This is a genomic window from Streptomyces sp. NPDC058469, from assembly GCF_042721125.1.
In the GTDB taxonomy this organism is placed as follows: domain Bacteria; phylum Actinomycetota; class Actinomycetes; order Streptomycetales; family Streptomycetaceae; genus Streptomyces.
The window spans coordinates 1-44,623 of record NZ_JBHXME010000089.1 but is presented as its reverse complement, the minus strand read 5'-3'; the positions used below and the strand labels follow the sequence as shown (position 1 = coordinate 44,623).

The 44,623-nt window shown below is 69.8% G+C and carries 41 protein-coding genes; 25 read left to right on the top strand and 16 right to left on the bottom strand.

Annotation, left to right across the window (positions count from 1 at the left end; genetic code table 11):
• Positions 1–62 precede the first annotated feature (62 nt).
• The 3 genes from ACFWP5_RS31480 to ACFWP5_RS31470 all read left to right on the top strand — a co-directional run bounded on the left by ACFWP5_RS31480 (position 63) and on the right by ACFWP5_RS31470 (position 3,037).
• Positions 63–674 (top strand): RNA polymerase sigma factor, encoded by a 612-nt coding sequence (locus tag ACFWP5_RS31480; protein ID WP_384164063.1) that lies wholly within the window; start codon positions 63–65, stop codon positions 672–674.
• A gap of 561 nt (positions 675–1,235) precedes the next feature.
• Positions 1,236–1,898: an RNA polymerase sigma factor gene (locus ACFWP5_RS31475; protein ID WP_384164060.1), complete on the top strand. Its 663-nt coding sequence runs from the start codon at positions 1,236–1,238 to the stop codon at positions 1,896–1,898.
• Positions 1,898–3,037 (top strand): hypothetical protein, encoded by a 1,140-nt coding sequence (locus tag ACFWP5_RS31470; protein ID WP_384164058.1) that lies wholly within the window; start codon positions 1,898–1,900, stop codon positions 3,035–3,037. Before ACFWP5_RS31475 ends, ACFWP5_RS31470 begins: the two co-directional genes overlap by 1 nt.
• Positions 3,038–3,244: 207 nt before the next feature.
• Here the strand turns inward: ACFWP5_RS31470 and ACFWP5_RS31465 are convergent, their stop codons facing one another.
• The gene (locus ACFWP5_RS31465; RefSeq protein WP_384164055.1) at positions 3,245–4,066 is read right to left on the bottom strand and encodes a L,D-transpeptidase family protein; all 822 of its coding nucleotides are present in this window, start codon (positions 4,064–4,066) and stop codon (positions 3,245–3,247) included.
• Positions 4,067–4,181: 115 nt separating this feature from the next.
• Here ACFWP5_RS31465 and ACFWP5_RS31460 point away from each other — a divergent pair, with 115 nt between their 5' ends.
• Positions 4,182–5,762 carry a methylmalonyl-CoA mutase gene (locus ACFWP5_RS31460; protein ID WP_384164052.1) on the top strand — a complete coding sequence of 527 codons (1,581 nt, stop codon included), beginning with the start codon at positions 4,182–4,184 and terminating at the stop codon, positions 5,760–5,762.
• Positions 5,763–5,822: 60 nt separating this feature from the next.
• Positions 5,823–6,479: a leucine efflux protein LeuE gene (gene leuE, locus ACFWP5_RS31455; protein WP_384164049.1), complete on the top strand. Its 657-nt coding sequence runs from the start codon at positions 5,823–5,825 to the stop codon at positions 6,477–6,479.
• On the opposite strand, the gene ACFWP5_RS31450 is transcribed toward leuE, so the two are convergent.
• Positions 6,480–7,934: an FAD-dependent oxidoreductase gene (locus tag ACFWP5_RS31450; protein ID WP_384164045.1), complete on the bottom strand. Its 1,455-nt coding sequence runs from the start codon at positions 7,932–7,934 to the stop codon at positions 6,480–6,482.
• 72 nt (positions 7,935–8,006) lie between these two features.
• Here ACFWP5_RS31450 and ACFWP5_RS31445 point away from each other — a divergent pair, with 72 nt between their 5' ends.
• From ACFWP5_RS31445 to ACFWP5_RS31435, 3 genes are all read left to right on the top strand, one after another.
• Entirely contained in the window at positions 8,007–8,657 is a 651-nt protein-coding gene (locus tag ACFWP5_RS31445) for a TetR/AcrR family transcriptional regulator C-terminal domain-containing protein (RefSeq protein ID WP_384164042.1), read from the top strand.
• A gap of 122 nt (positions 8,658–8,779) precedes the next feature.
• Positions 8,780–9,766, top strand: coding sequence for a glycosyltransferase family 2 protein (locus ACFWP5_RS31440; protein ID WP_384164039.1), 987 nt, complete (start codon positions 8,780–8,782; stop codon positions 9,764–9,766).
• On the top strand, positions 9,763–11,118 hold the full coding sequence (locus tag ACFWP5_RS31435; protein WP_384164036.1) for a polysialyltransferase family glycosyltransferase: 1,356 nt from the start codon (positions 9,763–9,765) through the stop codon (positions 11,116–11,118). The genes ACFWP5_RS31440 and ACFWP5_RS31435 overlap by 4 nt, the downstream gene beginning before the upstream one ends.
• A gap of 76 nt (positions 11,119–11,194) precedes the next feature.
• Here the strand turns inward: ACFWP5_RS31435 and ACFWP5_RS31430 are convergent, their stop codons facing one another.
• The 3 genes from ACFWP5_RS31430 to ACFWP5_RS31420 form a co-directional block, all read right to left on the bottom strand.
• The gene (locus tag ACFWP5_RS31430; protein ID WP_384164033.1) at positions 11,195–12,370 is read right to left on the bottom strand and encodes an acyltransferase family protein; all 1,176 of its coding nucleotides are present in this window, start codon (positions 12,368–12,370) and stop codon (positions 11,195–11,197) included.
• Positions 12,371–12,513: 143 nt separating this feature from the next.
• Complete coding sequence (locus ACFWP5_RS31425) at positions 12,514–13,854, bottom strand: polysialyltransferase family glycosyltransferase (RefSeq protein WP_384164030.1); 1,341 nt, start codon at positions 13,852–13,854, stop codon at positions 12,514–12,516.
• Entirely contained in the window at positions 13,854–14,834 is a 981-nt protein-coding gene (locus ACFWP5_RS31420; protein WP_384164027.1) for a glycosyltransferase family 2 protein, read from the bottom strand. The genes ACFWP5_RS31425 and ACFWP5_RS31420 overlap by 1 nt, the downstream gene beginning before the upstream one ends.
• 198 nt (positions 14,835–15,032) lie before the next feature.
• On the opposite strand from ACFWP5_RS31420, the gene ACFWP5_RS31415 reads away from it, so the two are divergent.
• The 4 genes from ACFWP5_RS31415 to ACFWP5_RS31400 are packed head-to-tail and all read left to right on the top strand — an operon-like array spanning position 15,033 to position 19,791.
• Entirely contained in the window at positions 15,033–16,352 is a 1,320-nt protein-coding gene (locus ACFWP5_RS31415; RefSeq protein WP_384164024.1) for a DUF6716 putative glycosyltransferase, read from the top strand.
• A 47-nt stretch (positions 16,353–16,399) separates the two neighbouring features.
• Positions 16,400–17,701 carry a cytidylyltransferase domain-containing protein gene (locus ACFWP5_RS31410; protein ID WP_384164072.1) on the top strand — a complete coding sequence of 434 codons (1,302 nt, stop codon included), beginning with the start codon at positions 16,400–16,402 and terminating at the stop codon, positions 17,699–17,701.
• A gap of 14 nt (positions 17,702–17,715) precedes the next feature.
• A complete protein-coding gene (locus ACFWP5_RS31405) occupies positions 17,716–18,654 on the top strand; it encodes an N-acetylneuraminate synthase family protein (protein WP_384164021.1) in 939 nt (312 codons plus the stop codon).
• 48 nt (positions 18,655–18,702) lie between these two features.
• The gene (locus ACFWP5_RS31400) at positions 18,703–19,791 is read left to right on the top strand and encodes a hypothetical protein (protein WP_384164018.1); all 1,089 of its coding nucleotides are present in this window, start codon (positions 18,703–18,705) and stop codon (positions 19,789–19,791) included.
• A 50-nt stretch (positions 19,792–19,841) separates the two neighbouring features.
• On the opposite strand, the gene ACFWP5_RS31395 is transcribed toward ACFWP5_RS31400, so the two are convergent.
• Positions 19,842–20,984, bottom strand: coding sequence for a Fic family protein (locus ACFWP5_RS31395; protein ID WP_384164015.1), 1,143 nt, complete (start codon positions 20,982–20,984; stop codon positions 19,842–19,844).
• Between the two features lie 27 nt (positions 20,985–21,011).
• Complete coding sequence (locus tag ACFWP5_RS31390; RefSeq protein ID WP_384164012.1) at positions 21,012–21,689, bottom strand: methyltransferase domain-containing protein; 678 nt, start codon at positions 21,687–21,689, stop codon at positions 21,012–21,014.
• A 297-nt stretch (positions 21,690–21,986) separates the two neighbouring features.
• Between ACFWP5_RS31390 and ACFWP5_RS31385 the strand changes: the two genes are divergently transcribed.
• The 8 genes from ACFWP5_RS31385 (at position 21,987) to ACFWP5_RS31350 (ending at position 31,931) form a co-directional block, all read left to right on the top strand.
• Positions 21,987–23,216: a M20 family metallopeptidase gene (locus ACFWP5_RS31385; protein ID WP_384164009.1), complete on the top strand. Its 1,230-nt coding sequence runs from the start codon at positions 21,987–21,989 to the stop codon at positions 23,214–23,216.
• 288 nt (positions 23,217–23,504) lie between these two features.
• Entirely contained in the window at positions 23,505–24,545 is a 1,041-nt protein-coding gene (locus tag ACFWP5_RS31380) for a BMP family protein (RefSeq protein ID WP_384164069.1), read from the top strand.
• A gap of 249 nt (positions 24,546–24,794) precedes the next feature.
• Positions 24,795–25,853: a BMP family protein gene (locus tag ACFWP5_RS31375; protein ID WP_384164005.1), complete on the top strand. Its 1,059-nt coding sequence runs from the start codon at positions 24,795–24,797 to the stop codon at positions 25,851–25,853.
• Between the two features lie 266 nt (positions 25,854–26,119).
• Positions 26,120–27,760: an ABC transporter ATP-binding protein gene (locus tag ACFWP5_RS31370; RefSeq protein ID WP_384164066.1), complete on the top strand. Its 1,641-nt coding sequence runs from the start codon at positions 26,120–26,122 to the stop codon at positions 27,758–27,760.
• Positions 27,757–28,884, top strand: coding sequence for an ABC transporter permease (locus ACFWP5_RS31365; protein ID WP_384164002.1), 1,128 nt, complete (start codon positions 27,757–27,759; stop codon positions 28,882–28,884). The genes ACFWP5_RS31370 and ACFWP5_RS31365 overlap by 4 nt, the downstream gene beginning before the upstream one ends.
• Complete coding sequence (locus ACFWP5_RS31360; protein ID WP_384163999.1) at positions 28,881–30,143, top strand: ABC transporter permease; 1,263 nt, start codon at positions 28,881–28,883, stop codon at positions 30,141–30,143. Before ACFWP5_RS31365 ends, ACFWP5_RS31360 begins: the two co-directional genes overlap by 4 nt.
• Positions 30,140–30,550 (top strand): cytidine deaminase, encoded by a 411-nt coding sequence (locus ACFWP5_RS31355; protein ID WP_384163996.1) that lies wholly within the window; start codon positions 30,140–30,142, stop codon positions 30,548–30,550. The genes ACFWP5_RS31360 and ACFWP5_RS31355 overlap by 4 nt, the downstream gene beginning before the upstream one ends.
• Before the next feature lie 97 nt (positions 30,551–30,647).
• The gene (locus ACFWP5_RS31350; RefSeq protein ID WP_384163993.1) at positions 30,648–31,931 is read left to right on the top strand and encodes a thymidine phosphorylase; all 1,284 of its coding nucleotides are present in this window, start codon (positions 30,648–30,650) and stop codon (positions 31,929–31,931) included.
• A gap of 243 nt (positions 31,932–32,174) precedes the next feature.
• Here ACFWP5_RS31350 and ACFWP5_RS31345 read toward each other — a convergent pair whose 3' ends face one another.
• Positions 32,175–33,092 (bottom strand): AEC family transporter, encoded by a 918-nt coding sequence (locus tag ACFWP5_RS31345; protein ID WP_384163990.1) that lies wholly within the window; start codon positions 33,090–33,092, stop codon positions 32,175–32,177.
• Positions 33,093–33,192: 100 nt separating this feature from the next.
• Between ACFWP5_RS31345 and ACFWP5_RS31340 the strand changes: the two genes are divergently transcribed.
• Positions 33,193–33,582 (top strand): hypothetical protein, encoded by a 390-nt coding sequence (locus ACFWP5_RS31340; RefSeq protein WP_384163987.1) that lies wholly within the window; start codon positions 33,193–33,195, stop codon positions 33,580–33,582.
• On the opposite strand, the gene ACFWP5_RS31335 is transcribed toward ACFWP5_RS31340, so the two are convergent.
• Complete coding sequence (locus ACFWP5_RS31335; protein WP_384163983.1) at positions 33,466–34,482, bottom strand: sigma-70 family RNA polymerase sigma factor; 1,017 nt, start codon at positions 34,480–34,482, stop codon at positions 33,466–33,468. The two genes, ACFWP5_RS31340 and ACFWP5_RS31335, sit on opposite strands and share 117 nt — an antisense overlap.
• Before the next feature lie 263 nt (positions 34,483–34,745).
• Complete coding sequence (locus ACFWP5_RS31330; RefSeq protein ID WP_384163980.1) at positions 34,746–36,029, bottom strand: MFS transporter; 1,284 nt, start codon at positions 36,027–36,029, stop codon at positions 34,746–34,748.
• 63 nt (positions 36,030–36,092) lie between these two features.
• On the opposite strand from ACFWP5_RS31330, the gene ACFWP5_RS31325 reads away from it, so the two are divergent.
• The gene (locus ACFWP5_RS31325) at positions 36,093–37,046 is read left to right on the top strand and encodes a LysR family transcriptional regulator (RefSeq protein ID WP_384163977.1); all 954 of its coding nucleotides are present in this window, start codon (positions 36,093–36,095) and stop codon (positions 37,044–37,046) included.
• A gap of 97 nt (positions 37,047–37,143) precedes the next feature.
• On the opposite strand, the gene ACFWP5_RS31320 is transcribed toward ACFWP5_RS31325, so the two are convergent.
• Positions 37,144–37,908, bottom strand: a complete 765-nt coding sequence (locus tag ACFWP5_RS31320) for a prolyl oligopeptidase family serine peptidase (protein WP_384163974.1) — start codon at positions 37,906–37,908, stop codon at positions 37,144–37,146.
• A 113-nt stretch (positions 37,909–38,021) separates the two neighbouring features.
• Between ACFWP5_RS31320 and ACFWP5_RS31315 the strand changes: the two genes are divergently transcribed.
• Together ACFWP5_RS31315 and ACFWP5_RS31310 are read left to right on the top strand one after the other, a co-directional pair.
• On the top strand, positions 38,022–39,176 hold the full coding sequence (locus tag ACFWP5_RS31315) for an adenosine deaminase (RefSeq protein ID WP_384163971.1): 1,155 nt from the start codon (positions 38,022–38,024) through the stop codon (positions 39,174–39,176).
• Between the two features lie 140 nt (positions 39,177–39,316).
• Positions 39,317–39,676: an ATP-binding protein gene (locus tag ACFWP5_RS31310; RefSeq protein ID WP_384163968.1), complete on the top strand. Its 360-nt coding sequence runs from the start codon at positions 39,317–39,319 to the stop codon at positions 39,674–39,676.
• A 76-nt stretch (positions 39,677–39,752) separates the two neighbouring features.
• Here ACFWP5_RS31310 and ACFWP5_RS31305 read toward each other — a convergent pair whose 3' ends face one another.
• The 5 genes from ACFWP5_RS31305 to afsQ1 form a co-directional block, all read right to left on the bottom strand.
• Positions 39,753–39,956 (bottom strand): PspC domain-containing protein, encoded by a 204-nt coding sequence (locus ACFWP5_RS31305; protein WP_384163965.1) that lies wholly within the window; start codon positions 39,954–39,956, stop codon positions 39,753–39,755.
• A 94-nt stretch (positions 39,957–40,050) separates the two neighbouring features.
• Positions 40,051–40,602 carry a VanZ family protein gene (locus tag ACFWP5_RS31300; protein WP_384163962.1) on the bottom strand — a complete coding sequence of 184 codons (552 nt, stop codon included), beginning with the start codon at positions 40,600–40,602 and terminating at the stop codon, positions 40,051–40,053.
• A 117-nt stretch (positions 40,603–40,719) separates the two neighbouring features.
• On the bottom strand, positions 40,720–41,364 hold the full coding sequence (locus tag ACFWP5_RS31295) for a hypothetical protein (protein ID WP_384163959.1): 645 nt from the start codon (positions 41,362–41,364) through the stop codon (positions 40,720–40,722).
• Complete coding sequence (locus ACFWP5_RS31290) at positions 41,361–42,941, bottom strand: ATP-binding protein (RefSeq protein WP_384163956.1); 1,581 nt, start codon at positions 42,939–42,941, stop codon at positions 41,361–41,363. Before ACFWP5_RS31290 ends, ACFWP5_RS31295 begins: the two co-directional genes overlap by 4 nt.
• The gene (afsQ1, locus tag ACFWP5_RS31285) at positions 42,938–43,615 is read right to left on the bottom strand and encodes a two-component system response regulator AfsQ1 (RefSeq protein ID WP_019055771.1); all 678 of its coding nucleotides are present in this window, start codon (positions 43,613–43,615) and stop codon (positions 42,938–42,940) included. The genes ACFWP5_RS31290 and afsQ1 overlap by 4 nt, the downstream gene beginning before the upstream one ends.
• 255 nt (positions 43,616–43,870) lie before the next feature.
• Between afsQ1 and ACFWP5_RS31280 the strand changes: the two genes are divergently transcribed.
• On the top strand, positions 43,871–44,623 hold a 753-nt coding region (locus ACFWP5_RS31280; RefSeq protein ID WP_384163953.1), incomplete at its 3' end, for a SigE family RNA polymerase sigma factor.

The following is a 44,623-nucleotide window of genomic DNA, read 5'->3' as shown; positions in this document are numbered from 1 at the left end:
GCGGGGGACCGCCGCCCCCCGGTACGGATTCTTCGCGCACTCGGTACGGACGAGGACAGTCCTTGGGCCAGACAGGCGAGCCCCGGCGCGGACACGCGCACGACGGGGAACTGGGCGCGGCTGTCGCGCGGGCCCAGGAGGGCGACGACAGCGCTTTCGCGGTCGCGTACCGGATCGTGCAGCCCGGGCTGCTCGGGTATCTGCGCGGGCTCGTCGGCGACGAGGCCGAGGACGTGGCGTCCGACGCCTGGCTGGAGATCGCCCGCGACCTGGGCCGGTTCCGCGGCGACGGGGCGGGGTTCCGCGGCTGGACGGCGACCATCGCCCGGCACCGGGCGCTCGACCATCTGCGAAGACAGCGGGTGCGTCCGCGATCGGCGACGCTGGAACAGGACGTACTCGAACTCCCCGGCCCGCACAGCACCCACGACCAGGCACTGGAGTCCCTCTCCACGGAGTACGCCCTCGGTCTGGTGCGGGGGTTGCCGCAGGACCAGGCCGAGGCTGTGCTGCTGCGTGTGGTCGTGGGCCTCGACGGGCCCGCCGCCGCCCGGGTGTTGGGCAAACGGCCTGGTGCGGTACGGACGGCCGCCTATCGGGGGTTGAGGCGGCTTGCCCGTGAACTGGGCGCTATGGAAGCCGTGCGGGAAAGGGACGGAGACGGACATGGCTGACCGTGACATGGGCCTTCCGGGTGTCCCCGGTCCCTTTGGGCTCCCGGGTCTTCCGGTCCTGCTGGGCGCGGCTCTGCGTGACGGTGACGTGGACGGCGAGGCCGAACGGCGGGCGGTGGCCGCGTTCGTGGCGGCGTTCAGGGCGGCGAGGGACGCGGGGGTTCAGGCGGCGCCGACGCGTAGCCAGGATGATTGGCGGCCGAGGGGGAGTGCCCCGTGACCGGCGTCCGCGGCGGCGGACTCTCCGGCGCTCGGGAGCTTGAACGGGCCGCGTGGCTGTGAAGAACCTGTCAACTGCCCATGAGTGTCACGTCGGTCCGTGAGAGACACCGCGGAGACGGCCGGAGCCGCCACCCCCCACAGGAGAGGCCCCGGCCGTCGCGCTGTACGGGCCGCGCGGCGGCCCGTACTTTTTACAGCGCCATGAGTGCGTTTTCTGTCACACCGCGGCCCCGAACCAAGTAGTTGCGCCTTGTACGGACATGGACGAGGAACAGTTTCAGGTCGTAACGTGCCTTTCGCGCCGGAGTGCGGACGCGACCAACAAATTCGAGGGACCACGTGCTGGGGGACGACGCGGAGCTGACCGCCGCGGTGCTTGCGGCACAGGACGGGGACGAGACCGCGTTCCGGACTGTGTACCGCACGGTGCATCCACGGTTGCTCGGATACGTACGGACGCTGGTCGGCGATCCGGACGCCGAGGACGTCGCGTCCGAGGCCTGGCTGCAGATCGCCCGTGACCTCGACCGGTTCAGCGGGGACGCGGACCGCTTCCGTGGGTGGGCCGCCCGGATCGCCCGCAACCGTGCCCTGGACCACATACGGATGCGCGGCCGCCGGCCCGCGATAGGCGGCGACGAGACCGAACTGACCGGCCGCGCCGCCGAGTCCGACACCGCCGACGAGGCCATCGAGGCCCTGGCCACCGACAGCACCCTCTCCCTCATCGCCCAACTGCCGCAGGACCAGGCCGAGGCCGTCGTCCTGCGGGTGGTCATGGGCCTCGACGCCAAGACCGCCGCGGAGACCCTCGGCAAGCGGCCCGGCGCCGTCCGCACGGCCGCGCACCGCGGGCTGAAACGGCTGGCGGAACTGCTCGGCGGCGACCCCGAATCGGCCGCGGCGCTCGGCGCCCTGCCGCCCCAGCGAGACCCGCGCGATCGCGCGGTGACGTCCGCCACTGTGACGCATACGCGCGCGCGGACGCAGAAGGACATGTGATGGCCGACGAGCGCTGTGCTTTTCCGGGGGACCGCCCCCGGACCCCCGGCCGATGGCTGGACCGCGAGACCGCCGAGCGTCTGCTGCGCGGCGAGTCCCTGGAAGCCGTCGATCCGGCCGCCCGCGACCAGGCCGAGCGGCTCGCGAAGACCCTCGGCGCGCTGTCCGTGGACCACTCGCTGGGCAAGGTCGAACTCCCGGGCGAGGAAGCCGCGTTGGCCGCCTTCCGGGTGGCGCGCACCGGCAACGATGTCGAGCGGGCCGCTCTTGGCCGGCGCGGCCGTGCGCACTCCTCCGACGCCGGGCTCGTCCGGCTCGGGCGGCCCGCCTCGACCGCCCCGGGCCCCCGCTGGGGAAGACCCGTGCGGCTCGGGCTGACCGCCGCGCTCGCCGTCGGGATGCTCGGCGGGGTCGCGGTCGCGGCCTCCACGGGAGTCCTCCCGACGCCGTTCCACGACGACCCGGGGCCCGCCGCCTCGATCTCCGCCGCCGTGACACCGTCCGACCGCCCCCTCGTCCCGCCCTCGCCGAGCGGCACCGGCGGCCCTGGGACGCCCACGACGGGCGGCGGTTCCGACGACTCCTCCGGCGAGGCCGCCGGAAGCGGCACGAACCCCACGCCGAGCACCGGTTCCGGTGACGACAAGGCCTTCGGCTCCGGCAAGTGGTGGAAGGGTGTCACCTCGTCCTGCCGTGCCGTGCGCGACGGCAAGCCCCTGGCCCCGGGCCGCAAGCTCACCCTGGAGGGCGCGGCGGGCGGTACGTCCCACGTGTGGACGTACTGCAAGGGCCTCCTCCAGCACACCGGCACCGGCACGGACGACAAGGGCGACAGCGACGGCAACGGCAAGAACGGCAGCGGTCAGGGCGACGACCAGAACGGTTCGGACGAGCAGGCCGGCGGTCAGGGCGGTGGCAGCGACGGGCACATAGCCCCGATCGCACCGGGCGGCGGCAACGGCAGCAGTGGTGGCGGCAACGGCGGCAGCACCGGTTACCAGGACAACGGCGCTTCCACCTCCGGCCCCTCGGTCTTCACCCCGCTCACCCGGCACCAGTCGCCGTCCACCCCGGCCCCGTCGCACACCACCGAGACCCGGCAGACCCCGTCGCCGAGTCCGACGTACAGCGCGCTCTGAACTGATCGCACGCCGCTGACCTGCACGTATGCAACTCGTGGAAATTCTTTCGCGGCAGGTGTGACATTTCCGGCCGTCGTAGCGCAGTACTGAGTAGCCGACTGGTCATCGGCCATCGCACAGAGCCGGGGTTCCCCCCGTACCTACGGCTCGTGCACCCGGCGCGGGTGGGACACGTTCCCCCGGTCCCGCCCGCGCCTCATACGGCTACCGGTAGACGACGACCTTGTCGCCGGTCCGCACCTGCGCGAAGAGACTCGCGATCGCCGCCTCGTCCCGTACGTTGACGCAGCCGTGCGAGCCGCCCGCGTAACCTCGCGCCGAGAAGTCGTAGGAGAAGTGCACCGCCTGGCCGCCGCTGAAGAACATCGCGTACGGCATGGGGGAGTGGTAGAGCGTGGACACCCAGTTCCGGGCCTTCCAGTAGACCTGGAACACACCGTCGCGGGTCGGGGTGTACTGCGCGCCGAACCGCACCGACATCGTCGACACCGTCCGTCCGTCGATCATCCAGCGCAGGGTCCGGCTCGTCTTGTCGATGCACAGGACCCGGCCGGTGAGACAGCGCGGGTCGGGTGCGCCGGCCGGCTGGCCGCCCATCAGGTACAGGTCCCACTTGCCGGGCTCGTGCGTCATCTTCAGCAGCCGTTGCCAGGTGACGGTGTCGGTCTCGCCCGTCTTCGGCAGCCCGCGCTTGCCCTGGAAGCCCGCGACGGCCTGCTCGGTGAGGTCGTCGTAGGTCCCGGTCGGCCCGTCGAAGAGCCAGTCGGCCTGCCGTAGCCGCGCCTGCAGTTCGCGCACGTCGCCGCCGCTGTCGCCGCGCGACCACAGGACGTTCGCGGCGCTGGCGGTGCTCGGGGAGGCGGAGGGTTTGCCGTCACCGCTACTACTACTCGTGGTGCCGCTGCCGGGAAGCTTGATGTGCACGGGCAGATGGTGCCTGCCGTCCGCGTCCGTGCCCTGCACCGTGCAGCCGCACACCGTCACCAGGGCCGACAGGGCCGCCGCGGCGGCGATCGCTCTCCCCATGCCCGTAGTACGCATCGCGGACCCCTGTCATCTCACCGGCCTCGTACCCCGGAGACGTACCCCCGGATGACGGGTCGCGAACGGCACGGCATCGTGGTGACCGGAGGTGCACACCATGGCACGAGAGTCGGAGTCGGGGCTGCCCATCGAACCCGTCTACGGTCCCGAGGCCCTCGCCGGCTGGGACCCGGCCGAGCGGCTGGGCGAGCCGGGGACGTACCCCTTCACGCGGGGCGTGTACCCGTCGATGTACACGGGACGGCCCTGGACGATGCGCCAGTACGCCGGTTTCGGTACGGCGACCGAGTCCAACGCCCGCTACCGGCAGCTGATCGCCCACGGCACGACCGGCCTGTCCGTCGCCTTCGACCTGCCCACCCAGATGGGCCACGACTCCGACGCGGCCCTCGCACACGGCGAGGTCGGCAAGGTCGGGGTCGCGATCGACTCGGTGGACGACATGCGGGTGCTGTTCGACGGCATCCCGCTGGACCAGGTCTCCACCTCGATGACGATCAACGCCCCCGCCGCCCTCCTCCTGCTGATGTACCAGCTCGTCGGCGAGGAACAGGGCGTGCCTGCCGGGCAGTTGACGGGCACCATCCAGAACGACGTGCTCAAGGAGTACATCGCGCGCGGGACGTACATCTTCCCGCCGAAGCCCTCGCTGCGGCTGACCGCCGACATCTTCCAGTACTGCGGGGCCGAGATCCCGAAGTGGAACACGATCTCGATCTCCGGCTACCACATGGCGGAGGCGGGCGCCTCGCCCGCGCAGGAGATCGCCTTCACGCTCGCCGACGGCATCGAGTACGTCCGCACGGCGGTCGCGGCCGGCATGGACGTCGACGACTTCGCACCCCGGCTGTCCTTCTTCTTCGTGGCGCGTACGACGATCCTCGAAGAGGTCGCCAAGTTCCGTGCGGCCAGGCGTATTTGGGCGCGGGTGATGCGGGACGAGTTCGGTGCGCGGAATCCGAAGTCCCTGATGCTGCGCTTCCACACGCAGACCGCCGGCGTCCAACTCACCGCCCAGCAGCCGGAGGTGAACCTCGTCCGGGTCGCCGTCCAGGGGCTGGCCGCAGTGCTCGGGGGCACGCAGTCCCTGCACACGAACTCCTTCGACGAGGCGATCGCGCTGCCGACGGACAAGAGCGCGCGCCTCGCGCTGCGCACGCAGCAGGTGCTGGCCTACGAGACGGACGTGACCGCGACCGTGGACCCTTTCGCGGGTTCGTACGTCGTCGAGTCGATGACGGACGACGTCGAGGCGGCCGCGGTTCAACTGATGCGGCGGGTCGAGGAGTTGGGCGGCGCGGTCGGCGCCGTCGAACACGGCTTCCAGAAGGGCGAGATCGAGCGCAACGCCTACCGCATCGCCCAGGAGACCGACTCCGGCGAGCGGGTCGTGGTCGGCGTCAACCGCTTCCGGCTGGACGCGGAGGAACCGTACGAGCCCCTCCGCGTCGACCCGGCCATCGAGGCCCGGCAGACCGAACGCCTCGCGCGGCTCCGCGCCGAACGGGACCAGGGGGCGGTGGGGTCGGCGCTGGGCGCGCTGCGGAGGGCTGCGGAAGGTACGGGCAACGTGCTGTACCCGATGAAGGAGGCGCTGCGGGCGCGGGCGACGGTGGGGGAGGTGTGCGATGCCCTTCGGGAGGTGTGGGGGACGTACGTCCCGAGTGACACCTTCTGAACCGTCCACCCCCCGAACGACACCTTTTGAGCGCCATGCCGCCGTGCGACACTCGTTCTCATGTTCGGTGTCATAGACCTCCCCACCTACCTGGCCGGCCTGGTCCTGATCGTCCTGCTGCCCGGTCCCAACTCGCTGTACGTCCTCTCGGTCGCCGCCCGGCGCGGCACCCGGGCCGGGTACACGGCCGCCGCCGGTGTCTGGTGCGGCGACACCGTGCTGATGACGCTCTCCGCGGCCGGGGTCGCCTCGCTGTTGCAGGCCAACGCCGTGCTGTTCGGGATCGTGAAGTACGCGGGAGCCGGCTATCTGACCTGGCTGGCGTTCGGGATGCTGCGTGCCGCGTGGGCGATGTGGCGGAGCCGTAAGGAGCGGGCGGCCATGGAGCCGGCCCCCGCCACGGAGGCGGCCGACGAGCGGCCGTACCGCCGTGCCTTCGTCGTCAGCCTCTTCAACCCGAAGGCGATCCTGTTCTTCGTCGCCTTCTTCGTGCAGTTCGTCGACCCGGGGTACGCCTACCCCGCCGTGTCCTTCGTGGTGCTCGGTGCTTTCGCGCAGGTGGCGAGCTTCCTCTACCTCAGTGCCCTGATCTTCAGCGGGACCCGGCTGGCGACGGCGTTCCGCCGCCGTAGGCGGCTCGCGGCGGGAGCCACTTCGGCGGCGGGGGCGCTCTTCCTGGGCTTCGCGGTGAAGCTGTCACTGGCCGGCTCGGTGTAACTAGCTGTTCTGGGACTGGCGGAGGCCGAAGCGTTCCGTGTACTCCGCCAGGCCGCTGTCCGTGTCGCCCGCCCAGCCGACGTAGCCGTCCGGGCGGATCAGGAAGAGGCCCGTTCCGTACGTCTCGGGGGTGGGGCCCTGTACGACCCGCACCAGATCGCCGCCGATCGCCGGTGCCTCCGTGCCCAGGGCGAGCAGGGTCCAGTGCGGGCCCCGGAAGGCGTCGAGGAGGCGTACGCCCGCGACGGTCCGGTTCGGTGCGCGGTCGCCGGCGCGCAACCCCTCCCCGGCTGCCCGGGTCTCGTTCGTGAGGGACGACTCCCGGTAGCCGATGCCCAGTTGGCGGGTCGCCTCGCCGCGGCGGGCCTCGCCGCGGTGGACCTTCGTGGACAGGCCGAGCATCTCGGCCGCGTTGGGGCGCCGCTCCTCCTCGTAGGTGTCGAGCAGGCTCGCGGGAGCCTCGTCGCGCAGGACCGCGCCCAGCTTCCATCCCAGGTTGTAGGCGTCCTGGACGCTGGTGTTGAGGCCCTGGCCGCCGGCCGGCGAGTGGACGTGCGCCGCGTCCCCGGCGAGGAAGACCCGGCCCTGCTGGAAGCGGTCGGCGAGGGCCGCCCTGGGTCGGAAGTCCGAGGCCCAGCGGACCTCGGTGATGTCCTCGGGGGCGAGGTGCGAGCGGGCGGCGACGATCTTCCGTACGCCGTCGAGGGAGAGGTCGGGCGTGCTGTCGTCCAGGATCTGGGCGACCACCTGGAAGTCCTCCGTCCCGGCCAGCGGGCAGACCGCGAGGAAACCCTCGTCGCCGCGCGGCGGGAAGATGTGCCAGTTGTCGCGGTCCAGGCCGGTGATACGGGTGTCCGCCACCAGGATCGGGTTCGGGTCGACGCTCTCGCCGCTCATGCCGATGCCGAGCCCGCGCCGGATCACCGAGCGACCACCGTCGGCGGCCACCGCGTACCGGGCACGGACGGGGGCACCGGCGGCGAACTCGACCGTCACGCCGTCCTCGTCCTGGGTGAGACCGGTGACCTCGCGGCCGAAGGACACCCGGCCGCCCAGTTCGTCGAGCCGGGCCCGCAGGATCTCCTGGGTGCGCCACTGCGGCACCATCCACGGGGCGCCGTACGGCGAGTCCTCGCTCGTCTCGGCGGGGTCGAACATGTTCTGCTCGGCGACCCGCTCGCCGTCCTGCCAGATCATCCCGACCGGGTAGTCACCGCCCGCCGCGACGATCGCGTCCAGGACGCCGAGGTCGTCGAAGACCTCCATCGTGCGCGGCTGGATGCCCTTGCCGCGTGAGCCGGGGGACAGGTCCGCGCCGCGCTCCACGACCAGCGCGTCCACCCCGCGCCGGGCCAGGTCGATGCCGAGGGCGAGCCCGGTAGGGCCGGCACCCACGATCAGTACGTCCACGTGCAGTGCGTCCACGTGCTCGGTCGTGATCCCGTGCTCGGTCATGATCCAATCTCCTTAACGCTGTTAAGTGCGGCTGGTTCCGAGGATGGCCTTAACGGTGTTAAGTTGTCAAACGTGAGTACGGAACGACGCACCCCCCTCGACCGCAAGCGCGTGGCGGACACGGCCTTGAAACTGCTGAACGAGGTCGGTCTCGACGGGCTGACCCTGCGCGCCATCGCCAAGGAGCTGGACGTCAAGGCGCCCGCCCTGTACTGGCACTTCAAGGACAAACAGGCGCTGCTCGACGAGATGGCCACGGAGATGTACCGGCGGATGGTCGCCGACGCCCCGCTGGCCCCCGAGGACACCTGGCAGGAGCGGCTGCTGAAGTCCAACCGCGCCCTGCGCGACGCGCTGCTCGGCTACCGCGACGGCGCCAGGGTCTTCAGCGGCTCCCGCTTCACCGGCACCCTGCACGCCGTGGAGATGGAACGCACCCTGCGCCTGTTCACCGAGGCCGGCTTCACCCTCGCCCAGGCGGTCCGCGCGACCTCGACGTCGTACCTCTTCACGATCGGTTTCGTCAGCGAGGAGCAGGGCGTCAAGCCACTGCCGGACGAGCGCCGCGAGGGCTACGACGTGGACGAACGCGCCCGCCTGATGGCCGACTTCCCGCTGTCGGCCGCGGCGGGCGCGGAGATCTTCGAGGGCTATGAAAAGCACTTCGAGGAGGGGCTCGACCTGCTCGTCGCGGGTATCGAGGTCCGTTTCGGCGTCAGTTGAACGCCCGAAGAGGCCGGGTCGTTACCGTGCGTTCACCTGTTGGCCCCGGCAGGGTTGATATCCGGCGTCGAACATCTCCTACGGTCACAAGAATCCGCCCCGGAGAGAGCCCAGGTGTACGCGTGACCAACCGCCCCCCGACACTGTCCGTGATCGTCCCTTGCTACAACATCGAGGCCTATGTCCCGGAAACGGTGACCAGTCTCGTCAACAACGCGAAGGACGAGTTCGAGTTCCTGTTCGTCGAGGACCGCTCGACCAAGGACAAGACCTATGAGGCTCTCCTGGAGCTGACGAAGCGGCTGCCGAACAGCAGGGTCATCCGGCACGAGAAGAACGGCGGTCTGGCCACCGCCCGCAACACCGGGATCGACGCGGCGGAAGGCCGCTACCTCACGTTCCTCGACGGCGACGACTGGCTCGCGCCCGGCTATCTGGCCGACCTGGTGGACGTCATCGAGCGCTTCGACGTCGACTTCGTGCGCACCGACCACGTCACGGTCACCGGCGTCGAGCGGGCCATCCAGCGCTCCCCGGAGGGCCGCCGCCACACCCCGCTCGACCCGCGCAGCTCGATCCTGCCGGTCGACGACACGACGATGGTCGACTACCCGTACGCCTGGGCCGGCATCTACCACCGCCGCCTCCTCGACCGGGGCCTGCTCCGCTTCCACGACGGCCTGCGCACCGCCGAGGACCGCCCCTGGGTCTGGGAACTGCACCGCAAGGCGGAGTCCTACGTCGCCGCCAGCCTGCGCGGGGTCTTCTACCGCCGGGGTCTGGCCGGTTCGCTGACCCAGATCGGTGACGTCCGCCAGCTGGACTTCTTCCGCTCCTTCGACCTGGTCCTCGCCGAACTCGCCGACGACCCCGAGGCCGCGAAGCTGCGCAAGAAGGCGCTGCGCAACTACTGCGTCGTCATCGCCCACCAGCTCCTGGACCGGGGCCGTTTCGAGCGCAGCGTGCACGCCAAGCTGCGGCAGATGGCCGCCGAGGCGCTCGGCCGGATGACGGAGACCGAACTCAACGAAGCGCTCGTCGGCATGGGCGAGGAACGCGTGCACACGCTGCGGCGCATCCGCGGTGGCATGAAGGGAGTCGCGGCATGAGCGGCAGCGGCACGACACAGATCTTCTTCTCGGCCACGCAGTACGCCGCCGCGACCGTCACCGCCGCGATCCGCGCCGGCTTCTTCGGCCCGCGCACGGCCCACCGCCGCATCCTGGTGGTCAGCAACACGGCCGCCGTGCCCGAGGTCGGCACCCCGCTGGACCGGATGCCCGGCTTCGAGAAGCTGCGCCCCGAGTTCGACGAGGTGCGCTCGTGGAACGAGTTCATCTCCCCCTTCCACCCGGCCGGTTGGTCCCCGCGCGCCCAGGACGCCGCCCTGTGGGAGAAGGCCGTACGCCTGGCCTGGAACCTCGGCGACGAGGACGTGGAGATCGCCTGCGAGTCCATCCAGGCCAACCCCTCCCGCGCGGTCGCCGACATCTTCGCCGACAGCCCGGTGCACGTGTACGCGGACGGCCTGATGAGCTACGGCCCCACCCGCAACCGCATCCCGCACAACCTGAACAGCCGCATAGCCCGCGTCCTGCACCTCGACCTGATACCCGGGCTGCGGCCGATGCTGCTGTCCGAGTACGGCGTCGAGCCGCAGCCCATCCCGAACGAGGCGATCGTCGACGTCCTCGCCCAGATCGGCGAGGAGGGCGCCTCGATCCTCGCCGACCGGCTGCCCGAGGAGAACCGGCCCACGGCCGTGATGCTCGGCCAGTACCTCTCCGCCATCGACCTGATCACCCAGGACGAGGAGGAGCAGCTGCACGTCCGCATGCTGCGCGCCGCAGCGAAGGCGGGCCACCAGGACATCCTGTTCAAGCCCCACCCCAGCGCACCCGCCGTCTACAGCACGTCACTTGAGCAGACCGCCGACCAACTCGGCGTCCGCCTCACGGTGTTGCGCGAGCCGGTCCTCGCCGAGACGGTCTTCGCCCATCTCCGCCCGCAGTTGGTCATCGGCTGCTTCTCCACGGCGCTGATGACGGCCGCCGCCTTCTACGACATCCCCGTCGCCCGCGTCGGCACCGGTCTGCTCCTCGAACGCATCACGCCGTACGAGAACAGCAACCGCATCCCGCTCACCGTGATCGACGCGGTGCTGCCGGACGCGGAGAAGGACAAGGTCGACCAGCCGCTCGAACTGGCCACGCTGGCCGAGGAGTTGGCGCCGCTGGTGCGGGCCGTCGGCTACTGCATGCAGGCCCTCAAGCACCACGCGATGCGCGACGAGGTGACCGCCTGGCTCGCCGTCCACCTCGACGAGTACCCGCAGTACTTCAAGCGGCGCCGCCTGACCAGCCTGCGCCTGCCCGGCGGCAGCGCGGTCCGCGCGGAGTCGCTGCGCCGCAACCCGACCGTACGGCGCGTGGTGCGCCGTATCCGGGCCGCGCAGGCCTGAACGGACAACAGGTGCCCCCCGGCCATGTCGGGGGGCACCTGAGGCGTTTCAGGGCCGAGGCGTTCTCAGCGCCGGGTCACTTGCCGAGCCTCGCCGCCAGCTGCTTCGACTGCAGCGACATCGTCCGCTTCAGCCGGGGCCCGAACGGCTTCTCGACGAAGCGGTGCATCAGATACGCCAGGCACAGCAGCCCCGGCACGGTCAGCGCGAGCGTCTCGTACGGGCCGAGCCCGAAGCCCCGGTGCAGGGCGCGGATCGCGAACCAGCCCAGGTGCTCGTGGATCAGATAGAAGGGGTACGTCAGCGCGCCCGCCAGCGTCAGCCAGCTCCAGTTCGCCCAGCTCGTCCAGCCCAGCGCCACCGCCGCGACGGCCGCGAAGGCGACGAGGACGATCGCCTGGATGACATGCGGGTTGCGGTGGAAGTCGCCGGTCATGCCCGGGTGCCACAGCGCCGTCACCGAGTAGCGCTGACCCAGCAGGAAGGACATCCCCACGATGCCCCACAGCAACAGGTCGCTGCCGTAGCGGTAGATCAGGTAGAAGGCGAGGCCGCCGATGAAGTACGGCGCGTGGTCGCGCATCACCAGCTCGGTCGTCAGCGGGTTGTCGGCGACCCGGGCGAAGCAGCCGGCCATCGTCCACAGGATGCAGAAGGTCACCACCCGGCGGTAGGTGACGCCCTTCCAGATCACGAACAGCGCGAAGAACAGGTAGAACCGCATCTCCACCCAGAGCGTCCAGTCCACGCCGATGACCCGGGGCACACCCATCGGCTGCTGGAGCATGGTGAAGTTGACCAGGAACTCGTCCGAGCGCAGCGGCTTGACGACCACCGGCATCAGGACCGACGCGGTGCCCACCAGAATCAGGGCCACCCAGTACGCCGGGTACAGGCGGGCGATGCGGGAGCGGAAGAACTCGCCCATCGACTTGCCCCAGCTGCTCATGCAGATCACGAAGCCGCTGATGAGGAAGAAGAACTGCACGCCGAGCGAGCCGTAGGTCCCCGCCTCGGACAGGGTCGGGAACATCTTCCCGGGGGACTGGTGCCAGGAGGAGGACACTTCACCGTTCTTGCCGGTGAAGTGGTACAGGCACACCATCAGCGCGGCCAGCAGCCGCAGTCCGTCCAGGGCGCGCAGCCGGTTCTCCCGGGGCGGGCGGGGCGGGGCGACAGGTGGCTGCTCCGGGTCCTGCCCAGGGTCCTGGCCCCGCAGGGTGGGTGCCAGGGCCTGGTCAACCGCGTTCATCCTGGGCCTTTCTCGCCGACGTCGAATGGGTGTTCCGTGGCAGAACGATGTGACGCTACGAACGTTCGACGGATGAGAGGCAATTCACCGGCGACACGCAGGCATCTCCCGCATGTCGCCCGGATGAACAATTCGAAAGGACGCTAACGCCCGGACAGCGCCCGGGCCCGGCGCGCGATCCGCCGTACGGTCTGGTTGCGCGGGATGAACGACAGCTGTGCCGGTACGGCGCCGGGCAGCGCCAGCGCGGTCAGGCGCCGGCGTTTGAAGTAGCGCCAGGTGTGCGGGTTGAGGTGGGCCGAGAGATAGCGCTCGGCGTCCTCGCGCAGCCGGGGGTAGATCTTGGGCTGCATCGCGAAGCCAACTGCCTTGAGCAGCGCGGCCAGTTCGCCCACGCGCTCCGGCGACGGCATCCGCCAGTCCGTCACCGCCGCCTTGTCGCCGAGGTCGGGCAGGACCGAGTCCACGATGGTCAGCGGCACCCGGTTGCTGTTCTGGTAGGGCGCGAGCCGGGCCAGCAGGGTGTCCGTGCCGACCCGCGCGACCGGGATGTCGTACAGGCCGGCGGCGGTGAACAGCGCGGTGGAGAAGCAGCCGACGACCAGCGCGGGACGCATCCGCTGGAAGGCGACCTCGGCGAGCACCGGCCGGTCCAGGAGGGTGAGTTGGGCGCCCAGCTTCTTCGCCTCGTCCTCCAGCAGGCGTGACCAGCGGGAGGGCGCCACGGGGTGCGGCTTGAACACCAGCTCGCGGTGACCGAGCGCCACCGCGCCGCGCACCATGCGCAGATGCAGCTCCTCCTCCTGCTGGTCGGTGAGGATGCCGAGTGCGGCGAGGTACTGGCCGAGCAGCAGGGCCGGTCGACCCTTCACGGCGGGCAACTCGCTCTCGGACTCGGCGAGTTCGCCAAGTACCTTGAGGAAGGCCTCGGTTGGCACCAGTTCCGGCGGGACGCCGAACTCGGTGAGCAGCAGCGGGGTGAGGCCCGGGACGAGATCGAGGTGCAGCAGCCGCTCGATGCGGGTGCCGACCAACGGGTCGATCTTGTCGCGCGTGGGGCCATAACTTATGAGGCCGTCCGCGTAGACGTCGACCGGGGCGCCGGTGAACAGCTGGCACAGTGCGAGCGACGGATTGACCTGCACGGACTCCACGGCGAGCCGGATCTCGTCGTCGCCCAGCTTCCACAGCAGCCGTACGTACCGCTCCCACATCGGGACGTCGTCGCCCCGCGGGCTCCAACCGCTCGGATGGAAGGGGGAGATGGTCTCGTTCCACGACAGCACGTCGTCGAAGCGGTCCCGGAGCCGGTCGAAGCCCGGCATCGTGTCCACCGACGGGGTGGTCTCCGGGTTCGCCGCGTTGTTGGTGATCAGCAGCAGCCGCCGGTCGGCCTCGCCGAGGAGCCCGGCGTCCAGGGCGGCGGCCAGCGTCGCGGCGCCGTACAGGGTCGACGCGCACAGGATCTGGGTGGTGCGGGGCATCAGGCGGCCACCGTCCGCGCCGAGGTGGGACGGCGGCGCAGTCGCCGCAGCCGGCTCGCCCGCTGGGGGTCCATCGAGTCCATTACCTCCGCCAGAACGTCCTGCGGCATGCGCTTCAGCGCGGCCGAACTCAGTGAACGCAGTTTTCGAGCCACGGCGGGTTCGAACCTCTCGATCGATCCGAGATGATGAGCCATGATCGCGCAGTACGTGCGCACCGCTTTGGGCAGCAGTTTGTCGGCGTCGCGGTCACCCGCCGTTTCCTCGATTACCTGGTCGAACGCACGAATGAAATCGAGCTGCCGCACATCCCCGATCTGGGTCAGCGACGAGGCGACCCCGCGCCGGTAGAACACCCCGAGCAGCCCCACCGTGGCGAAGGACTCCGCCTCCCGGTGCAGCTTCCAGATCCACGGCCGGTCCTCGGCCGTGCGCAGCCCGTCGGTGAAGTGCAGCAGGCCCCGGTCGACCAGTCTGCGGTGGTAGATGCCCGCCCAGGCGTAGGCGTAGTCCACGGACGTGGAGCGGTCGGCGGGCAGGATCGCGTCCCGCGGGTTCATCACCACACCGCGCCGGCCCTGCGGCACCCGGGCGATCGAGCGGGCCTTCGCCGTGCACACCACGTGGTCGGTGCGCACGAAATCACAGCCGAGTTCCTCGATGGCGGCCAGCAGGCGCGGGAAGTAGTCCGGGGCGAGCCAGTCGTCGCCGTCCAGAAACGTCAGATACTCGCCACGTGCCTGGTCGATGCCGGTGTTGCGGGCGGTCGCCAGCCCTCCGTTCTTCTTGTGTCTGACATGCACGACGCCTGGCAGCTCCCGCTCCGCGCGCGCGAGAATGTCAGGGGTCTCGTCGGTCGAACAGTCGTCGACGAAGATGAATTCGAAGTCCTCCCGTGTGTTCGCACGCAGGCTCTTCAGGGTGTCGGGCGCGTATTGCTGCACGTTGTAGAACGGCACGATGACGGAGAGCTTGACCACCCGCATGACGTTAGAGGGCGCTCCGGCATCGGTCTTTACCATTGGTTTGATGTCGGGTGAACGCCACGTGGCGAACCTGTGAACCAGGAATTCCTACGGCCCCGCCACGCCCTGATTCGCCATTCGGCGGTGTGCTGTTAACCGTTTGTTGCCTTCTGGTTGGGCCGGACAACGGAATGGCTTCCTAGCGTCTTCGGTGTGCCAGCAAGTGCAACGCAGACCCTGCGAGTCGCCGTCCTCGCGGATTCCGACACCCGGTGGAAATGGGGTTCGCTCACCGCGAACCGCATCGCTCCGCCGAATTCGGACATCTCTCTGGACGGGTACCTCCTGCGGGGTCGTGCCACCCCAACAGCCCGCCAGCTGAAGGAAGTCGGCGTCAGTGCCGACTCCCTCCGCGAGGTGACCGCCGTCGAGTTCCTGCGCGCCATGGAGAAAGGCTCCGAAGACCAGTACGACATTCTCGTGCTCTCCCTCGTCGGCGGCGGGGTCCAGGCGATGCTGCACGGCCTGGCCCGGGCCTGGGACGGGCGCACCAAGCGGCCCGTCGTCGTCACCGGCTACGTCGGCGTCGTCTACGAGAAGCTCACCGACGGCCTCCTGCTGCGACACGGCGCGGACCTCGTCCTCGCCAACTCCCGCCAGGACGCGGACCGTTTCAAGGCGGTCTACGACGGGGTCGGCGCCGACTCCTCGGCGGTGACCGAGGTAGCCCTGCCGTTCCTCGGCGGGGACGCCTACCAGGGGGAGCGCGACCCGTACACGGTCGTCTTCGCGGTGCAGCCCTCGGTGCCCGACAACCGCAGGGACCGTTCGTACCTGCTCGACCGGGCGGTCCAGCACGCCCGTTTCCACCCGAACCGCGAGGTGCTGCTCAAGCTGCGCTCCAAGCCCGGCGAACACACCACGCACATCGAGGAGTTGCCCTACCAGAAGCTGGTCCAGGGCAAGGACCTCCCCGCCAACTTCAGCCTGGTGTACGGGCACATGGGCGATGTGCTCGACCGCACCGACCTCCTGGTGACCATCAGCTCGACGGCCGCCCTGGAGTCCCTGCACCGCCGTATCCCCACCGTCGTGCTGACCGACCTCGGGGTGCGCGAGGGGCTCGGCAACCACCACTTCGTGGGCTCCGGGTGCCTCGCCTCCTGGGACCAGCTCGACGCCGGGTACAAGCCGGTGCCGGACGCGGAGTGGGTCGCCCGGCAGGGAGTCGCCGCCGAAGGGTCGTACGAGACCGCCTTCGACGCGGCCCGGGAGCGCATCGCCAAGCTGCTGGCCGGCGACGGCATGCCTGCCCTGAACCCGTACTACACGCCCGGGACCGCCCCCGGCTATCTGCCCGGCATCCTCGCCCGCCACCACCTCGGCCCGGACGGCACCCCGCTGCCCGGCGCCCCGGCCGCGGACAAGGAGCCCGGTCCCGTCCGGCAGATCGTGCGCCGGGCAGCGCGCGGCGCCTACCGCCACGGAGTGCAGCGCGTGGCGCCCGTCATCCGCCGGATGGGGGAGCTGTGAACGTCAGGATTCCCGCTCAAGGAGCACATTCCATGGGAGTAGAGCCCATGTCCAACTCGCAAGCGGGCCAAGGCGCTTCGGTGCGCCGGGTGCTCGCGGTGATCCCCGCGCGCGGCGGCTCCAAGGGCGTCCCCGCCAAGAACCTCGCCCCCGTCGGCGGCGTACCGCTGGTGGCCCGCGCCGTCCGTGAGTGCCGCGCCTCGCGGCTGGTGACGGACGTGGTCGTCTCCACCGACGACCAGGCCATCGCCGCCGCCGCCCGCCAGGCCGGCGCCGAGGTCGTGCTGCGGCCCGCCGCCATCGCCGGCGACACCGCGACCTCCGAGGCCGCCGTCCTGCACGCCATGGACGCCCACGAGGCGCTGCACGGCTCCGCGGTCGACGTCGTCCTCCTCGTGCAGTGCACGAGCCCCTTCATCGTCCGCGAGGACGTCGACGGCATCGTCGACGCGATCGTCGCGAACGGCGCCGACACCGCCCACACCGTCGCCCCCTTCCACGGCTTCGTGTGGCGCGACGCGGACGACGAGGCGACTCCGGTCGTCAAGCCCGCGCGCACCGACGAGGTCGGCGGCGACACGAAGGTCGCCAACTCGGCGGTGGCCAGCGGCGGTTACGGCGTCAACCACGACAAGTCGTTCCGCCCGCGCCGCCAGGACCGCCCCCAGGACTTCCTGGAGACCGGCGCGGTCTACGGCATGGACGCGGCGGGCTTCCGCAAGGCGGGCCACCGCTTCTTCGGCCGCACGGAACTCGTACGGACCGACCCCGCCCGCGTGTTGGAGATCGACGATCCCCACGAGCTGGCGCGGGCAAGGGCGTTGGCCCCTCTCTTCGACGCGGACCGCCCCGGTTCGCTCCCGACCGCCGACGACATCGACGCGGTCGTACTCGACTTCGACGGCACCCAGACCGACGACAGGGTGCTGATCGATTCCGACGGACGGGAGATCGTCTCCGTGCACCGCGGAGACGGCCTCGGCATCGCAGCGCTGCGCAGGACCGGCCTGAAGATGCTGATCCTGTCCTCGGAGCAGAACCCGGTCGTCGCCGCCCGGGCCCGGAAGCTCCAACTCCCGGTCCTGCACGGCATCGACCGGAAGGACCTCGCACTCAAGCAGTGGTGCGAGGAGCAGGGCATCGCGCCGGAGCGCGTGCTCTACGTCGGCAACGACGTCAACGACCTCCCGTGCTTCGCCCTCGTGGGCTGGCCCGTGGCGGTCGCGAGCGCCCACGACGTCGTACGCGGCGCCGCACGTGCGGTCACCACCGTGGCCGGTGGCGACGGCGCTGTCCGAGAGATCGCCAGCTGGATCCTCGGCCCCTCTCTCGATTCCCTCACCAAGTAAGGAAACCCGCTGTCATGAGCAACAACTCCCGTCTGCGCCAGTTCGGTTCGAAGACCGCAGGCCCCGGCCACCCCGTCTACGTCGTCGGCGAGATCGGCATCAACCACAACGGTGAGCTGGAGAACGCCTTCAAGCTGATCGACGCCGCCGCCGAGGCCGGCTGCGACGCCGTCAAGTTCCAGAAGCGCACCCCGGAGATCTGCACCCCGCGCGACCAGTGGGACATCGAGCGCGACACCCCCTGGGGCCGGATGACCTACATCGACTACCGCCACCGCGTGGAGTTCGGCGAGGACGAGTACCGCCAGATCGACGACTACGCCAAGAGCAAGAACATCGACTGGTTCGCCTCCCCGTGGGACACCGAGGCCGTCGCCTTCCTGGAGAAGTTCGACGTCCCGGCCCACAAGGTCGCCTCCGCGTCCCTCACGGACGACGAGCTGCTCCGCTCGCTGCGCGCCACCGGCCGTACGGTCATCCTCTCGACCGGTATGTCGACGCCGAAGCAGATCCGCCACGCGGTCGAGGTCCTCGGCAGCGACAACATCCTGATGTGCCACGCCACTTCGACGTACCCGGCGGTGGCCGAGGAGCTCAACCTCCGCGTCATCAACACCCTCCAGGCCGAGTTCCCGAACGTCCCGATCGGCTACTCCGGTCACGAGACGGGCCTGCAGACCACCCTCGCCGCGGTCGCGCTGGGCGCCACCTTCGTCGAGCGTCACATCACCCTCGACCGCGCCATGTGGGGCTCGGACCAGGCCGCCTCCGTCGAGCCGCAGGGCCTCACCCGCCTCGTCCGCGACATCCGCACCATCGAGGCCTCCCTCGGCGACGGCGTCAAGAAGGTCTACGAGTCGGAGCTCGGCCCGATGAAGAAGCTGCGCCGCGTCAACGGCGTGGTCGCCGAGGCGGAGATCGCCGCAGCCGCGGGCGAGCCGGTCTCGGTCTGAGTCTGAGCCATTAAGCGCCACTTACGGTCACGGGACGGTCGTACGACAATGAGCCCCCACGCCGGCACCGCCGGCCTCACCCCTCACACTCTCGCGTTCGTGGAGAGTCCGGTACAGCTTCTGAACGTGCTGGAGTGGGCGCACGTCCGTGCGCTCCGAGCCGAGGAGGCACCCGGCGGGGGGCTCACCCTCGTGGTCCTGTCGCCGACCGACCCGATGACCCGCGGCCAGCTGCGCCGCATGGCCGACCTCGCCCGCGACGAAGGCCACACTGTGCGCTGGGAGGAGGCGCGGGGCGGACCCGCGGCCCCCTTCCAGACCATCGGCGGCCTCACCGGGCTGCTGCGCCGGGCGGACCGGATCGTCATGGGCGACCCGTTCTCCCGCTACGTACAACTCCTGCTGACCATCACCAAGGCACGCGAGCTGGTGGTGGTCGACGACGGTACGGCGACGATGGAGTTCGTCGCCCAGCTCGCCAGCGGCGAACGCCTGGTGCGCTGGCACCGCAAGGGCGGCCGCCCCGGCCCCCGCGACCTGATCTTCGCCCCGGTGTCCTCGGCGGCCCGCCGCCGCCTGACCCCGAGCGCCCGCCGCACCGTGGAGATCTTCTCCTCGATGCCGATCGAGACGACCCCGGAGGGCGTCACGATCACCCCGAACGAGTTCACCTGGACCCGCGCCCGCTTCGGCCCGCCCCGCATCACGAAGGGCGCGGACATGGTCGGCACGTCCCTGGTGGAAACGGGAGTGGTCGACAACGACCGCTACCTGGAGGCGGTCGCCGCCCTCGCCAAGACCCACGGCGCGACCCGCTACTTCGCCCACCGCCGCGAAAGCACGGAGAAACTGCACCGGCTGGCGGTGGAGACGGGCCTGGAGATCGTCCGCCCCGACCTCCCACTGGAGCTCATCGCCCGCCGGGGCCCCATCGGCCGCACGATCCTCAGCTTCCCGTCGACGGTCGTCCACACCCTGCCACTGGCCCTGGTGGGCACCGAGGTCCGGGTCGCGGTGTGCGACATCGACCCCGCGTGGCTGACCGAGAACGCCTCGCCCCGGGCGCAGGGGTTCCTGTCGGGGGTCACGGGGACGGCGCGGGATGTGCATCGGTTGTCGGCGGTCACGGCGGCGTAGGGCGGTTGCGGGGGAGGGCCCCCTCCGCCACGGCTACGTCGCCCCGAGGGTCATCCCTCTCGGCGATAGGGGTCCGTGTACGGCTCCAGGGACTGGCGGATCTCGCTCCGGACGGGGTTCATGAGCGGGCCGGGAGCGTAGTAGCGGGCACGGGCCTTGCCGTGGGGGACGAGCCATCCACGGGCGACGAGTTCGCGGATGTCGCGGATGGCTTGCTGATCGCTGAGGTCGGCGTCCTGCTGGTAGACGGTGCGGCGCACCTTGGCGTCGGAGAAAGCGGGCAGAAGGGCGTAGACGACGCGCTCGTCCAGACCCGTCGCTTCGACGGCCCCGACGAGGTGGGTCCAGGCGCGGGACATCACATCGAAGCGCCGCTGGGCTTGCTGGGCCTGGCGATGGTGGGCGGTCAGGCAGAACCGGATCCAGGGGCGGGTGTCCCGTTCGGGGCTCCAACGCGGACCGCCCACATCCTCCAGGATCTGGTAATAGGCATAGGTGTTCTGGCCTCGGCCGAGCCACTCCTCGATCGAGGAGAACTCTGGTGGCATCAGCGCCTCGCGGGAGAAGACCAGCGTGGAGAGGGCGCGGGACACGCGTCCGTTGCCGTCCTTCCACGGATGGATCTTGACGAGGTTGAGGTGGGCCATGGAGGCGCGCACGTGGACCGGAGCGTCGCGGTCCCCTTCGTTGAGCCACTCGATGAACTCCCGCATCAGCGCGGGGACATCCTCGTGCCCGGGCGCGGTATAGGCGGGGATCAGGGGGTCGTCGGGGCTGGTGACGTAGGCGGGGCCGTCGCGCCAGCGGCCGGGGCGCTTGTCGAGGTGGTGGCCTTGCAGCATGAAGTGCAGACCGTTGAGCAGCCCGGCGTCGTACCGGAAATCGTCACCGGCGTCGGCGAGGGCCTGGATGTAGGTCATGCCGCGCTGGTAGCCCTCAAGTTCGGCGCGGGTCTTCTCGCCAGTCTCCAGGGGTTCCTCGCCGGACATGAGGGCTTCCACGTCGTCGACTGTCGCGGCGTACCCCTCGATGGTGTTCGAGCCGGCGATCGCACGGGCGGTGAGGTTGCGGCGCAGCTGCCGTGTCCAACGGGGGGTGGCCCGCAGCATGTGCCGCAGGGCGCGGCGCATGGCCTCGATCTCGTCGAGGGCGCGCAGGTCGTCGTCGTCCAGGACGGGTGTCGCGTACAGCATGCCGCAATGACACTATGATTGTGTCATTCAGTCAAGTGAAGGCTTCTGGGCCAGTGCGAAAGCCCGCCCCCATTTCTGCTGCCCCTGAGGCTCGACGCGGGTCTGGGCGTACAAGCTCAGGTCCGCCTCCGTGAGGAACGTCGCGATCTCCGCCGGGGTGCGGAAGTAGTAGTCGAGGGAGATGTCCTGGCCGTAGCGCTCGGTCATGTGGATGTGCTCGCCGTCCGAGGCCTGGAACGCGAGCAGGACGTAGCCGCCCGGGCGTAGGACTCGGTGGAACTCGGCGAGGACGCCGGGGAGTTGGGCGTCCGGGATGTGGATCGTGGAGTACAGGGCGATGACACCGCCCAGGGTCGCGTCCGGTACGTCCAGGGACGTCATCGAGCCCACCTGGAACCGGAGTTGGGGATGCGCCTCGCGGGCCAGCGCCACCATGTGCGGGGAGATGTCGATGCCGAAGGCCGGGAGGCCTAGGGCGTTGAGGCGGGCCGTCACGTATCCGGGGCCGCTGCCCACGTCGGCCACCGGTGCCTCGCCCGACGCCGTACGGACGAGCTCGGCGAAGGCGGTCAGGAGGCCCGTTTCGACGGGGCCCTCGCCCAGGCCGTCGGGGTGCTCGGCGCTGTACGCGGGGGCGATCGCGTCGTAGGAGGAGCGGGTGGCCTCTATGAAGTCCGCGGCGGGATCCGCGTTCGGGTCGGTCACGTCGGCGGACCCTATCAAGGGGACGCGCGTCCGGATCAAGGGGACGCGGGCCCGGGAATCTCACGTTGCGTAGCCGTGTTCGTACTGTCGCGTGGCGGTGCGGATTCCGGGATGCGGACGGGGCAAGCTGGGCTGTGGTGAGGCGTGGTATCCCAGAAGGAGCGGGCAGTTTACCCATCTCCGTGAGCGGCTATGCGGTCGGCGGTCAGATTTTCTTCGACTAACGGGTTGAACTTTTGTTGATCGAGGGTCAGTTGACCACCCGGGCGCCCTACCCTTCAGAGGGTGAAGCAATTGATGTCACCAGAGTCCGAGGCAGAGTCCGAGGTCGAATCCGTCGGGAATGTGCTTCCGGGCACCCTGCCGGAGGCCCTGCGTGCCGAACTCGTCGCGTTCCGGCGGGACTTGCACATGCACCCCGAGCTGGGCAACCAGGAGTTCCGGACCACCGCCGCGATCAAGGCACGGCTGGAGAAGGCCGGCCTCGAACCGCGCGTCCTCGCCATCGGGACCGGGCTCGTCTGTGACATCGGACCCCGCGACACCGCCGTACCCATGCTCGCGCTGCGCGCCGACATCGACGCCCTGCCCATCCCGGACACGAAGAGTGAGTGCGCGTACCGCTCCACCGTGCCCGACCGCGCCCACGCCTGCGGCCACGACGTGCACACCACCGTGGTGCTCGGCGCCGGTCTCGTGCTGGCCCGGCTGCACGAGCAGGGGCTGCTGCCGCGTGCCGTACGGCTGCTCTTCCAGCCCGCCGAGGAGGTCCTGCCCGGCGGTGCCGCCGACGCCATCGAGTGCGGGGTGCTCGACGGGGTCGGCCGGATCATCGCCGTGCACTGCGACCCCAAGGTGGACAGCGGGCGGATCGGGCTGCGGATCGGCCCCATCACCTCCGCCTGCGACCGGCTGGAGGTCTCCCTGGCCGGGCCCGGCGGCCACACCGCCAGGCCGCACCTCACCACCGACCTCGTGACCGCCGCCGCCCGCGTCGCCACCGACGTGCCCGCGATCGTCTCCCGCCGAATGGACGCGAGGAGCGGGGTGTCCGTGACCTGGGGGCGCATCGAGTCGGGGCACGCGCCCAACGTCATCCCCCAGCACGCCGAGCTGTCGGGCACCGTACGGTGTCTCGATCTCGACGCCTGGCGGCAGGCGCCCGACATCGTGCACGCGGCGATCGACGAGGTCGCCGGGCTGTACCGGGCCAAGTCCGCGATCAACTACGTGCGCGGGGTGCCGCCCGTCGTCAACGACGCGCTCGTCACCGAGCTGCTGCGGGACGCGATGACCGCGCGCCGCGGGCCGCTCTCCGTCGAGGACACCGAGCAGAGCCTGGGCGGCGAGGACTTCTCCTGGTACCTGGAGCACGTGCCCGGCGCCATGGCCCGGCTCGGCGTACGGACACCGGGGGAGCGGACCGTGCGGGACCTCCACCAGGGCGACTTCGACGCCGACGAGTCCGCGATCACGGTCGGCGTGGAGCTGTTCACCGCCGCCGCGCTGATCGACGGGGCGATCTGACCGGAACGCGCCGGCCCAGGCGGTCGTAGGGGTGCCCGTTCGGTACCCCTACGTCCCCCTGTGTCACCCGGGTGTAACCACCGGCGAGTGAACGTAACGCGGCGGCGGCACGATCCGGTAACGGCAAGGAGAAACCCCGTTCCCCTCCTCGTCTACGCGCGTTACTGTGCGCGGAAATCGCCACAGAGGCGGCGGCTTGGGGAAGCGGTCCGGTGACGGTGCCGTGGGGACGAAGGAGTGCTTGCTGTGCGTCAGACATCTCGGAGGACGAAGTTCTCCCAAGCTGCGGTGGCCGTCACGGTCATCGCCCTCGCGGCCACCGCCTGCGGTAGCTCCAGCAAGGACGCCGACAAGGCGAGTGGCAGCTCGTCGTCCTCGTCCGGCAAGTACACCGGCAAGGGCATCGGCCTCGCCTACGACGTCGGCGGCAAGGGCGACCAGTCCTTCAACGACGCCGCCTACGCGGGTCTGCAGAAGGCCGAGAAGGAGTTCAAGCTCACCGGCCGCGACATCGAGCCGCAGGACAACGAGTCCGACGCGGACAAGGTCCAGCGCCTGGAGAGCCTTGCCACGGCCGGCTACAACCCGGTGATCGGTGTCGGCTTCGCCTACGCGCCGGCCGTCAAGGAAGCCGCCGCGAAGTTCCCGAACATCACGTTCGGCATCATCGACGACGAGCAGGACAAGGCCGCCAACGTGGCCGACCTGGTCTTCCACGAGGAGCAGTCCTCGTACCTGGCGGGCGTCGCCGCGGCCAAGGCGACCAAGAAGAACCACATCGGCTTCATCGGCGGCGTGGACGTCCCCCTCATCCACAAGTTTGAGGCCGGCTTCGACCAGGGCGCCAAGTCCGTCAACCCGAGCATCAAGATCGAGTCGCAGTACCTGACGCAGACCGCGGCGCAGGGCGGCTTCTCCAGCCCCGACAAGGGCAAGGACGCCGCGAGCGGCCAGATCGACGCGGGCGCGGACGTTCTGTACGCCGCCGCCGGTCTGTCCGGCCAGGGCGTCATCTCCGAGGCCTCCGCCAAGGGCGTGTGGGCCATCGGTGTGGACTCCGACCAGTACGAGCAGGCGGCACTGGCCAAGTACAAGGACGCCATCCTCGGCTCGGCGCTCAAGAACGTCGGCGGCGCCGTCTACGACCTGGTGAAGTCCGTGTACGAGGGCAAGCCCAAGACCGGCGTGATCCGCTACGGCCTCGACAACGACGGCGTCGGCTTCTCCGACACCAACCCGAAGTACAAGGCCATGACCGCCGCCGTCGCCGCGGTGGACAAGGCCAAGGCGGACATCGTCTCCGGCAAGATCACCGTCAACACGAAGTAGATCGACGGTCTGTCGCGGCGCGGCAGAACGCCGTGACAGAGCCAGAAAACTACGCCCTCCGGGCATCGTTGCAGCCAGACGCCCCTTGCCTCCCGCAAGGGGCGTCCGGCTGTCCGTAGTCTGTCGGGCATCTGTGGCCACAGCTCTATAACGGACCGGACAGATGGGGTTTTCCGTCTGGTCTACGCGCGTTACGCTGCGGCGGAACCAGCGCCTGGTTTGGGCGCTTGCACGAAGGAGTCTCGTTCCATGCGCCGGGTGTCCCGAATCGCGGTTGCAGGCGTTGCAACCGCAGCTCTTGCAGTAACCGTCTCCGCCTGTGGCAGCTCGTCCAACGAGTCCACGACCAGCAGCAGCAGCGGTGGCACGTCCAAGGGTATTGGCCTTGCCTATGACGTCGGCGGCAAGGGCGACCAGTCCTTCAACGACGCCGCGTACGCCGGTCTGGTGAAGGCCGAGAAGGACTTCGGCGTCAGCGGCCGCGACGTCGAGCCGCAGGACAACGAGTCCGACGCGGACAAGGTCCAGCGCCTGGAGACCCTCGCCAGGTCCGGCTACAACCCGGTGATCGGTGTCGGCTTCGCCTACGCCCCCGCCGTCAAGGAAGCCGCCGCGAAGTTCCCGAAGATCACCTTCGGCATCATCGACGACAACACCATCACGGCCGCCAACGTCGCCGACATGGTCTTCCACGAGGAGCAGTCCTCCTACCTGGCCGGTGTCACCGCCGCGCTGACGACGAAGTCGAACACCGTCGGCTTCATCGGCGGTGTCGACGTCCCGCTGATCCACAAGTTCGAGGCGGGCTTCGAGCAGGGCGTCAAGGACACCAAGAAGGGCGTCACGGTCAAGGCGCAGTACCTGACCCAGACCGCCGCCCAGGGTGGCTTCTCCAGCCCCGACAAGGGCGAGGCCGCCGCCGACGGCCAGATCGAGGCCGGCGCGGACGTGGTCTACGCGGCCGCCGGTCTCTCCGGCCAGGGCGTCATCAAGTCCGCCGCCGCGCACAAGGTCTGGGCGATCGGTGTCGACTCCGACCAGTACAACCAGGCGGCGCTGGCCAAGTACAAGCCGTACATCCTCACCTCGGCCCTGAAGAACGTCGCGGGCGCGGTGTACGACCTCTCCAAGTCCGTCATCAAGGACAAGAAGCCGCTGAACGGCGAGATCCGCGGCTCGCTGAGCAACGGCGCGGTGGGCCTGGCCGACTCCAACCCGACCTTCAAGAACAACGCCACCCTGCAGGCCGCCCTCAAGAAGGCCGAGGCGGGGATCAAGGACGGCTCGATCAAGGTCAAGACCTCCTGAACCGTTGGTTCCAGGCCAGTCACGACCATGGCCAAAAGAGCGCTGTAATGACAGCGTTACGGCCACGGAACGGGGTGTGGGGAGGATGTCTGCCCACGCCCCGTTCGCGCGGCAGAATGCTCGGAACGGATCGGATGCCACACAAAGCCGGTCAGGTCCGGGCACTATTTAAAGCAGGGGCGCTACGCGCGTAGAGAGGCCCCTTTCCACGAGGAGAGTTCGCCATCGACGCGTCCAGCAACCCTCCACTCGGCGATCAGTCGACGATCGCGGTCGAGCTGGTGGGGATCACCAAGCGATTCCCGGGTGTCGTCGCCAACAGCGACATCCGCTTCAGTGTCCGAAAAGGCACCGTGCACGCCCTCGTCGGTGAGAACGGCGCCGGCAAGTCGACCCTGATGAAGATCCTCTACGGCATGCAGAAGCCGGACGAGGGCACCATCGCCGTCGACGGCGAGCTCGTCACCTTCTCGTCCCCCGCCGACGCCATCGCCCGCGGCATCGGCATGGTCCACCAGCACTTCATGCTCGCCGACAACCTCACCGTCCTGGAGAACGTGGTCCTGGGCAGCGAGAAGCTCCACGGCATCGGCGGCGGCGCCCGCAAGAAGATCAAGGAGATCTCCGACCGCTACGGCCTGAACGTCCGCCCGGACCTTCTCGTCGAGAGCCTCGGCGTCGCCGAGCGCCAGCGCGTCGAGATCCTCAAGGTCCTCTACCGCGGCGCCCGCACCCTGATCCTGGACGAGCCCACCGCCGTCCTGGTGCCGCAGGAGGTCGACGCCCTCTTCAGCAACCTGCGCGAACTCAAGTCCGAGGGCCTCGCGGTCATCTTCATCTCGCACAAGCTGGGCGAGGTGCTCTCGGTCGCCGACGAGATCACCGTCATCCGGCGCGGTACGACCGTCGGCACGGCCGTCCCCTCCGCGACCAGCCCGCGTCAGCTCGCCGAGATGATGGTCGGCAGCGAACTGCCCACCCCGGAGACCGCCGAGTCCACGGTCACCGACACGCCCGTCATCGAGGTCAAGGGCCTCACCGTCTACGCGGGCGGCGGTGCCTCCCTCGGCGCCGAGGCCGAACCCGCGGGCGGCGGACTGCTCGGCGACCTCGCCCCCGCCGGCGGCGCTGCCAAGCGCGTCCTCGACGACGTCACCTTCACCATCCACGCCGGTGAGGTCATGGGCATCGCCGGCGTCGAGGGCAACGGCCAGACCGAGCTCATCGACGCGCTGATCGGCCTGAAGAACGCCGACTCCGGCACCATCGGCTTCCTCGGCGACGACATCACCCCCTGGGCCACCCGCAAGCGCCGCGAAAAGGGCATCGGCTACATCCCCGAGGACCGCCACCGCCACGGCCTCCTGCTGGAAGCCCCGCTGTGGGAGAACCGCATCCTCGGCCACGTCACCGAGAAGCCCAACGCGAAGGGCATCTGGCTCGACATCAAGGGCGCCCAGGCCGACACCCGCCGGATCGTCGAGGAGTACGACGTCCGCACCCCCGGCATCGACGTCACCGCCGCCTCCCTGTCCGGCGGCAACCAGCAGAAGCTGATCGTCGGCCGCGAGATGAGCCACAAGCCGAAGTTCCTGATCGCCGCCCACCCCACCCGCGGTGTGGACGTCGGCGCGCAGGCCGCGATCTGGGACCAGATCCGCGAGGCCCGCCGCGAGGGCCTGGCCGTGCTGCTGATCTCCGCCGACCTGGACGAACTGATCGGCCTGTCGGACACCCTGCGCGTGATCTACGACGGCAGGCTGGTCGCCGACGCCGACCCGGCCACCGTCACGCCCGAGGAACTCGGCTCGGCCATGACCGGCGCCGCGTCCGGTCACCTCGAACACGTCGAAGAGTCCGCAGAAGACGGCGCCGACGACACCGCCCCGGAGGACGAGGCCCGATGAAGAAGTTCGACAAGGAGCGCGTGCTCCTCGCCGTGGCCGGACCGGTCATGGCGCTTGTCGCGGCGATCCTGCTGACCTCGGTCGTGCTGCTCGCCTCCGGCAAGAACCCGATCGAGCCGTACAACCTGATGCTCCAGCAGATCGGGTACTCCGACGTCCAGGTGCTGATCATCAACCAGGCGTCGATGTACTACATCGCCGCCCTGGCGGTCGCCCTCGGCTTCCGGATGAACCTGTTCAACATCGGCGTCGACGGCCAGTACCGCCTCGGCGCCGTGATGACCGCGGTCGTCGGCGCGCACGTGGGCCTGCCGGCCGTCCTCCAGGTGCCGCTGCTGCTCCTGGTCGCCGTCCTCACCGGCGCCTTCTGGGCCGGTATCGCGGGTGTCCTCAAGGTCACCCGGGGGGTCAGCGAGGTCGTCGCCACGATCATGCTCAACGCGATCGCCACCAGCCTGATCCTCTACCTCACGCAGACGAACACGTGGGGCGTGCAGGTCGGCAACAACATGACGACCGGCATCATGAAGAAGTCCGGCTGGATCCCGGGCATCGACCTGGGCTCGGACGTCGGCGAGATCTACGGCCTGGTCTTCCTCGCCGCGATCATGGGCGTCCTGTACTGGCTCGTCCTCAACCGCACCCGCTTCGGCTTCGACCTGCGCGCCACCGGCGAGTCCGAGTCCGCCGCCGCGGCCTCCGGCGTCGACGCCAAGCGCATGACGCTCACCGCGATGCTGATCTCCGGCGGTGTCGCCGGCCTCGCCGGTCTGCCGCTGCTGCTCGGCGACAGCCACACCTACAGCCTCACCTTCCCCGAGGGCCTCGGCTTCACCGCGATCGGCATCGCCCTGCTCGGCCGCAACAACCCGGGCGGCATCGCGCTCGCCGCCCTCCTCTGGGCCTTCCTCGACAAGGCGTCTCCCGCTCTGGACTACGCGACCCCGGTCGCGTACCAGAAGGAGATCGCGACGATCATGCAGGGCCTGATCGTCTTCGCGGTCGTCATCTCGTACGAGGTCGTCCGCACCTGGGGCCTGCGCCGCCAGCAGAAGCGCGTCGGCGAGGAACTCGCCGCGGCCGCCCGCAACAACTCCGAGAAGAAGGAGGTGGCGGCCCGATGAGTACCGCGACCATCGCCAAGCCGCAGGCGCAGCAGCCCGGCAAGGGCGGCCGCCGTTTCTCGCTCCCCGTGCTCCTGCTGATCATCGCGGGCGCCCTGATCCTGACGTCGATCGTCCGCCTCATCACGGGCGCGGACGGCATCACGTCAACCGGCCAGATGTCCACGGCCCTGAGGGCGGCCGTGCCCATCGGCCTCGCCGGTCTCGGCGGGCTGTGGGCCGAGCGCGCGGGCGTCGTCAACATCGGCCTCGAAGGCATGATGATCCTCGGCACCTGGTTCGGCGCCTGGGCCGGCTACCAGTGGGGCCCGTGGGTCGGCATCGTCTTCGGCATCATCGGCGGCTGCCTCGGCGCGCTGCTGCACGCCATCGCCACGGTGACGTTCAACGTCAACCACATCGTCTCCGGTGTCGCCATCAACATCCTGGCGCTCGGCACCACCCGCTATCTGTCGAAGTTCACCTTCGCCAACACCGAGCAGGGCTCCGCCAAGCAGTCCCCGCCGATCGACTCCCTCGGCACCTTCGACATCCCAGGACTGTCGAGCTGGCTGGGCACCCTCAACGGGAAGCACTGGTTCCTGATCTCGGACATCGCGGGCCTGATCGGCGGTCTGATCACCGACCTCTCCCCGCTCACCGTCATCGCGGTGGCCCTCGTACCGGCCACCTGGTGGGTCCTGTGGCGCACCGCCTTCGGCCTTCGCCTCCGCTCCTGCGGTGAGAACCCGGTGGCCGCCGAGTCCCTCGGCGTCAACGTCTACAAGTACAAGTACATCGCCGTGATCATCTCCGGCGGTTTCGCCGGCCTCGGCGGCGCCTTCCTGTCGATCGTCGCGTCCAACGTCTACCTCGACGGCCAGACCGGCGGCCGCGGCTACATCGGCCTCGCCTCGATGATCTTCGGCAACTGGATGCCGGGCGGACTCGCCCTCGGCGCGGGCCTGTTCGGCTACACCGACAGCCTCAACCTGCGCGGCGGCGCCACCAACGTCCACGCGCTGATCCTGCTGATCGGCTTCCTGCTCGTCGCCGGCTGCGCCTACATGGTGTGGAGGAAGCGGTACGTCCCCGCCGTCGTCACCGCCGTCATCGGCGCCCTGATGTTCGTCTGGTACGCCACCACCGACCAGGTCCCGACCCAACTGGTCGGCGCCAGCCCCTACATCGTCACCCTGCTGGTGCTCTCGCTGTCCGCGCAGCACCTGCGGATGCCGAAGGCGGACGGCCTGCCGTACCGGAAGGGACAGGGCAAGTGACCTCGCCCGCCGCCGACCCGTCCGTCGACTGGGACGAACTGCGCACCGAGGCGCGGGAGGCGATGTCCCACGCGTACGCGCCGTACTCGGGCTATCCCGTAGGGGTCGCCGCCCGGGTCGACGACGGCCGCACGGTCTCCGGCTGCAACGTCGAGAACGCGTCGTACGGGCTCGGCCTGTGCGCCGAGTGCGGGCTCGTCTCCGACCTCCAGCGCACCGGCGGCGGCCGGCTGACGCACTTCACGTGCGTCGACGGCAAGGGCGACATCCTCGTCCCGTGCGGCCGCTGCCGCCAGCTGCTGTACGAGTTCGGCGGTCCCGGCCTGCTGGTGGAGACACCGGCGGGCATCCTGCCGCTCTCGGAGATGCTCCCGCAGGCCTTCGGGCCGGACCATCTCACCCGGTAACTCCCGTGCGGCCCTTCTGAGTTGCGTACCGACGCACGTCGTCGATCCACTCAGGGGGGCCGCGCATTTTCTGAACGTTCGGAAGGAAAGCCAAGCCATGGCCATGGACGCCATCTCCGTCATCCGTACCAAGCGCGACCGCGGTGAACTGAGCGACGAGCAGATCGACTGGGTCATCGACGCGTACACCCGCGGGGAGGTGGCCGACTACCAGATGGCCGCCCTCAACATGGCGATCCTCCTCAACGGCATGAACCGCCGGGAGATCGCCACCTGGACCGCCGCGATGATCGCCTCCGGCGAGCGCATGGACTTCTCGTCCCTCTCCCGCCCGACCGCCGACAAGCACTCCACGGGCGGCGTCGGCGACAAGATCACGCTCCCGCTGGCGCCCCTCGTGGCAGCCTGCGGCGCGGCCGTCCCCCAACTCTCCGGCCGTGGCCTCGGCCACACCGGCGGCACCCTCGACAAGCTGGAGTCGATCCCCGGCTGGCGCGCCCTGCTCTCCAACGAGGAGATGCTGTCCGTACTGGAGGGCACGGGAGCGGTGATCTGCGCGGCGGGCGACGGCCTGGCTCCCGCGGACAAGAAGCTGTACGCGCTGAGGGACGTCACGGGCACGGTGGAGGCGATCCCCCTGATCGCCTCCTCGATCATGTCGAAGAAGATCGCGGAGGGTACGGGCTCCCTGGTCCTGGACGTGAAGGTCGGCACGGGCGCGTTCATGAAGACGATCGAGGACGCGCGTGAACTGGCGTCCACGATGGTCGGGTTGGGCACGGACCACGGCGTGAAGACGGTCGCGCTGCTGACGGACATGAGCACCCCGCTGGGCCTGACGGCCGGCAATGCCCTCGAAGTCCGGGAATCCGTCGAGGTGTTGGCAGGCGGCGGCCCGTCCGACGTGGTGGAGCTGACCCTCGCCCTGGCCCGAGAGATGCTCGACGCGGCCGGCGTGAAGGACGCCGACCCGGCGAAGGCCCTGGCCGACGGTTCCGCGATGGACGTCTGGCGCCGGATGATCGCGGCGCAGGGCGGCGACCCGGACGCGGAACTGCCGGTGGCACGCGAACAGCATGTGGTGAAGGCCACGTCGTCGGGCGTCCTTACCCGCCTCGACGCCTACGACGTCGGCATCGCCGCCTGGCGCCTCGGCGCGGGGCGTGCGCGCAAGGAGGACCCGGTGCAGGCGGGCGCGGGAGTGGAGATGCACGCCAAGCCGGGGGATGTCGTTACGGCCGGCCAGCCTCTGCTGACGCTGCACACGGATACGCCGGAGCGCTTCGAGTACGCGCTGGAGGCGGTTGAGGGCTCCTACGACATCGGCATCGAGGGAACTGCCTTCACGGCTTCGCCGGTGGTGCTGGAGCGCATCGCCTGATCGGTGGTCGGTGGTCGGTGGTGGGGGAGGGGCTGGGACTTCGAGGGTTCCGGCCCCTTCGCTTGCCCGGGGGAAGCTGGCTGGGCCTGCGGGTCCCGGTCTCTTTCGCTTTGCCTGAGGGGAAGCGAGCCGAGCAAGTCACCCACGGTCCGGCAACCCCCCAAGGGGCGCGGGGCTGTGACATTTGCGGCTCCGCCGCGCGGGCGCGACCAGCCATGACGCACCCGCAGACACCCACCGAACTCAGCCAAGCAGTGCCGCAATGACCACCAACACCGGCACCGAAAGAACCGTCGACAACAGGATCGAGTCCCGGGCAAGCCCCTCGCCGGTGCGATACCGGCTCGCGTACGTGTACAGGTTCTGCGCACCCGGCAGCGCCGACGTCACCACCACGTCAAGCAACGCCGCCCCGTGAATACCGAACGCACCCCCCAACACCCAGGCAATCACCGGTTGCCCCACGACCTTCAACACGACCGAGAGAAACACCGGTTGGCGATCCGCCCCGCGCCCCGGCATTTTGCTGCCCCGCAGGGAAATCCCGAACCCGATCAGCACCGCCGGTACCGCCATGTTCCCGATCAGGGTGACCGGATCCATCACCGGGTTCGGAACACGCACCCCGATCCCCGCCACCAGAACCCCGGCAAGAGAACCGAGCGCGACCGGATTCCGCAGCGGCGTGAGCAGCCGTAGCCACAAAGGCCCCTTCTCACCCTCGCCCGACAGGTCGAGGATCGTCAGCGCGAGCGGGCTCACCACGACGAGCTGGAACAACATCACCGGCGCCACCAGCGACGCGTTGCCCAGGACGTACACCGAGATCGGGATACCGAGGTTGCCGGAGTTGACGTAACTCGAACAGAGCGCCCCGATCGTCGTACGGCCCACACCCCAGCCCCGTACGACCCCCACCACCACGAACACGCCCGCCACCGCCGCCGTGCTCAGCATCGTCACGAGCAGCCCGCTGGAGAAGACCACCGACAGGTCGGCCCGCGCGAGGGTCGTGAACAGCAGCGCCGGGGACGCGACGTTGAAGGCCAGCTTGGTCAGGACGTCACGGCCGTGTTCGCCGAGGGAACCGCGCAGGCCGATCAGATAGCCGACCGCGATGACCACACCGATGACCGCGAACCCGGTCAGCACCCCCTGCACGGCACCCCCTCGGCAGCGACTTCGGCGCGCGGGAGGGCGTCGGGTATCCAGGGCGGGGCTGATCCGTGGGGCATACAGCAAACCTAGGCGGTCGCCCCCGATGAGTTACGACCGCCCACCCGGTCTACCGATCGTGGACGCCAAGACACCCGCTGTACTCGTGCCGGCCCGCCCCGTCACCCGTGACGAGGTGGCGGGGCTGTGTGCCGAGGTACGGGCACTGCTGGAGGCGACCGGTGCCGGAGCGGTCCCGGTCGAGGTCGTGGGACCCGGACCGCCGGGGCTCGATACCGTCGATCTCCTGGCGCGGCTGGAACTCACCGCCCGGCGGGCCGGTGGCCGCCGGATCAGGCTGCGCGACCCCGGCCCCGCGCTACGCGCCCTCCTCGACCTGGTCGGACTCCGCTTCGAGATGGAGGGGCAGGTCGAACAGCGGGAACCAGCGCTTCGTGTCCAGGAAGAAGTGGAACCCGGTGAGCCTGCCGTCTGAGATCTCCAGGACCTGAACCGACCACGGGCTGAAGCCGCCCGCCTCGGGGTCCGGCTTGTACTGGGCGAAGCCCGGCAGGCCGTTCACCTGTACCGGGATCAGGCGTGAGCCCTCGCAGGCGGCGCCGAGCGTGGTCATGAAGCCCGTGATGTCGTCGTGACCGGTCAGCCACAGGTCGAACGGCGGCATCGTCATGATGGCGTCCTCGTGCAGCAGCGCGGTGAGCGCGGCCATGTCGTAGCCCTCGAAGGCCTTCACATAGCGCTCCAGGAGCTTCTGCTGCTCCTCGTCGAGCGGGTCGGACACGGCCGCGTCGGCCGCCTTCTCGTCCCGCTCGGCGAGGGTCGCCCGGGCCCGCTGCAACGCGCTGTTGACCGACGCGACCGAGGTACCGAGCAGCTCGGCCACCTCGTTCGCCCGCCAGGCCAGCACCTCGCGGAGGATCAGCACCGCCCGCTGTTTGGGCGGGAGTTGCTGCAGGGCGGCCATGAACGCGAGCCGCACGGACTCCTTGGCGACCGCCGCGTCCGCCGGGTCGGTGACGCTCGGCAGCACGCGCGCGTCCGGCATCGGCTCCAGCCAGGTGTTGTCCGGGCGGGGCGACAGTGCGGCCTGCGCGAGGGGGGTGGAGTCGCTGAGATCGACGGGCCTGGCCCGCTTGTTACCGGCGGACAGCATGTCCAGGCAGACGTTCGTGGCGATCCGGTACAGCCACGAACGCAGGCTGGACCGGCCCTCGAACTTCTCGTAGTTCCGCCAGGCGCGGACCATCGTGTCCTGCACCGCGTCCTCGGCCTCGAAGGAGGAGCCGAGCATCCGGTAGCAGTACCCGGTCAGCTCGACGCGGTGCTTCTCCAGCCTGACGTCGAGGTCCGTCGTCGTCACAGCGCTGTCACTCATGGTCTCGCCCACCCACCCCTGTGGCCGTTCTTCCCTTACCCCGAAACGTAGCGCAGCCCACTGACAATGGCGCGAGGACTGGGTGAACGTGCAGGTCAGGGCGATTACAGGTCACCCGGTATTGGCGTGGGCGTCTTCTGGGGGCTGCGCCCCCAGACCCCCGTCGGCCCTGAAGGGGCCTCGTCCTCAAACGCCGGACGGGCTGAATAATCGCGGCCTGTACTGGATGGTCGGCCGGCGCTGGACATCGCCGGCCTGGGTGGTCAGGCAGCCGCCGCCTCAACCCCTCGCCGCTCCACCCGCGCAGCCCGCGACCCCAACACGGTGATCGTCACCACACCGACCACCGCCAGCACCCCCACACCCACCGTCCCGGCCCAGCCCCCCGCGTGGAACGCCATCGCGCCGACCGTACTGCCGGTGCTGGACCCGATGTAGTACGCGGACTGGTAGAGAGCCGACGCCTGCGCCCGCCCGGTCGTCGCCGTCTTGCTGACCGCAGAGGACGCGACCGCGTGCCCCGCGAAGAAGCCCGCCGTGATGAGGACCAGGCCGAGCAGCACCAGGGGAAGCGAGTCGGCCAGGGAGACCACGAGACCCGCCGCCGTCGTACCGCCCGCCAGGTAGAGCGCCCCCCGGCGCCCCAGCCGGCCCACCAGCCGCCCCGCCGTGGAGGCCGACACCGTCCCCACCAGATACACGAGGAAGATCGAGCCGATGATGCCTTGGGGGAGGGAGAAGGGGGCCTCGGTGAGGCGGTAGCCGATCACCGTGTAGACGCCGCCGAAGACCGTCATGAACAGGGCGCCGATCGCGTACAGACGGCACAGCAGCGGGTTCGCGAGGTGGTCGCGGACCGTGCGGGCCAGGACGCGCGGGCGCAACGAACCCGGTGTGAAGTGCTTCGGCGCGGGGAGCAGCAGGCGGAAGGCGATCGCGCAGCCGACCGCGATGACGCCGATCACCGCCACGGCGACCCGCCAGCCCCACTCCTGCGCGACCCAGCCGGTGATGACCCGGCCGCTCATCCCGCCGACACTGTTGCCCGCCACGAACAGACCGATCGCCGTGATCAGCGCCTTCGGCCGGACCTCCTCCGCCAGATACGCCGTCGCCGACGCGGGCAGCCCGGCCAGCGCGGCCCCCTGAAGGAACCGCAGCGCCACCAACGCACCCAGCGACGGCGCGAACGGGACCAGCACCCCGACGCTCACCGCGACGACCAGCGACGCCGTCATGACCGTACGACGTCCAAAACGCTCCGACAGCGCGCTCATCGGCAGGACGAACAACGCGAGCCCACCCGTCGCGGCCGCCACCGTCCAGCTCGCCGCACTCGCCGACACCGCGAAACCGGAGGAGATCAGCGGCAGCAGCGCCTGTGTGGAGTAGAGGAGCGCGAAGGTCGCCACGCCCGCGAGGAACAGCGCGAAGCTCATCCGGCGGTAACCGGGACCACCCGGCGTCAGCCGAGTGTCGGGGGCAGGGGTGGGGACAGGCTGCGTGGCGGCCACGATCGTGGACGCCCCGGTATCGGCGGGAGACATGCTTCGAAGCTACGTACGCTCCCGCTCATCCGTCCAATGCACGGAAACGTCATAATCGTTCCCATGGTGCATCAGCAGAGGTCACAGGCTCACCTGTCACCGTCCGGTGACACAGAAGACATCGTCGCGCTGCTCGCGCCCCGCCTCGCGTACTTCGCCGGCGTCGCCCGCACCGAACACGTCACCCGGGCCGCGCAGGAGATGCAGGTCCCGCAGTCCACCCTGTCGCGAGCGATGGTCCGCCTCGAACAGGACCTGGGCGTGGACCTGTTCGCGCGCAGAGGCCGCACGGTCTCCCTGACCCCGGCCGGCCGTACCTTCCTCACCTCCGTCGACCGCGCCCTCGCCGAGATCGAGCGGGCCGCCGACGAGGTCCGCGCCGACGCCGACCCCGCCACCGGCAAGGTCGCCTTCGGCTTCCTCCACACCCTCGGCTCGGAAACCGTCCCCGGCCTCATCCGAGCCTTCCGCACCGACCACCCCCGCGTCCGCTTCAGCCTCGTCCAGAACTACGGCGAGGCCATGCTGGAGCGGCTGCGCGCGGGGGAGCTGGACCTGTGCCTGACCTCACCCGTACCGGACGCACCGGACCTGGTGGGCCGCCGCCTCGACGAGCAGAAGCTGCGGCTGGTGGTTCCCGCCGACCACCGCCTGGCGACGCGGAAGAGGGTCCGCCTCGCAGAGGCAGCCGACGAGACCTTCGTGACGTTGGAACCGGGCTACGGCCTCCGCCGCATCACGGACGACGTCTGCAAGGAGGCCGGCTTCCGGCCGCGAATCGCCTTCGAGGGCGAAGAGGCGGAGACCCTACGAGGCCTGGTGGCGGCAGGGTTGGGGGTCGCGCTCTTGCCTCCACCAGCCGTACCCCGCCCGGGAGTTGCGGAGTTGACGGTCACAGCTCCGAGGGCGGTAAGAGAGATCGGCGTGGCATGGCTGGACGGCCACCCCGACACCCCGCCGGTGACAGCCTTCAAGCAGTTCCTAATGTCGAAAAGGGGCAACTTGCTACCCACATAGGATCCACCCATCTAAGGGGCGCGGGGCTGTGTCAATTTGCGGCTCCGCCGCGTGGGCGCGACCAGCCCCCACCGGACCCGCACCCGGCAACGAAACGTCAACCCTTACGAAGCGACCGCCCAAATCCCGCAGCCAACGGCATCCGCAAACCCAACGGCGGCGGAGCCTGAAGCGCGTCCTCAACAGGCCGAGAAAACGCCCGCCCGAACAACGCCCCCATCACGAAGTCCTCAGTCAACGCGTGCACTTCCTGCCGGTGTTGATGCAACCCGTGCCCATCGGAATGCACTTCGAACCGGCAGATGTCCCGGTTCGCCTTCTTCGCCCGAGCCGCCAACCTGAACGACAGTTCGGGATCGGTCCGTTCGTCGTTCGTGCCGTGCACGATCAGCACCCGCCGCCCCGCGAGTTGCTTCACCGGTTCGGGCGGCGCGGCCACATCCTGTTCGGGCAGCCAAGGAGCCAACGCCACCACGGAGTTCACCGCCTCGTGCCCCGCGGAGCGCAACGCCGCGCGGGCGCCCATGTCGATCCCGGTGAGACACACGGGCACGTCCCCGTACCGCCGTACGACCTCCTCCACCGCCCAGGCCGTGTCGTGCGCGAGAGACGCCTCGCTGCCGTTCCAGCCGCGGCAGCGGTAGTGGACGACATGCGTGGCGAGCCCGTCGGCCGAGCCCGCGCGGGCCAGCCGGCGTCCCAGCGTCCGTACGGAGGCCGTCGCCATCATGGGGGAGGGCCTGCGGCTGGAGACCTCCTCGCCGCCGGGGAGCAGCAGCACCACGCCGCTCACCGAGGCCGGTTCGGGACCGAGCGCTCTCCCCAGCCGGGCCGTCCTGACCGGCGTCGCTTGCTGTGCCATGACAGAACAGTGTCAGAAGTGAGCGTGTACGCCATCCTTCCGCGCGGTCACCGTTACGTATCGACGGATTCGTACAGCGGGTGATCTACGCGCGTAGGAGTTAGAGTGCGGAAATGACGAGCCAGACCACGAACATCCCGAGCTCGGAGCAGATCCGCCGGGCGCCGAAGGTCCTGCTGCACGATCACCTCGACGGCGGTCTCCGCCCGGGGACGATCGTCGAACTCGCGAGGGACGCCGGGTACACCGAACTCCCCGAGACCGACCCGGACAAGCTCGGCGTGTGGTTCGCCGAGGCCGCCGACTCCGGTTCGCTGGAGCGGTACTTGGAGACCTTCTCGCACACGGTCGGCGTGATGCAGACCCGGGACGCGCTGATCCGGGTCGCCCGCGAGTGTGCCGAGGACCTCGCCGAGGACGGTGTCGTCTACGCGGAGGTGCGGTACGCGCCCGAGCAGCACCTCGACGGTGGGCTCAGCCTCGAAGAGGTCGTCGAGGCCGTCAACGAGGGCTTCCGGCAAGGGGAGTTGATCGCCCGGGAGGGTGGGCGGCGGATTCGCGTCGGGGCGCTCCTCACCGCCATGCGGCACGCGGCCCGTTCCCTGGAGATCGCCGAACTCGCCAACCGCTACCGCGACTTGGGTGTCGTCGGCTTCGACATCGCGGGTGCGGAGGCCGGGTTCCCGCCCACCCGGCACCTGGACGCCTTCGAGTATCTGAAGCGCGAGAACAACCACTTCACGATCCACGCCGGTGAGGCCTTCGGGCTGCCGTCGATCTGGCAGGCGTTGCAGTGGTGCGGCGCCGACCGGCTCGGGCACGGGGTGCGCATCATCGACGACATCCAGGTCAAGGCCGATGGTTCGGTCGAGCTCGGGCGGCTCGCGTCGTACGTGCGGGACAAGCGCATCCCGCTGGAGCTGTGCCCCAGCTCCAACCTCCAGACCGGCGCCGCCGACTCCTACGCCGAGCACCCGATCGGGCTGCTGCGGCGGCTGCACTTCCGGGCGACGGTCAACACCGACAACCGGCTGATGTCCCACACCAGCATGAGCAAGGAATTCGAGCACCTTGTCGAGGCGTTCGGTTATTCGCTCGACGACATGCAGTGGTTTTCCGTCAATGCTATGAAGTCAGCATTCATTCCTTTCGATGAACGACTCGCCATGATCAATGACGTGATCAAGCCCGGATATGCCGAGCTGAAATCCGAATGGCTGTTCCGGCAGACCGCTTCCACCAGCGGTTCTGCGCCCGAAGAGGGCTGAGCGGGGCTGACGGGGAGAACCGGAATGCGGGCGGGTGTTCACAATCCGTCCGCATTTCGATGTTTGCGGCGGGTGCCTTCGCGTGTTTACGGTCATGGACCGCTCACATCCCCGTCATTCCATTCAAGGACGCATTCACCATGAAGCAGTCTGCTGCCAAGACCCTCGGTGTCGCCGCCCTCGGTGCCGCCTTCGCCGCCGTAGGCGCGGGTGCCGCGAGCGCGGCTCCGGCGGTTCCGGACGCCACCCAGGCGCTGGGTACTGTGACCCACACGCTGCCCGCGGAGAACGTCGCCAAGGCGCTGCCGGGTGCCGGCCAGGCACTGAGCCAGGCGCAGCCCGCACTCGCGGGTGGTCTGTCCGCCGTGCAGCCGGCCGCCGAGAAGGTGCTGTCCGACGGTCCGACCGCGCCCGTCGCCGGGCTGCTGGGCGGCCTCCCGCTGTCCAACACGGGCCTGCCCACGCACGGCCTGCCGCTGAACGGCATCCCGCTGGGCTGAGCCCACCCCCGAACGCGCCGATGGGGCGCACCCCTGGACGAGGGGTGCGCCCCATCGGCGTACGTGCGCCGGAGCCTCACCAGGCCTCGGTGCGCACCTTGTCCTCGGACGGGAACAGGATCCACAGCGCGATGTAGAGCAGGAACTGCGGGCCGGGCAGCAGGCAGGAGAGCACGAAGATCACCCGCATCGTGGTCGCGGAGGTACCGAAGCGCCGCGCCAGCGCTGCGCACACTCCGCCGATCATGCGGCCTTGGGTGGGGCGGGCAATGGCGGTCATGGTTTGCTCCTTCGCGAGCGGCAGTCCGAGGCTTCCCGTGTGGTCGCCCCGTCTGTCTTCAACCGTACGGAGCCGGAAGCGGCGGGGCGTCGCTCTACGGTGCGATGCCGACCCTGGGAATCGTCGGGGTCCGTCCCTGAGCCGGTTCCTCCTGGAGGACGGTCGCGGGACGCCTGCTCTCACCCCTGCGGCGGAGCCAGGCACGGGCCGCCGGGACGATCGCGGCATGCGCGAGGGCCACGCCCACCGTGTTCATCAGCAGCGAGTCGATGTCCACGACCTGACCGGGCACCCCGGTCTGCAGCAGTTCGATGCCCAGGGAGATCAGGGCGCCCGCCGCGACCGTACGGATGAAGGACGCGAGCGGGGAGACATGGAGTCTGCCGCTGACCATCGGGAGCAGGACACCCAGCGGGGCCAGCAGCGCGAGGCCCTCACCGATCCGCTTCGACACCTCCGGCCAGCCCATGGCCAGATCGGCCCGGATACTGGCCAGCGGGTGCAGATTCGGGGGCATCACCCAGGGGACGTCCCTTGGGCGCAGCGTGACCCAGGCGACGAGCACGAGATGTGCGACGAGGAGGACACCTCCTGTCACACGGATGCGAATCGCGGCGCTGCCGCCGATGGAGCCTTGACGCTGCACGTCCCACAAGACGCCCTCTCCGGCACGATCGGTTCCGGGTAGGTGCCAAGCACCAGGGTGAGGCCTGCGCCACACGCCTTTTTTCGCGCCTCGTTCACCCCCGGGGCGCCCGCGGTTTCAGCCGCCCGTCACCTCGCTGGACGGCGGTGCCTTGGTGCCCGGGTCGGAGCGGACGTCGTCCGTGCACTCGTAGCGGCGCAGCGGCGAGCCGTCCGGGCCGCCCAGGATCACGGAGCCGTCGCCCTCGGCCGCGGCCGAGTCGGAGAACGTACAGACGAGCTGGGCGAGCGCGTACGACGTGAGGTCGGCCGGTGAATTGCTCAGCCGCAGCGCGTCCTTGGGGTCCTTGGCCCGCGGCCCGCTCACCGTCATGCCGCCGCGCACGTCGGTCGTGTACCCGGCGTCCTTCTCGCCCGACGACGGCGACTCCGCGAGCTGGTCCAGCAGCCCCTGGGCGACGATGACGCGCCGCTGCACGTCCGCCGTGCCGTCCGGCACCTGTACGGCCCGGTCGACGGTCACCAGCGACGACCCGCACAGCAGGAACACCTGCACGGGCACCCCCCGCGCGGCCTGCGGCGACACGTCCGGCACGGTGAGCGTGCAGGGCACCCGGGACGGCGCCGCCCCGAAGTCGGTCGGCACCTCCGTGGCCCGGATCCCGCACCCGGTGAGCAGCAGGCCGAGCAGGGGGAGCGCCAGCAACGGCCGTACCGCCAGGGCGCGTTCGCGGGGCAGGGTCATCAACTGTCGTACGGTCATGACGCGTTCCCCTTGGAGCCGTCCGAGCCGTCGCCCTCGCCCTTGTCGGTCTCCTCCGTGAGCGTGGAGGCGTCCCTGGGCAGCCGCAGGGTGAACACCGCGCCGCCCTCGGGGGAGTTGGCGGCGGTGATCCCGCCGCCGTGGATGTGGGCGTTCTCCAGGGCGATGGAGAGGCCGAGGCCGCTGCCCTCGGAGCGCGGCCGGGAGGCGCTCGCCTTGTAGAAGCGGTCGAAGACGTGCGGCAGGACGTCCTCGGGGATGCCGGGGCCGTGGTCGCGGACCGCGATGACGAGGTCGTCGTCCTCCAGCCGGACCGAGACCCGGACCGGCGAGCCGCCGTGCTTGAGGGCGTTGCCGATGAGGTTGGCGAGGATGACGTCCAGGCGGCGCGGGTCGAGCACGGAGTGGATGCCGCGCTCGGCGTCCAGGTCCACGGCGTCCAGCCAGGCGCGGGCGTCGATGCACGCGGTGATCTGGTCGGCGAGGTCCACGTCGTCCAGGACGAGCCGGGCGGTGCCCGCGTCGAAGCGGGTGACCTCCATCAGGTTCTCGACGAGGTCGCCGAGCCGCTTGGTCTCGCTGACCACCAGCCGTACGGCGGGCTCGATCATCGGGTCCACGCTGCCGGTCTCGGCGTCGAGTTCCTCCTCCAGCACCTCCACCACGGCGGTGATGGCGGTCAGCGGGGTGCGCAGCTCGTGGGACATGTCGGCGACGAACCGGCGCGAGGCGTCGTCCCGGGCCGCCATGTCGGCGACCCGCTTCTCCAGCGCCTCGGCGGTCTGGTTGAACGTCCGTGACAGTTCGGCGAGTTCATCGGTCCCGGAGACCCGCAGCCGGGTGTCGAGCTTGCCCTCGCCGAGCCGGCGCGCGGCGATGCCGAGCCGGTGCACGGGCTTGAGGACGGTCGTCGCGGCGGCCTGCGCGAGCAGCGCGGAGCCGATCAGCGCGAGCCCGGTGGCGATACCCAGCGACCAGGCAAGGGAGTTGAGGTCCTTCGCCTCCGGCTCAAGCGACTTGAGCATGTAGCCGGCCGGACCGCCGCCGATCATCCGCGTACCGGCCACCAGATACGGCGTGCCGTGCTCGGTGACCCGCTGCCAGTACAGGTGGTACGGCTCCTTGTTGCCGTCGGACACCGACTGTTGCTTGTTCACCGCCGTCCGCAGCGACTTGGGCACGTCCTCCAGCGAGAAGCCGTTCAGGCCGCCCGAGTTGCCGTAGACCGTCTTGTCGTTCGTGTCCTGGCCGACGAGCAGGACGCTGAAGCGCTGGCTGCTGTTGGCCATCTGGCCCGCGGTGCGCATCAGTTCGTCCTGGGTGGGGCGGACGGGCAGCGCACCGGCGCGGTTCTGCATCTCCTGCCGGAAGTCGCGCAGGACGGCGTCCTGCGCGCGGGTGAGGACCGCCTCGCGGTTGAGCCAGTACGCGATGCCGGACGCGGACACGGCGGCCGTCAGCGCGACCAGGCCGAACACGACCACCAGCCGCAGGCGCAGGCTGGTGAACCGCAGCCGCCACAGAACTCCCTTACGACCCGGGCGCCAGCCGCGGATCCCCCCTGGTGCGTCGGTCACTGAGGCGAGTCCAGGCGGTAGCCGACGCCGCGCACGGTACGGATGAGCGTCGGGGACGACGGGATGTCCTCGACCTTGGCGCGCAGCCGCTGGACGCAGGCGTCCACCAGGCGCGAGTCGCCGAGGTAGTCGTGCTCCCACACCAGGCGCAGCAACTGCTGCCGGGACAGGGCCTGTCCCGGCCGCCGGCTCAGTTCCAGGAGCAACCGCAGCTCGGTGGGCGTGAGTTGGAGGTCCTCGCCGTTCTTCGTGACGGTCATCGCGGCCCGGTCGATGACGAGGGAACCGAACGACGCCGCGTCGTTGGCCTCTCGCTCCCCGCGCCGCAGCACGGCCCGGATGCGGGCGTCCAGCACCCGCCCCTGCACGGGTTTGACCACGTAGTCGTCGGCACCGGACTCCAGTCCGACGACGATGTCGATGTCGTCGCTGCGCGCGGTGAGCAGAATGATCGGCAGCTGGTCCGTGCGCCGGATACGACGGCACACCTCGAAACCGTCGATGCCGGGCAGCATCACATCCAGCACGATCAGGTCCGGCCGCTGCTCACGCAACAGCTTCAGACCGTCCTCGCCGCTGGCAGCGGTGGCTACCCGGTGTCCCTGGCGCGTCAGAGAGAGCTCCAGGGCCGTCCGGATGGCGTCGTCGTCCTCGATCAGCAACAGGGAAGGCACGGGGCTCATTCTGGCCCATGGTGGGCCGGGGTTTCGACACCTGTACGTGTACGTACCCGTAGCGCCCCTTTCTGTGACCGGACTGTCCGTTTTCTGAGGGCAGCTGCAGAGACGGACCCCTGTGACAGGTCTGTGACAGTCGGGGGACACGTCCATGAAGTGGCCCCGGCAGGATTTTCGGCACAGGCAAGGAACCACGAAGGAACCGAGCCGGAACATCCGAACACCGGGCAAGTCCACTACGGGGGGCGCGAGATGAACACGCTGCACAGCACCAGCAACAACGCAGTCATCACGCGTCTGCACGACGTCACCCGGGGTTCAGAGAAGTCCGGTGCCGTGAGCGGGCGGGGGTGCGCTCGCGGCACCGGGCGTCAGCACACCGGTTACATGACGGTGGTTGACGCACACACGGGGGAAGCGCACGGGGGAAGCGCGTACAGGGAGGACACGGGGGAGCGTCACTCGCTGTCGGAGGCGGAGTTCACCGCCTACGTCCAGGAGCGCCGCGCCTCTCTGTACGCCACCGCGTACCACCTGACCGGCGACCGCTTCGAGGCCGAGGACCTGCTGCAGAGCGCGCTGTTCTCGACGTACAAGGCATGGGACCGGATCAGCGACAAGGCCGCGGTCGGGGGCTATCTCCGCCGCACCATGACGAACCTGCACATCAGCGCGTGGCGCCGCCGCAAGCTGAACGAGTACCCGACCGAGGAACTGCCGGAGACGCCCGGCGACACGGACGCGATGCGCGGCACCGAACTGCGCGCGGTCCTGTGGCAGGCGCTGGCCCGGCTGCCGGAACTCCAGCGCACCATGCTGGTCCTCCGTTACTACGAGGGCCGCACGGACCCGGAGATCGCGGAGATCCTCGACATCAGTGTCGGCACGGTGAAGTCCAGCATCTGGCGGTCGCTCCGCCGCATGCGCGAGGACGAGGTCCTCAGCTTCGGCCGTGACGAGGAGGACGCCTTCGGGGAGCTTGTCGCCTGCGGCGATAGGCCTGGG

Coding starts and splice junctions, on each gene's coding strand:
- ACFWP5_RS31470 (WP_384164058.1), top strand. CDS start 1,898: ATGGCCGACGAGCGCTGTGCTTTTCCGGGGGACCGCCCCCGGACCCCC.
- ACFWP5_RS31465 (WP_384164055.1), bottom strand. CDS start 4,066: ATGGGGAGAGCGATCGCCGCCGCGGCGGCCCTGTCGGCCCTGGTGACG.
- ACFWP5_RS31460 (WP_384164052.1), top strand. CDS start 4,182: ATGGCACGAGAGTCGGAGTCGGGGCTGCCCATCGAACCCGTCTACGGT.
- leuE (WP_384164049.1), top strand. CDS start 5,823: ATGTTCGGTGTCATAGACCTCCCCACCTACCTGGCCGGCCTGGTCCTG.
- ACFWP5_RS31450 (WP_384164045.1), bottom strand. CDS start 7,934: ATGACCGAGCACGGGATCACGACCGAGCACGTGGACGCACTGCACGTG.
- ACFWP5_RS31435 (WP_384164036.1), top strand. CDS start 9,763: ATGAGCGGCAGCGGCACGACACAGATCTTCTTCTCGGCCACGCAGTAC.
- ACFWP5_RS31430 (WP_384164033.1), bottom strand. CDS start 12,370: ATGAACGCGGTTGACCAGGCCCTGGCACCCACCCTGCGGGGCCAGGAC.
- ACFWP5_RS31425 (WP_384164030.1), bottom strand. CDS start 13,854: ATGCCCCGCACCACCCAGATCCTGTGCGCGTCGACCCTGTACGGCGCC.
- ACFWP5_RS31410 (WP_384164072.1), top strand. CDS start 16,400: ATGTCCAACTCGCAAGCGGGCCAAGGCGCTTCGGTGCGCCGGGTGCTC.
- ACFWP5_RS31405 (WP_384164021.1), top strand. CDS start 17,716: ATGAGCAACAACTCCCGTCTGCGCCAGTTCGGTTCGAAGACCGCAGGC.
- ACFWP5_RS31400 (WP_384164018.1), top strand. CDS start 18,703: ATGAGCCCCCACGCCGGCACCGCCGGCCTCACCCCTCACACTCTCGCG.
- ACFWP5_RS31395 (WP_384164015.1), bottom strand. CDS start 20,984: ATGCTGTACGCGACACCCGTCCTGGACGACGACGACCTGCGCGCCCTC.
- ACFWP5_RS31385 (WP_384164009.1), top strand. CDS start 21,987: ATGTCACCAGAGTCCGAGGCAGAGTCCGAGGTCGAATCCGTCGGGAAT.
- ACFWP5_RS31375 (WP_384164005.1), top strand. CDS start 24,795: ATGCGCCGGGTGTCCCGAATCGCGGTTGCAGGCGTTGCAACCGCAGCT.
- ACFWP5_RS31365 (WP_384164002.1), top strand. CDS start 27,757: ATGAAGAAGTTCGACAAGGAGCGCGTGCTCCTCGCCGTGGCCGGACCG.
- ACFWP5_RS31360 (WP_384163999.1), top strand. CDS start 28,881: ATGAGTACCGCGACCATCGCCAAGCCGCAGGCGCAGCAGCCCGGCAAG.
- ACFWP5_RS31350 (WP_384163993.1), top strand. CDS start 30,648: ATGGCCATGGACGCCATCTCCGTCATCCGTACCAAGCGCGACCGCGGT.
- ACFWP5_RS31340 (WP_384163987.1), top strand. CDS start 33,193: ATGAGTTACGACCGCCCACCCGGTCTACCGATCGTGGACGCCAAGACA.
- ACFWP5_RS31335 (WP_384163983.1), bottom strand. CDS start 34,482: ATGAGTGACAGCGCTGTGACGACGACGGACCTCGACGTCAGGCTGGAG.
- ACFWP5_RS31330 (WP_384163980.1), bottom strand. CDS start 36,029: ATGTCTCCCGCCGATACCGGGGCGTCCACGATCGTGGCCGCCACGCAG.
- ACFWP5_RS31325 (WP_384163977.1), top strand. CDS start 36,093: ATGGTGCATCAGCAGAGGTCACAGGCTCACCTGTCACCGTCCGGTGAC.
- ACFWP5_RS31320 (WP_384163974.1), bottom strand. CDS start 37,908: ATGGCACAGCAAGCGACGCCGGTCAGGACGGCCCGGCTGGGGAGAGCG.
- ACFWP5_RS31315 (WP_384163971.1), top strand. CDS start 38,022: ATGACGAGCCAGACCACGAACATCCCGAGCTCGGAGCAGATCCGCCGG.
- ACFWP5_RS31310 (WP_384163968.1), top strand. CDS start 39,317: ATGAAGCAGTCTGCTGCCAAGACCCTCGGTGTCGCCGCCCTCGGTGCC.
- ACFWP5_RS31305 (WP_384163965.1), bottom strand. CDS start 39,956: ATGACCGCCATTGCCCGCCCCACCCAAGGCCGCATGATCGGCGGAGTG.
- ACFWP5_RS31295 (WP_384163959.1), bottom strand. CDS start 41,364: ATGACCGTACGACAGTTGATGACCCTGCCCCGCGAACGCGCCCTGGCG.